The 57,671-nt window shown below is 72.4% G+C and carries 46 protein-coding genes (2 of these 46 cut by a window edge); 24 read left to right on the forward strand and 22 right to left on the reverse strand.

All coding sequences use genetic code 11. The annotated features are described in order from the left end of the window. Window positions 1–970: the 5' portion of a GmrSD restriction endonuclease domain-containing protein gene (locus O0S08_RS31630; RefSeq protein WP_269033089.1), read on the reverse strand. 44 nt of this gene lie to the left of the window's left edge; the window shows 970 of its 1,014 coding nt (coding positions 1–970); it begins with the start codon at window positions 968–970; its stop codon lies beyond the left edge, outside the window. Between the two features lie 210 nt (window positions 971–1,180). Here O0S08_RS31630 and O0S08_RS31635 point away from each other — a divergent pair, with 210 nt between their 5' ends. From O0S08_RS31635 to O0S08_RS31665, 7 genes are all read left to right on the forward strand, one after another. Continuing rightward, window positions 1,181–2,185, forward strand: coding sequence for a hypothetical protein (locus O0S08_RS31635; protein ID WP_269033090.1), 1,005 nt, complete (start codon window positions 1,181–1,183; stop codon window positions 2,183–2,185). Between the two features lie 17 nt (window positions 2,186–2,202). Next, a complete protein-coding gene (locus O0S08_RS31640) occupies window positions 2,203–2,805 on the forward strand; it encodes an RNA polymerase sigma factor (RefSeq protein ID WP_269033091.1) in 603 nt (200 codons plus the stop codon). Beyond that, window positions 2,802–3,635 (forward strand): tetratricopeptide repeat protein, encoded by an 834-nt coding sequence (locus tag O0S08_RS31645; protein WP_269033092.1) that lies wholly within the window; start codon window positions 2,802–2,804, stop codon window positions 3,633–3,635. The genes O0S08_RS31640 and O0S08_RS31645 overlap by 4 nt, the downstream gene beginning before the upstream one ends. A 43-nt stretch (window positions 3,636–3,678) precedes the next feature. Then, entirely contained in the window at window positions 3,679–4,929 is a 1,251-nt protein-coding gene (locus O0S08_RS31650; RefSeq protein WP_269033093.1) for a DUF4215 domain-containing protein, read from the forward strand. A gap of 380 nt (window positions 4,930–5,309) precedes the next feature. Further along, window positions 5,310–6,449 (forward strand): PAS domain-containing protein, encoded by a 1,140-nt coding sequence (locus O0S08_RS31655; protein ID WP_269033094.1) that lies wholly within the window; start codon window positions 5,310–5,312, stop codon window positions 6,447–6,449. A gap of 660 nt (window positions 6,450–7,109) precedes the next feature. Beyond that, the gene (locus O0S08_RS31660; protein WP_269033095.1) at window positions 7,110–7,880 is read left to right on the forward strand and encodes a M57 family metalloprotease; all 771 of its coding nucleotides are present in this window, start codon (window positions 7,110–7,112) and stop codon (window positions 7,878–7,880) included. A gap of 273 nt (window positions 7,881–8,153) precedes the next feature. After that, a complete protein-coding gene (locus O0S08_RS31665; protein WP_269033096.1) occupies window positions 8,154–9,086 on the forward strand; it encodes a protoglobin domain-containing protein in 933 nt (310 codons plus the stop codon). 27 nt (window positions 9,087–9,113) lie between these two features. On the opposite strand, the gene O0S08_RS31670 is transcribed toward O0S08_RS31665, so the two are convergent. Then, window positions 9,114–9,242 (reverse strand): hypothetical protein, encoded by a 129-nt coding sequence (locus tag O0S08_RS31670; protein ID WP_269033097.1) that lies wholly within the window; start codon window positions 9,240–9,242, stop codon window positions 9,114–9,116. Between the two features lie 118 nt (window positions 9,243–9,360). On the opposite strand from O0S08_RS31670, the gene surE reads away from it, so the two are divergent. Beyond that, a complete protein-coding gene (gene surE / locus O0S08_RS31675) occupies window positions 9,361–10,119 on the forward strand; it encodes a 5'/3'-nucleotidase SurE (RefSeq protein WP_269033098.1) in 759 nt (252 codons plus the stop codon). A 276-nt stretch (window positions 10,120–10,395) separates the two neighbouring features. Here surE and O0S08_RS31680 read toward each other — a convergent pair whose 3' ends face one another. The 5 genes from O0S08_RS31680 to O0S08_RS31700 form a co-directional block, all read right to left on the reverse strand. After that, the gene (locus O0S08_RS31680) at window positions 10,396–11,889 is read right to left on the reverse strand and encodes a M1 aminopeptidase family protein (RefSeq protein WP_269033099.1); all 1,494 of its coding nucleotides are present in this window, start codon (window positions 11,887–11,889) and stop codon (window positions 10,396–10,398) included. Between the two features lie 91 nt (window positions 11,890–11,980). Further along, on the reverse strand, window positions 11,981–12,229 hold the full coding sequence (locus tag O0S08_RS31685) for a hypothetical protein (RefSeq protein WP_269033100.1): 249 nt from the start codon (window positions 12,227–12,229) through the stop codon (window positions 11,981–11,983). Next, the gene (locus tag O0S08_RS31690; protein ID WP_269033101.1) at window positions 12,226–13,068 is read right to left on the reverse strand and encodes an HAD family acid phosphatase; all 843 of its coding nucleotides are present in this window, start codon (window positions 13,066–13,068) and stop codon (window positions 12,226–12,228) included. The genes O0S08_RS31685 and O0S08_RS31690 overlap by 4 nt, the downstream gene beginning before the upstream one ends. A 430-nt stretch (window positions 13,069–13,498) precedes the next feature. After that, window positions 13,499–14,026, reverse strand: coding sequence for a hypothetical protein (locus O0S08_RS31695; RefSeq protein ID WP_269033102.1), 528 nt, complete (start codon window positions 14,024–14,026; stop codon window positions 13,499–13,501). A gap of 578 nt (window positions 14,027–14,604) precedes the next feature. Then, window positions 14,605–15,117, reverse strand: a complete 513-nt coding sequence (locus O0S08_RS31700; RefSeq protein WP_269033103.1) for a hypothetical protein — start codon at window positions 15,115–15,117, stop codon at window positions 14,605–14,607. A gap of 257 nt (window positions 15,118–15,374) precedes the next feature. On the opposite strand from O0S08_RS31700, the gene O0S08_RS31705 reads away from it, so the two are divergent. Beyond that, window positions 15,375–15,557 carry a hypothetical protein gene (locus O0S08_RS31705; protein WP_269033104.1) on the forward strand — a complete coding sequence of 61 codons (183 nt, stop codon included), beginning with the start codon at window positions 15,375–15,377 and terminating at the stop codon, window positions 15,555–15,557. Window positions 15,558–15,707: 150 nt separating this feature from the next. Here O0S08_RS31705 and O0S08_RS31710 read toward each other — a convergent pair whose 3' ends face one another. Both O0S08_RS31710 and O0S08_RS31715 read right to left on the reverse strand, forming a co-directional pair. Continuing rightward, window positions 15,708–16,619 (reverse strand): hypothetical protein, encoded by a 912-nt coding sequence (locus tag O0S08_RS31710; RefSeq protein WP_269033105.1) that lies wholly within the window; start codon window positions 16,617–16,619, stop codon window positions 15,708–15,710. A 193-nt stretch (window positions 16,620–16,812) separates the two neighbouring features. Then, window positions 16,813–17,538 (reverse strand): gamma-glutamylcyclotransferase family protein, encoded by a 726-nt coding sequence (locus tag O0S08_RS31715; protein ID WP_269033106.1) that lies wholly within the window; start codon window positions 17,536–17,538, stop codon window positions 16,813–16,815. 108 nt (window positions 17,539–17,646) lie between these two features. Here O0S08_RS31715 and O0S08_RS31720 point away from each other — a divergent pair, with 108 nt between their 5' ends. Next, a complete protein-coding gene (locus O0S08_RS31720; RefSeq protein WP_269033107.1) occupies window positions 17,647–22,818 on the forward strand; it encodes an AAA family ATPase in 5,172 nt (1,723 codons plus the stop codon). A gap of 232 nt (window positions 22,819–23,050) precedes the next feature. Further along, a complete protein-coding gene (locus tag O0S08_RS31725) occupies window positions 23,051–23,485 on the forward strand; it encodes a VOC family protein (protein ID WP_269033108.1) in 435 nt (144 codons plus the stop codon). On the opposite strand, the gene O0S08_RS31730 is transcribed toward O0S08_RS31725, so the two are convergent. Beyond that, the gene (locus O0S08_RS31730) at window positions 23,460–24,659 is read right to left on the reverse strand and encodes a pyridoxal-phosphate dependent enzyme (protein WP_269033109.1); all 1,200 of its coding nucleotides are present in this window, start codon (window positions 24,657–24,659) and stop codon (window positions 23,460–23,462) included. The two genes, O0S08_RS31725 and O0S08_RS31730, sit on opposite strands and share 26 nt — an antisense overlap. Before the next feature lie 211 nt (window positions 24,660–24,870). Here O0S08_RS31730 and O0S08_RS31735 point away from each other — a divergent pair, with 211 nt between their 5' ends. The 10 genes from O0S08_RS31735 to O0S08_RS31780 all read left to right on the forward strand — a co-directional run bounded on the left by O0S08_RS31735 (window position 24,871) and on the right by O0S08_RS31780 (window position 39,028). Then, entirely contained in the window at window positions 24,871–25,974 is a 1,104-nt protein-coding gene (locus O0S08_RS31735; protein ID WP_269033110.1) for a Glu/Leu/Phe/Val dehydrogenase dimerization domain-containing protein, read from the forward strand. Between the two features lie 312 nt (window positions 25,975–26,286). Beyond that, a complete protein-coding gene (locus tag O0S08_RS31740) occupies window positions 26,287–27,183 on the forward strand; it encodes an aminotransferase class IV (RefSeq protein WP_269033111.1) in 897 nt (298 codons plus the stop codon). Then, window positions 27,180–28,136, forward strand: coding sequence for an iron-containing redox enzyme family protein (locus tag O0S08_RS31745; RefSeq protein WP_269033112.1), 957 nt, complete (start codon window positions 27,180–27,182; stop codon window positions 28,134–28,136). Before O0S08_RS31740 ends, O0S08_RS31745 begins: the two co-directional genes overlap by 4 nt. Further along, window positions 28,117–29,163 carry a methyltransferase gene (locus tag O0S08_RS31750; protein WP_269033113.1) on the forward strand — a complete coding sequence of 349 codons (1,047 nt, stop codon included), beginning with the start codon at window positions 28,117–28,119 and terminating at the stop codon, window positions 29,161–29,163. Before O0S08_RS31745 ends, O0S08_RS31750 begins: the two co-directional genes overlap by 20 nt. A gap of 55 nt (window positions 29,164–29,218) precedes the next feature. Continuing rightward, a complete protein-coding gene (locus tag O0S08_RS31755) occupies window positions 29,219–30,349 on the forward strand; it encodes a hypothetical protein (protein WP_269033114.1) in 1,131 nt (376 codons plus the stop codon). 802 nt (window positions 30,350–31,151) lie between these two features. Further along, the gene (locus tag O0S08_RS31760) at window positions 31,152–32,969 is read left to right on the forward strand and encodes a hypothetical protein (protein ID WP_269033115.1); all 1,818 of its coding nucleotides are present in this window, start codon (window positions 31,152–31,154) and stop codon (window positions 32,967–32,969) included. After that, window positions 32,966–33,088 carry a hypothetical protein gene (locus O0S08_RS31765; protein ID WP_269033116.1) on the forward strand — a complete coding sequence of 41 codons (123 nt, stop codon included), beginning with the start codon at window positions 32,966–32,968 and terminating at the stop codon, window positions 33,086–33,088. The genes O0S08_RS31760 and O0S08_RS31765 overlap by 4 nt, the downstream gene beginning before the upstream one ends. Before the next feature lie 1,276 nt (window positions 33,089–34,364). Continuing rightward, entirely contained in the window at window positions 34,365–34,730 is a 366-nt protein-coding gene (locus tag O0S08_RS31770; protein ID WP_269033117.1) for a hypothetical protein, read from the forward strand. Window positions 34,731–34,802: 72 nt separating this feature from the next. After that, window positions 34,803–35,936: a response regulator gene (locus O0S08_RS31775; protein ID WP_269033118.1), complete on the forward strand. Its 1,134-nt coding sequence runs from the start codon at window positions 34,803–34,805 to the stop codon at window positions 35,934–35,936. Between the two features lie 17 nt (window positions 35,937–35,953). Then, entirely contained in the window at window positions 35,954–39,028 is a 3,075-nt protein-coding gene (locus tag O0S08_RS31780; RefSeq protein ID WP_269033119.1) for an ADP-ribosylation factor-like protein, read from the forward strand. Window positions 39,029–39,130: 102 nt separating this feature from the next. On the opposite strand, the gene O0S08_RS31785 is transcribed toward O0S08_RS31780, so the two are convergent. The 5 genes from O0S08_RS31785 to O0S08_RS31805 all read right to left on the reverse strand — a co-directional run bounded on the left by O0S08_RS31785 (window position 39,131) and on the right by O0S08_RS31805 (window position 44,224). Then, window positions 39,131–40,198 (reverse strand): ABC transporter substrate-binding protein, encoded by a 1,068-nt coding sequence (locus tag O0S08_RS31785; protein WP_269033120.1) that lies wholly within the window; start codon window positions 40,196–40,198, stop codon window positions 39,131–39,133. 272 nt (window positions 40,199–40,470) lie between these two features. Beyond that, window positions 40,471–40,878: a hypothetical protein gene (locus tag O0S08_RS31790; RefSeq protein WP_269033121.1), complete on the reverse strand. Its 408-nt coding sequence runs from the start codon at window positions 40,876–40,878 to the stop codon at window positions 40,471–40,473. Window positions 40,879–40,922: 44 nt separating this feature from the next. Next, complete coding sequence (locus O0S08_RS31795; protein ID WP_269033122.1) at window positions 40,923–42,557, reverse strand: serine/threonine-protein kinase; 1,635 nt, start codon at window positions 42,555–42,557, stop codon at window positions 40,923–40,925. A 305-nt stretch (window positions 42,558–42,862) separates the two neighbouring features. After that, on the reverse strand, window positions 42,863–43,477 hold the full coding sequence (locus O0S08_RS31800; RefSeq protein WP_269033123.1) for an RNA polymerase sigma factor: 615 nt from the start codon (window positions 43,475–43,477) through the stop codon (window positions 42,863–42,865). 396 nt (window positions 43,478–43,873) lie between these two features. Then, window positions 43,874–44,224 (reverse strand): hypothetical protein, encoded by a 351-nt coding sequence (locus O0S08_RS31805; protein WP_269033124.1) that lies wholly within the window; start codon window positions 44,222–44,224, stop codon window positions 43,874–43,876. Between the two features lie 759 nt (window positions 44,225–44,983). Here O0S08_RS31805 and O0S08_RS31810 point away from each other — a divergent pair. Further along, complete coding sequence (locus tag O0S08_RS31810; RefSeq protein WP_269033125.1) at window positions 44,984–46,423, forward strand: pyridoxal phosphate-dependent decarboxylase family protein; 1,440 nt, start codon at window positions 44,984–44,986, stop codon at window positions 46,421–46,423. A 13-nt stretch (window positions 46,424–46,436) separates the two neighbouring features. Here O0S08_RS31810 and O0S08_RS31815 read toward each other — a convergent pair whose 3' ends face one another. The 4 genes from O0S08_RS31815 to O0S08_RS31830 all read right to left on the reverse strand — a co-directional run bounded on the left by O0S08_RS31815 (window position 46,437) and on the right by O0S08_RS31830 (window position 50,985). After that, entirely contained in the window at window positions 46,437–47,603 is a 1,167-nt protein-coding gene (locus O0S08_RS31815; protein WP_269033126.1) for a monooxygenase, read from the reverse strand. A gap of 341 nt (window positions 47,604–47,944) precedes the next feature. Next, window positions 47,945–49,252, reverse strand: a complete 1,308-nt coding sequence (locus tag O0S08_RS31820; RefSeq protein WP_269033127.1) for a glycosyltransferase — start codon at window positions 49,250–49,252, stop codon at window positions 47,945–47,947. After that, window positions 49,221–50,459, reverse strand: a complete 1,239-nt coding sequence (locus O0S08_RS31825; RefSeq protein WP_269033128.1) for an MFS transporter — start codon at window positions 50,457–50,459, stop codon at window positions 49,221–49,223. The genes O0S08_RS31820 and O0S08_RS31825 overlap by 32 nt, the downstream gene beginning before the upstream one ends. 157 nt (window positions 50,460–50,616) lie before the next feature. Continuing rightward, window positions 50,617–50,985, reverse strand: a complete 369-nt coding sequence (locus O0S08_RS31830; protein WP_269033129.1) for a hypothetical protein — start codon at window positions 50,983–50,985, stop codon at window positions 50,617–50,619. A 269-nt stretch (window positions 50,986–51,254) separates the two neighbouring features. On the opposite strand from O0S08_RS31830, the gene O0S08_RS31835 reads away from it, so the two are divergent. Next, on the forward strand, window positions 51,255–52,064 hold the full coding sequence (locus O0S08_RS31835; RefSeq protein ID WP_269033130.1) for a peptidylprolyl isomerase: 810 nt from the start codon (window positions 51,255–51,257) through the stop codon (window positions 52,062–52,064). Window positions 52,065–52,122: 58 nt separating this feature from the next. On the opposite strand, the gene O0S08_RS31840 is transcribed toward O0S08_RS31835, so the two are convergent. Next, window positions 52,123–54,153 carry a VWA domain-containing protein gene (locus O0S08_RS31840; protein WP_269033131.1) on the reverse strand — a complete coding sequence of 677 codons (2,031 nt, stop codon included), beginning with the start codon at window positions 54,151–54,153 and terminating at the stop codon, window positions 52,123–52,125. A gap of 513 nt (window positions 54,154–54,666) precedes the next feature. On the opposite strand from O0S08_RS31840, the gene O0S08_RS31845 reads away from it, so the two are divergent. Further along, window positions 54,667–55,041 carry a hypothetical protein gene (locus tag O0S08_RS31845; RefSeq protein WP_269033132.1) on the forward strand — a complete coding sequence of 125 codons (375 nt, stop codon included), beginning with the start codon at window positions 54,667–54,669 and terminating at the stop codon, window positions 55,039–55,041. Between the two features lie 280 nt (window positions 55,042–55,321). On the opposite strand, the gene O0S08_RS31850 is transcribed toward O0S08_RS31845, so the two are convergent. Both O0S08_RS31850 and O0S08_RS31855 read right to left on the reverse strand, forming a co-directional pair. Then, entirely contained in the window at window positions 55,322–56,446 is a 1,125-nt protein-coding gene (locus O0S08_RS31850; protein ID WP_269033133.1) for a hypothetical protein, read from the reverse strand. A 905-nt stretch (window positions 56,447–57,351) separates the two neighbouring features. After that, on the reverse strand, window positions 57,352–57,671 hold the 3' portion of the coding sequence (locus O0S08_RS31855) for a hypothetical protein (RefSeq protein ID WP_269033134.1). The gene runs 202 nt beyond the window's last position; only the last 320 of its 522 coding nucleotides appear in the window; its start codon lies off the right edge, out of view; its stop codon occupies window positions 57,352–57,354.

The following is a 57,671-nucleotide window of genomic DNA, read 5'->3' on the forward strand; positions in this document are numbered from 1 at the left end:
CGTACTCCGGATCGACCCCGCGGCGGTACGGCCCGGCGCCGTGGCGCTTGGCCTCCTTGCAGCTGCCGTAATCCGGGTCGACGCTGCGCGACGGCGCGGGCGCCGGCTTCGCGGGCGCGGCCGGGCGCTCTGCCGCTTCCCGCGGCTTCGCGGGCGCCCTGGGCCGTTCCGCGACCGGAGGCGCGTCGATCGGCCCCCCGCCCGCCGGCGCGACCTCGTCGGGGCAATCGCGCAACACCGCCTTCATCGCCTCGCGCTCGTCCTCGGTGATCCACAGCCCGTACTTGGCCTTGACCGCGATCTGCCGGGCCACGTAAGCGCAGCGGTAGGCCAGGTTCTCCGGCAGCCACGCGGCCGCGTTGTTGCTGCCCTTGGCGCGATTGGCCGAGGCCGCGACCGCCAGCAGGTTGAGCGGGTCGTTGGCCAGAGCGACCCGGCGCGACGGCTCCCACCCCGCGGCGCCGGTGACCCACGCGTCGCCGAGCGCGACCACGTGATCGATGTCCACGGAGGCCCCGCCGCCGCGCTCGAACGCGATCTTGGCGGCGGTGTACGGATCGGCGAGCTCGCCCGCAGTGACCACGCAGGGGCGCTTGCCCGGCTCGAGACGGACGTCCTGCAGATCGCGGCGCAGGATGTCGTCGCGCGTGTCGCAGCCGTTCCGGTCGACGTCGAGCCACGCGTGCCCGAACTGCTCGCGCGCGTAGCCGGCCCGGGCCGCGGGCGACCGCACCGGCAGCGCGGCCAGCAGCGGCGCCGCCTTGACTGTGCGGCCCATCGGGTGGCTGTCGCTCGGTCGCGGCTGCCCTCCCGTCGTCACGGCCGCGTCCGCGGGCCGCTCGTCGGGCGCGCTCGGGGTCACCACCGCGGGCGGCGGCTGGCCGGCGTGGATCGCCGGTTCGCCGGGCACGCAGCCGAGCAGCCACGAGGAGGCGAACGCGACGAGCGAGATCCGCGGGCAGGCAGGCACCACGCGGAGCCTCGCCCGGCCGCGCTCCTTCGTCCACTTTTTCGTCGTGGCGATTTCGCCCCGAATGTGCGGTCTCGCGCGAATCACCGCGACCGGCGAATCATCGCACCCGCCAATCATCGCACTCGCGCCGGCAATGCTGCGTGTCGCGGACGCCTCGGCGATCGCGTCCGACCGCCGCGCCGGGGTGACTTGCGATAGACTCGCCGCGTGGTGCGGCCCGAGCTCCTCGCGCCCCTGGCGCTCTGGCTCGCCCCGGCCGCGCCGGACGAGCTCCTGCGGTGGGAGGCGCCTGCCGCTTGCCCGGGCCGGGGCGCGCTGGAGCGGGCCGTCGTGGCCGACCTCGGGCGCCCGCTCACGGCCGGCGACGCCGAGGCGGTGACCGCCCGCGCGACCGCGCGACGTCGGCCCGACCGGCGCTGGGAGCTCGAGCTGATCCTCGAGCCGCGCGACGCCGCTCCCGTCGCCCGCACCGTCGTCGCCGAGCGCTGCGAATTGTTGGTCGACGCCGCCGCCTTGATGATCGCCGTGGCGATCGATCCGGACCTCCTCGCCGAGCCGGCCCCCGCCGCCGCACCGCTCGCGCGCCCCGTCGACGACATCCCCCTCGCAGTCCCCGTCGTCCGCGACTCGCCCGCCGCCCCGCCTCTTGCCCGGCCGCCGTCGACCGACCTCGCGCGTCCCGTCGGCAGGCCCGCGCCCGCGCTGCGGGGCACCCTCGCGGTCGCCGCCGGCCTCGACGTCGGCGCCCTGCCTCGCCCCGCGCCCGGCTTCGTGGTCCGCCTCGGCTTCCTCGCCCGCCGCGTGCGCGCGGAGGTCGGCGCGGGGCACTGGCTCGAGCAATCGGTCCGCGTGGCAGGCACCGGCACCGGCGGCGACCTGCGGCTGACCGCCGCGCAGCTGCTCGCGTGCCCGCGGCTGGCGCTGCGACGCGTCGAGTTCCCGCTGTGCGCCGGGCTCGAGCTGGGGGCGATGCGCGGCCGCGGCGTCGGCGTGGTCACGCCCACCGTCGACCGCGTGGTGTGGCTGGCCGTCCTGGCCGACGCTCGCGTGCAGTGGGTCCCCGTGCCGCGCCTCGCCCTCGGCCTCCAGCTCGGCCTCGCCGCCCCGCTGCTGGCCGCGCGCTTTCGCCTGCGCGGCGAGGACGGCGACCTGCATCGGGCGGCGCCGGTCGCGTTCCGCGGGGCGTTTGCGATCGAGCTGCGTTTTCCCTGACAGATCGGCCGGCGTCGTTGCATGACGGGAGCATCCCGCCTGTCCTCGCCCCACCGGCCGCCCTCGGCGACCACGCCTCGCGCGCCCACGACGGCCCGCACGACGCCGCCCTGCCGGCCGTGGCCGAGCTGTTCCGCGACCACTACGAGTTCGTGTGGCGCCTGACCGGCCGCCTCGGCGTGCCCGCGGCCGCGGTCGACGACGCGGTCCAGGACGTGTTCGTCGTCCTCCATCAACGCCGCCACGAGTTCGCCATCCGCGGCTCGGTGCGCGCCCTCCTCTACGGCATCACGCGCAGGGTCGCCCGGCGCTACCGCGAGCGGGCCGCGCGGCACGTCGAGTTGGTCGAGGAGCCCGTCGAGCCGGCCGGCCCCGGCCTCGACGAGGAGCTCGCGCGCCGGCAGGCCGCCGCCGTCCTGCGCGACGCCCTCGCCGGCCTCGACGAGGACAAGCGCATGGCCTTCGTGCTCGCCGACATCGAGGGCATGCCGATGCCCGAGGTCGCCGAGTGCCTCGAGATCAACCTCAACACCGCCTATTCGCGGGTCCGGGTCGCCCGCCAATTGCTGCAGCGAGCGATCGCCCGCCACCACGCTCGCGCGCACCGGAGGACGCCGTGATCGAACCACTCGACGACGAGCTGCGCCGATTCGTCGGTGCGTTGCGCGAGGTCGACCGCCCCGGCGAAGCCGCCCGCGCGGCCACGTGGGCCGCCATCGACGCCCGGCTCGCCGCCGACGTCGCCCCGCGCCGGCCCGCGCGGCTGTCGTGGCCGCTGGCCGCCATGGCCGCCGCGGTCCTGCTCGGCCTCGGCCTCGCCGCCGCGACCGCCTGGCGCGGACGCGCCGAGGCCAACGTCGAGGCAGTGCACCAGCACGCGGTCGATCCGACGATTCATCCGCTCGAGCCGCGCAGCGTCCGCGCGGTCGAATCACCTCAGGCCCGCTCCGGCGAATCACTCCAGCCCGGCCCCGAAGAATCATCCCAGCCCGATCCCGGCGAATCACTCCAGCCAGGCTCCGGCGAATCAGCCTCCGCGCCGGAATCACCGCACCCGAACGGGCCGACGTCCGCCGACGAGCCTCGCGGCCTCGAGCGCGACACCGGGGAATCGCCCCCCGATTCGCGCAAGCCGGCCCGCCCCGCGCAATCGCGGCGGCGCCCCGCGGACAGCCCCTCGCTGCGGCCCGAGGAGGTCGCATCCTTCCAGCGCGCCCAGGCGGCGCTGGCGGCCGGCCGCTACGAGGACGCGCTCGCGGCCCTCGACGTCCACGGTCGTCGCTTCGCCGCCGGCGTCTTCGAAGAGGAGCGCCAGGTCTCGCGGGCCACCGCGCTGTGCAAGCTCGGCCGGGTCGACGCCGCCCGCGACGCCCGGCGTCGCTTCCTGCGCGAGCGTCCGGCCTCGCACCTCGCCGAGCGCATGCGCCAGATCTGCCGCGACGACGAATAGCCTCACAGATCCGTCCGCGACCCCGCATATCGAGGGTGTGACCATGACCTTCTCATCGCGTGTGACCTCCAACCTCTTCCTCTCGACCCTGCTCGCCTTCGTGATCGGCGCCTGCGATCAGGAGCCCGGCGACCTCGGAGAAATGACCGACGGCGACGAGGCCCTGTGCGGCGACGGCGTCGTCCAGCCCGGCGAGCAGTGCGACGACGGCAACGGCCAGGACGGCGACGGTTGTGCCGTCAATTGCACCCTCGAGGATCAGCCCGCCTGCGGCGACGCGATCGTCCAACCCGGCGAGCAGTGCGACGACGGCAACGCCATCGACGGCGACGGCTGCACCGCCAATTGCACCCTCGAGGATCAGCCCGCCTGCGGCGACGGCGTCGTCCAGCCCGGCGAGCAGTGCGACGACGGCAACGCCATCGACGGCGACGGCTGCACCGCCAATTGCACCCTCGAGGGCCAGCCCATCTGCGGCGACGGCGTCGTCCAGCCGCAGAACGGCGAGCAGTGCGACGACGGCAACGCCGTCGACGGCGACGGCTGCGCCACCACCTGCATGCTCGAGGGCCAGGGCGTCTGCGGCGACGGCGTCCTGAACGACGGCGAGCAGTGCGACGACGGCAACTTCCAGGACGGCGACGGCTGCACCGCCAATTGCACCCTCGAGGGCCAGCCCCTGTGCGGCGACGGCGTCGTCCATCCCCTCGAGCAGTGCGACGACGGCAACGCCGTCGACGGCGACGGCTGCAGCACCACCTGCATGCTCGAGGGCCAGGGCGCCTGCGGCGACGGCGTCGTCAACGTCGGCGAGCAGTGCGACGACGGCAACGGCCAGGACGGCGACGGCTGCACCGCCAATTGCACCCTCGAGGGCCAGCCCCTGTGCGGCGACGGCGTCGTCCATCCCCTCGAGCAGTGCGACGACGGCAACGCCATCGACGGCGACGGCTGCAGCACCACCTGCATGCTCGAGGGCCAGGGCGCCTGCGGCGACGGCGTCCTGAACGACGGCGAGCAGTGCGACGACGGCAACGGCCAGGACGGCGACGGCTGCACCGCCAACTGCACCCTCGAGGGTCCGCCCGCCTGCGGCGACGGCGTCCTCCAGCCGCAGAACGGCGAGCAGTGCGACGACGGCAACGCCGTCGACGGCGACGGCTGCAGCACCACCTGCCTGCTCGAGGGCCAGCCGATCTGCGGCGACGGCGTCGTCCAGCCCGGCGAGCAGTGCGACGACGGCAACTTCGTGGATGGCGACGGCTGCACCGCCAATTGCACCCTCGAAGGCTGATCTGGCGGCCCCCCGATCGTTGTCCAGTTAAAACTCGTCAAGGTTCGGACCGGCCGCGCGCGCTCGACAACGAGCGACGCGCGGCCGGTCACGCATGAAACCCTCTTCAGGTGCGCCTCATCGATCCCCGTGCTACCTCGATGCACGCCCTCGTCGACCTCGATGTCACGCTCGCCGCCGAGTCATCAAAGCCTCTGCGCAGTTCTTCGCGACCTGAAATCGTCGCACCGCCGTACTACGGTGAATCGATCGGTGATTCGCCGACGCCCCGGCGCGCCGCCCGCCTCGCCGTAGATCCGGCGCTCTCCGGTGTGACAACGCGTCCGCGGCTCACTTCGCGGACTGCAGACAATCGCCGTGCGGCGTGCTTCACTGCCGCCATGCACACGCCTCGTGAAGATGAGGGGCCGGCGGTCACGCACCGCGTGCCCTTCGTGCTCGTCGGCTTCGACCGCGAGCTGCGGGTCTCCGAGTGGAACGCGCGCGCCGAGCAGCAATTCGGCCGCACCGCCGCCGAGGCCCGCGGGCGCAGCGTCGCCGAGCTGCTTCCGCTCGCCGACGGCGACTGGCGCGACCTGTGGACCGAGCGCGACGACGCCGCCCCGGTGTGGCTGAACCACGCCGATGGCCGCACCTGGGAGTGGACCGTCGCGCCCGCGCGCCAGGGCGACCAGGTCGTGGGCGTCGTCTGCTACGGCGCCGACGTGACCGCCCGCGCCGCGACCGCGCGGACGGCCGAGCTCGAGCACGTCATGCTGCGCGTCCTGGTCGACAACCTGCCGCTGGTCGTCTGCGCCTACGCCGCCGACGGCACCTACCTGTACGTCGGCGGCCAGGGCCTCGCCGCGACTTCGCTGACGCCGGAGCAGATGGTCGGCAAGAACCCGCTCGTGATGTTCGCCGACAACCCCGACTCGGTGCAGTTCATCCGCCACGGCCTCGAGGGCACGCCGTCGCGCATGACGATCGAGTCGCTCGGCCGCTGGTGGGACAGCTGGCACATCCCGGCCCCGCCCGACAACCGCGCCGCCCTGGTCAGCATGTCGCTCGACGTCACCGAGGCGGTCGACCGCGAGCGCGAGATGCGGAACAAGCTCGAGCTCATCGAGCGCCAGCAGCGGGTGATCCGCGAGCTCTCGACCCCGATCATCGAGGTGTGGGAGGGCGTGCTCGTCATGCCGATCATCGGCCTCGTCGACAGCATGCGGACGTCCGAGATCATGGACAGTCTGCTGCAGAGCGTCGGCCGCATGCGCGCCAAATTCGCGATCCTCGACCTCACCGGCATCGAGGTCGTCGACACCGCGACCGCCAACCACCTGCTGGCGATGATCCGCGCGACCCGCCTGCTCGGCGCCGAGGGCATCCTCACCGGCATCCACCCCGGCATCGCCCAGACGATCGTCACCCTCGGCGTCGACCTGCGCGGCTTCATCGTCCACGCGACCCTGCGCCAGGCCCTCAAGCACTGCCTGGCCGCCGCCGGCGACGACCCGCGCGCCCACGCCCGCCAATTCTAGCGGCGCCCGCCCGCGTCGACCGGCCCCGCGCTCCGCGGAGTCGGCCGAGCTCGACCGCGCGATCCGGCGCCCGGACGACGAGCGTCCGTTCCTCCACGACGCCCTCGAGCTCGCGCTCGGCGACGCGGACAGCCCGGTCGACGCGCAGCTCGTCGCGGCCGGAGATCCGCGCGCACCGAATCGCTGGGCCGCGGTCGACGATCCCTCCGTGGTCGCGCGATTCATTCGAGTAGGCCGACCTGCTCCACCGCAACACCACCCTGAACCGCAGCAGCGCCAGAGCTCGCTGCGGTCCGCGCTGCGACGATGGACGACCTCTCCTTCGCCCGCGAGGTCGCACCCCGAGGAGAGCTGCGCAGCAGGCGCCGCACAGGCAGCGGCCGGGGAGATGCGGCCACGACCGACCTCACGATCGCGTCCTCGAATCGTGTGGGCTGGATCTTGGAATTTCGTCGATGACGACGAATACCGCGGTCTGATGATTATCCCGAGACGATCGCCCATCCGGCGCGGCCGTCCATGAATGCCGACACCCCGGTACAACCATTCATCGCGACGCGCGAAGAAAGTCCCTTGAAGACGAGGACGATCACTCGTAGGTTGTGCCTCGGAAAACGGGGGATCACCATGATGTTGCGGAAGGCGTGTGTGGTATCGGCGATGTTCCTCTTCGCTTGCGGCGAATCGGAGGTCATCGACGGCGCGGAGCTCGAGGCGGTGAATCAGGAGATCGTCGACAACCTCCTGGCCGCGGGTTACCCGGACAGCGAGATCGAGGTCGGTGACGACGGCGTGGTCGTGGTGGGCGGCGACGCGGTCGTCACTCTGGCGGCGTCGCGGGAGATGCTCGGCCTCGACGGCCACGAGGAGCACGCGGGCGAGATGCGGTTCCGGCAGTACCGGACGACCAACCTGGTCGCCGCCGACGTCGCCGTCATCTGCGTCGACGGGTCGAGCTACACCGGGACGCTGAGCGCCGCGCTCGACAAGGCGATCGCCAACTACACCAGCCTGAACCTGTCGTTCGACATGGTGCGGACCCAGGGCAACGACGCCGGTTGCGACGCCGAGATCACCATGACCGCCAAGGGCGGGGCCGGCGGCTCGTCCGGCTTCCCGGAGGGCGGGCTGCCTTACCACACGGTCAACGTCGGCAAGTCCACCGCCAATTACGGGCTCGCCGTCGCCACGCACGTCATCACCCACGAGCTGGGGCACTGCGTCGGCTTCCGCCACACCGATTACTACAACCGCGCCATCAGCTGCGGCACCGGCGGCAACGAGGGCGACGCCGGCGTCGGCGCGATCCACATCCCCGGCACGCCCACCGACGCCGTCCTCAACGGCTCGGTCATGAACTCGTGCTTCAATCAGGGCAGCACCGGGCAGTGGACGCCCAGCGATCTCACCGCGATCAACACCCTCTATTAGCGGCTCCCGCATTGACGGCACTCGCTGCCTGACAGCCGACGCGGCCGCGGATTCTCGTCACCGCGCCGGTGTCCGCCGGGCCCGTGCGTCGCACATCGTCAGCGAACCTGCCCAAACGTCATTGTGCGAGGCCGTGAGGCCTTCGTATCCGTGTACCGGCGCGGGTGCGACGATCGCCGGCCGAGCGCCTCGCGCGCCGGCAATCACAGCACGATCGACGCGATCACAACGACACTCCTCGGAGGCCCGAGCGGATCTGGTATCGTCCCCGCGATGAGACGCGACCTGCCTCCTGCACAGGCGCTGCGCGCCCGTGTCGATCTCGACGAGCGCGAGCTGGCGACCCGGCGCGCCTACTTCGAGCTCGAAGACGCCGACCTCGAGCAGCTCGCGCACCTGGAGTCCTTCGCGCAGAAGCACATGGACGAGGTGGTGGAGGAGTTCTACCGCCTGCTCCTCGGCCACGGCGCGTCGCGCGGCTTCTTCCCGGACGAGGCCGCCATCGCCCGCGTCAAGCGGCTGCAGCGCGAATACTTCATGCAGCTGTTCTCGGGGCGGTGCGACCTCGCGTACGTCGAGGATCGCCTGCGGGTCGGCGCGGGGCACGAGGCGATCGGGATGCAGCCGCGCTGGTACATCGGCGCCTATCGGCACTACCTCTCGATCCTCCACGACAAGATCTTCGCCGACTTCCCCGATCCGGCCGAGGCGAGCGCCGTCTACGCGCCCCTTCTCAAGCTCGTCATGTTCGACATGTCGCTGGCGATCGACGCGTACATCGCCGCGAACCTCGAGACCATCGGCCGCCACCAGGCCGCGCTCCGCGAGCTCTCGACGCCGATCGCCAAGGTCCACGACCGCGTCCTGCTGCTGCCCCTGATCGGCGCCATCGACGCCCAGCGGGCGCAGCAGGTGATGGACATCGTGCTCCTCCGGCTGGTCGAGGAGCACGCCAGCGTCCTCATCATCGACATCGCCGGCGTCGCCGCCGTCGACACCAGCGTCGCCGCGCACCTCGTCAAGACGATCGCCGCCATGCGCCTCGTCGGCGCCCGGGCCATCCTCACCGGCATCAGCCCGCAGGTGGCGCGCACCCTCACCGAGTTCGGCGTCGACCTCGGCCCGGTGCCGACGCTGGCGCACCTGCAGGAGGGCATCGAGCTCGCGCTCGAGATGGTCGGCAAGCAGATCACCGAGCGCCCGTGAACGGCGCCGGCGCGAGCGAGCGGCCAGTCATGCGACCGACAGTCCGCCGTCGACGCGCAGCGTCTGCCCGGTGACGTCGCACCCGGCCGCGGCCAGCGCCTTGGTGGTCGCAGCGCCGAGGGGGACGGCGCCACCGGTGACGAGCGCGAGCGGCATCGCGCTCGTATACACCCGGGGCCGCGCGCGCCAAAGCGGTGCTCCGCTCGCGTCCGCTGGGGCGCGAAGCCCGGCCACGCCCTCCATGTCCGCGAACGACCTCGGCTACACTCGACGGATGAGGCTCCTGCTCAGCAACGACGACGGGTATCTCGCCCCGGGCCTGGCGGCGCTTCATCAGGCCCTGCGGCCGCTCGGCGAGGTCACGGTGGTCGGGCCGGAACAGAACTGCAGCGGCGCCTCGAATTCCCTCACTCTGTGGCGCCCGCTGTCCGTCTATACCGCGGCGAACGGCTTCCACTACCTGAACGGGACCCCGACCGACTGCGTGCACGTCGCGCTCACCGGCATGCTGGACCACAGGCCGGACCTCGTCGTCTCGGGCATCAACAACGGCCAGAACATGGGCGACGACACCCTCTATTCGGGCACCGTCGCCGCCGCGACCGAGGGCTTCCTGTTCGGCGTGCCGTCGATCGCGTTCTCGCTGGTCGAAAAGAACTGGGCCCACCTCGACGCCGCCGCGCGGGTGGCCGCCGACATCGTCGAGCACTTCGCCCGCCGCCCGCTGCCGGCGCACACCCTGCTGAACGTCAACATCCCCAACCTGCCGTACGAGGCCCTCGGCGAGTGGCGGGTCACGCGGCTCGGCAAGCGTCACCCGTCGCAGCCGGTGATTCGTCAGACCAATCCGCGCGGCGAAGACATCTACTGGATCGGCGCCGCGGGCGAGGCCTTCGACGCCAGCGAGGGCACCGACTTCCACGCGATCGCGCACGGCTGCGTGTCGATCACCCCGCTGCAGCTCGACCTGACCCACACGCAGATGCTGCCGACCCTGCGCGAGTGGGTGCACGGCCGTCGCGGCGGGCCCTGAGACCTCGTCGGGCGGCCGCGCCCGATCACGACATGTCCATCCGGACATGGACTATCATTCTCTCCTGTCACGTGAATCGGAGGTGGGGCGGGCCCGGGACGCCGACGCGGTCGAGCCCTGGCGCCCAGGTCACCGCCGCGGAGGGCGTGCCCTGGCTCGCGCTGCGCTCGGAGGACCTCCCGCCGGGCGTGCTCCACACAGTGACCGTCCCCGCGGCGAGGAGCGGAGCCAGAGGGCGGCGCTCGGGTCCGGTGGATGGGCGGCGGGCCGCGCCGCTCACGGTGAATCGCAGCGCTCCGGCGCGAGCGGGGGCGGATCGCCGTCCTGGCCGTGGACGAAGCGATGGAACAGCGCGCGGACCCGGCCGCCGTCGATCCTGCAGTCGAGGAAGCGCTCGAGCTGCTCGGTGGTCACGGCCTGGCCCGCGTGCGCCTGATAGAACTCGCGCAGGAGCGCGCGGAGCTCGGCGAGCCCGACCTCGGCGGCGATGGTGGAGAGGAGCTGGGGGCCGGTCTCGTAGGATGGGAACGGCGTGATACGCGTCCACAGGTTGTCCCCGGCGAGCGTGATCGGCGGGTGGTCCGGCGACAGCGGCGGGGCCTCGAACCCGTCCTCGATCGCCCACGTCGTCCACGCCTCGTCGAACCACGCGTCGCGCTGCGTCAGCGGGCGGACCGACCGCGCGATCCAGTTGTGGAAGACCTCGTGCCGGACTGCCTCCAATCGGGTGACCGTGCCGCCCGGGTACTCCATCGAGCCCCCGTCGTGCGAGAGGACGACTGCGAGGAAACGATCGCCGTGCGGGTAAGGGCCGAGCTCCTCGGTCGCGAACTGCAACGCGGGGACGAGCTCGTCCGCGAATGCGGTGACGTCGTCGGCGCTGCCCGGCCAGAGCTCGCAGCGCCAGACCAGGACGTCGATCGCGTCGGCGGGGAACTCGTCGCGGAGGACGCTGGCGCTCGGACACAGCTGGACCAGCGGGGTCATGCTGGTGATCTCGGGGAACGCGATCGTCCAGTGATTGTCGGCAATCGCGGTCACCGGCGCGTTGGCGACCAGCTCGTGCGGGGCGCCGCCCTCGACGACGATCTCGAGCTCGAGGTCGTGCACGTCGTGGATCAAGCTGCCCGGGACCCATTTCTCGGTGAAGCGGCCGCCGAAGTAGTCGCCGAGGTGAGTGCCCCACGCGACCGCGTCTTCGACCCACACGAAGGACCTCGCGTCCTCCTCGAACGGCTCATCCAGGTGGTACTCGAGCTCGAGCCGGTGCTCGCCGCACGGGGCGAGCTTGCGGTTGATCGCCAGCATCGTCACCTCGGAGGGCGGGTTGAACGGGACGATCCCGTTCGCCGGCAGCTCGACGCCGTCGAGCACTGCGCGGTCGATCGGCTGCCGCAGGTCGAAGGCCGGCAGGCCCTCGACCGGCCCGCTGCGAAACTCGAGCGTCGCGCGCCCGACCGCCTCCCCCGCGGCCGCGTCGAAGCGCAGCTCGGCGTCGACGCGCGTGACGTCGATCGGCACGATGAGCACGTCCGCGACCTCGACCGGCGGCGGCGCCCCGGGCAGCGCCTCGCAGCTCGGCGGGGGCTCGCCCGTCGTGTCGGGGACGTCGCCGGTGGTCGTCGGCTGCTCCGTGGTCGTCTCGGCTTCGCCCTGCGTGGTCGTCTCCGTCGTCGCCGAGGTCGTCGAGGTCGTCGACCCGTCGGTGTCGGGGGCCGCCAGTTCACCCTGGCACGCGCTCGCCACCAGCGCGGCGGCGCATACGGTCATGCGGAGGACTCGCGGTCGTGGAGCGTTCGTCGCGGGAGCGATCGGCACGCCGCCATCTTCCACGATCGCGGACGGCTTGTCGCGGCGCACTTCAGCGCATGTCCGATTTGGGTCTGGCGCCGCCCCGGGCCCCGAGCATGTCGCGCGCCGCGTCACCGATCCGGGAGAACACTGCGGTGTCGCCCGAGTACACGCGTGGCACGATCTCACCCTCCTCGCCGAGGGTGGCGAACAGCGTCGTCGCCGTGCCGACCGCGACGCGGCGCCGCGTGTCGCTCGGCCAGGCCTGCGAGAGGCCGGGGCGAAGAAGGCGGTCGATCGGCGATTCGTAGGTCCTCACTGCGCCAGGTCGAGGGCGTCGAGCCGCGCCTCCTGCTTCTGAGCGGGGGTCTTCTTGTTGTCGTAACCGAACAGCGCGTCGTCCCACGAGCCGTACATCGGATTCGGGATGATGAACCACCGCGAGCCCCACCACGAGGCCCGCTCCTCGACCATCGCCGCGCGCTCGGGCAGCGCCGGCCGCTCCTTCTCGACGAAGTCGAACAGGTTGTCGCCGAACATGAAGATCACGCGGTGCGTCTTGGCCACCTCGGCGCGGCGCGGGCTCTTGTCCTTCCAGCCGCGCGCGACGTCGCGGAAGTAGAACGTGTCGAGGTCGTCGGCGTCGGGGAAGTGCAGCCGCGCGAGGTTGTCGCGGGTCGCCTCGGCCTGCCGCACGTCGCGGTTCGACAGGTAGAACACCCGGACGCCCTTGGCCGCCGCGGCGCCGAGCAGCGCCACCGCGCCCGGGATCGCCGTGCCCTTGCGCGCCTCGATCCACGCGTCCCAGGTGGCGGACGAGTACTGGGCTCCGGACACGACGAGGCGCGCCTGATAGGCGCTGTTGTCGAGCACCGTCTCGTCGACGTCGACGATGATCGCCGGCGGCAGCGCCGAGAAGTCGCCGGTCTGCTCGACCGCCGCGGTCCATGTCGGGTCGGCCAGCGCGGCCTCCAGCATGTGCCCCGCCGCGGCGTACGCCTGCAGCGCCGCGGCCTCGTACTCGGCGCTCGTCTGCACCCACGCGACCGCGAACAGAGCGTCGTGCGCGGTCCCGCGGCTCTCGGCGGACGCGTGCTTGCAGGCCAGCGGGGCGGCGGAGACGGCGAGCGCGACGATGAGACGGACGGGCAGCGACATGCGCCAGGAAGCGTAGCGGCAGATCGAGCCGCTCGCGCGTGAAGTTCGGTTGGCACTGCACGGAAGTGCAGCTCCACAACGACCTCCGCCGCGCGAGTCAAGCCCATGGCGCCCGGCTCGTCGGGTCGACGTCACACTCGCAGCAGTTCGGCGAGCGCACGCGCGTCGATCACGACATACCTGTCCGAAGGGACACCTAACCAAACACTTCCACGGCAAGCAGAAGCGCTCTGCTCCCACCCAGGAGTCCAACGGGGGACGCACGCCCCGACCGACGAAGACAAACAGCGCCCGCTCCGCGGTCCTCGCCCATGACCTGCCTGGTGGCCAGGGCGAGCCCGTCGAAGAGCGGGAGCTTGCAGGGCGCTCGCAACCGTCGGCTCCGGCGATTTCAGCGACTGTGCATCGCCGGGCGCCGGCGAGGGGTGGCTCAGCTCGACACCCTCGTGCTGCCGACGGACTCGAGGTAGCCCTGCAGGGTCTTGATGTTGACGTCGTAGGCGGAGGGATCGCCGACCGAGATGTTGCCGCGCAGGAAGTAGGCGATCGGCAGGCTCCGGACCGCGAAGAAGCGGGTGAACCCGTCGGGCTGGCCATCCGGCCAGGACAGACCGATGGCCCAATTGCGCGACTTGTAGTCGGCGAGCTGCGCCATGATGTTGTGGACGAGGGCGATCTCTTCCTGCCGCTCGCGCTCGATGTAGGCGGTCACCAGCGCGATGTTCTGTCCGTAGGCCTCCGGCGTGCCGATCGACAGGCCGGCGCCGCGGATGTACGTCACGAAGTTGATGTCGCGCTCGGCGAACGAGGTGGTGAACCCGTCGGGCTTGCCGGTGTCGCCGTTGAGGCCGATCGCCCAATTGCGCGACTTGTATTCGTTGATCTGACCGATGGTCTCCTTCGCCCATTGCGCCTCGGTGAGGAAGGGACGGAAGACGCTGACGTTCGACACTGCCATGATGATTCTCCCCGCCCGGCGAGCCGCCAGGCCGTGAATGCGCTCGGCCCAACCGCCGATTCGCCCCTGGGTAAATAGACGTCGCCCCCGACGGTGTCAAGCGTTTAACAATAGTTTACGGTGATACGAATACGACGATCGTCAGCACTCGCGCGCAATTGGTTGTTGCTCGAAATCGCCTGACAAACCCCGCTTCGCGGGCACGCAGGCCTCTGCAGCGAGGCCGTGGTATTCGCGACCTGTATATGAACCCTGTTCGTGTCACGCGGTCGTCTCGCCGAGACGTCGTCGCGGGCGGCCGAACGTCGGACTGTATCGACTCGTAGCGAGCGGAACGGGTGTAGCGGGGAACGACTCCGATGATTCCGCGACAATGGTCGCTTCCGAGCGGCCGGAGCCGCTCTGGCGCCCCGCAAAGTTCGCGCTGTGGGTCGCCGGCCGCGGCTGGGGAGGCAATGGTATGACTCGCGGTCGTAACAGAGTTCGGATCCGATTCGCCGCTGCGGGCCGCGAGGCCTATAAGGATGGAGGCGCCGGATCGGCGGAGGGCGGGGCGCCCCGCCTCCCGCGCCCCCGGCTCACAGACAGTCGACCAACCCGTCGTAGATCGAGAGGTCACTCCCCGGCAACGGAGCGTAGAGCGGCGACTGTCCGGCGACCGCCGCCAGCAGCTCCTCGATCGTGGTGTCGGGTGCCAGCGGCGTGGGACAGCGCCAGAAGTGCGGCTCCGCCAGGACCTCGCCGGTCTCCGGATCGATCTCCTCGCTGCTGGCGGCGAACATCCACACGCACTGCCCGATGCGGCCGCTGGCCTGGTGCACCGAGCAGCGATACCCCAGCGATTCGATGTTGCTGTAATCGCCTTCGCAGAAGGTGTCGCCGCAGACGTCGTCGAAGTCCTGCTTCAACTCCGAGAGCATCGAGTACCAGGCGTCGATCTGGGCATCCCCCTGTACGTAATCCGACGCATCGACGTACCCGCAGACGGCCTCGGCCGGCGTCGCCCCCAGGGCAGCGAACGGGACCGCCGCCGCGAGCAGCAGCGTAAAGCAGGCGGCCGAGGGGAGACGAATGATCGTGGTGTTCGGCATGGCAACTCCTGCTCGAGCATGAGGGGTCGCTACGGAGGTCGACGAGCACAGCCACCGGCAAAAATGGCTCATCGGCACTGGCGACGGCCCTCGGCCAGCATCTTCGAACCCACCGCGGATTCCCGCGCCCCCGGCGCAGCTCGTCCGTGCGAGCGGACCGACGCGCGGGTCGAGCACTGCACGCCGCCGACGTCGCCGCGCCGGAGCAGGCGGCGCGGCCGCGACGCACGCGAGCGATGCGCCGTGACCCCGCCGTCGTGACGCGCTCGCGCCCGTGGCGACATCCGCTGCCGGGCGCGGGTTGCTACACCCTGGGCATCGTCGAACCCAGCGGCTGCGAGCTGTTCGAGCCCCTGACGACCGGCGAGCGAGCGGCCTGCGGGGTGTTCCCGCTCGAGCCGTCCGAGGACGACTTCGCCTGCCCCGGCGGGGCGCGCTGAGCGGGCCCACGAGCGCCCCGCGTCGATAGATACGCGGCTGAAAGGACATGTCCTCGCAGCCACGTCTTCCGGTGGCCCGCTCGCCGCGCCAATGTCCTCAGGAGCCGCCTGGTAAGACCTGTCCCGCGGGACAGCTCTGAACGACTCGCGTCAATCGTCGCCGACGATCTCCGGCCCCTGCCCCGCCAGTTCGGCCGCCAGCTCGGCCGACACGCCCGCCCCGCGCAGATCGAGCCGCCGCAGCCGCGGCAGCCAGCGCGCCGACAGCAGGCGCGAGACCCCGTCGTCCCCGAGCTCCGGAGAGTGCGTGATCGCCAGCGACTCCAGCTCGAGCTCGTGCGCGGCCAGCCCGTCGAGCAGCGCCGACGACTCGAGCCCGCGCAGGCCGAGCTCCCGCAGCCTGGGGAACCGCCCGCTCGCCAGCGCCGCGCCGAGCTCGTCGTCGTCGTGCGACTCGAGCACGGCCGGCCCGAGCCACAGGTCGAGCCGCTCGAGCCCCGGGAAGGCCGCCTCGACCAGGTCCGCCAGCGGCCCGTCGTCGGGCTCGGCCACGTGCATCACCAGAGCGCGCAGCCCCGCGTGCCCCTTCGCCGGCACCAGCTCCCACCCGCGCTCGCCGTGCAGATCGAGGCGCACGAGCGCGGGCAGCTTCGCCAGCGCGGGGCCGATGCCCTGGCACACCCCGCGCGCGGGCGGCAGCTCGGCCGGGAACGCACCGACGTGGAGCCGCTCGAGCCGCGCCAGCCGCCCCGCGTGACGCTTCATCAGCGGCAGCGGGTCGCCGTCCTCGAAGGTCACGTCCCACGGGTCGAGCGCGTGCTCGCTCCAGTCGTCGAGGATCAGCGTGCGCAGCCGCGGCGCCCCGGGGTCGCGCAGCAGCGCGGTGAGCAGCCGCAGCCAGCTCGCTCCGGCATCGTCGTCCTCACCACCGTCGTCCGGCCGGCGCACCACTGACACCGCCCACGCGATCTGCTCGGGCAGGGTCAAGCCGATCGCGGGGTCATAGCAATCGACGACCTGGCCGTCGAGAACTCGCAGCACCTCGAGCGGCGGCCGGGTCATCGTCCGAAGGTACCGCGCCGGCGGGCCGTGCGCAACGCGCAGGCTCGCACCCGACCGACCCTGTCAGGCGACACCAACGACCGCCCGACCGCCGGCAGCGGCATTCTCGTCATCCCTGCTCGTCTTCGACATGCCCTCAAAACAATGCCCTCAAAGCAGTCTATATTCATAGCACCACGCGCGATGCGAGCGCTCACCGCTTCGCGCCGACGTTCAGCGCCCGCAGCCCGAGCCCGACCCCGAGCACCGGCGCCAGCAGGACCCCCTGGGCCACGCGCCGCGGCAGCGCGCCGAGCTCCTCGGTGTGCTGCAGGGCGTCGAGCCAGCCCTGGGCCAGCCCGCGGAGCCGCCCCCGGCTCGCGCGCATGAACACCTCGAGGAACACGTCGGAGGCCCAGCGCGCGGCGGGGGAGGCCTCCGCGTGGGGCAGCGCCTCGAGCCAGGCGCAGTACTCGGGGCGGAGCGCGCTGAGGCGGGCGCCCTCGCGGATCAGGTCGAGGTATCGCCGCGACGGCGGCCGCTCGCGCGCCAGTCGTCGTCCGGGGGCCGCGATGAACACCTCGGCGATCACCCTGCGATCATCATAGGCGATCACCTCGACCTGTTCGCGCACATAGAAGCGATCGCCGCCCTCGCTGCGGACCAATGCGGCGAAGTCGTGCGATCGCAGGCGGAGCAGCAGCCCGTGGACCTCGCCGTTCGCGTCGCGGCGAATGCTCGCCATCGCCGGGTCCGCCGGCGGCACGCCCGGCATGTCGAACACCAAACGCCAGCCGCACAGCGTCCCGGGCGCGCTGTCCAGCGGCGACAGCCCGGCCCTCGACGCACGCCTCTGCGGGTGCAGGTTGGAGCCGTAGGCGAAGTACCAGACATCTCCCGAGGATCGCGATGTCGCGTCGACCACTACCGGCTTCACCACCGCCCCGATGCTATCAGCTTTGCCCGCAGTGCGGCCTCGACGAGGACAGCGCGATAGTGCACCCCGCGCGCGCTGACCTGCGATCGCGGTGCGTGTATCATGTTTCAGGTGTCGCTCCACGGCTACATCACCGTCGAGGTCCTCCACGAGGGGATGAAGTCGGAGGTGCGCCGAGCCACGCGGGTCGCTGACGGTCGCCTCGTGATCCTCAAGCTCCCGCGGGCCGAGGGCGTCACGCACCAGCGCCTCGCCGAGCTGCGCCACGAGTACGACGTCGCCGCGCGGCTCAAGCTGAGCGGCGTCGTCCAGGCGCTCGCGCTCGAGGAGCGCGGCCTGCCGTTCCTCGTGTTCGAGGACTTCGGCGGCCTGTCGCTGACGCAGTGCTTCCCGTCGAAGGTCGGCGTCGGCAGCTTCCTCAACATCGCCCTCCAGCTGACCGAGACGCTGGCGGCGATCCACGAGCACGGCGTCATCCACAAGGACATCAAGCCGGCCAACATCATCCTCAACCCGCGCACCGGCGAGGTGAAGCTGACCGACTTCGCCATCGCCTCCTCGCTCGCCACCGAGTCCGTCGCCCTCGCCGCTCCCGACCGCCTGGTCGGCACGCTCGCGTACATGGCCCCCGAGCAGACCGGCCGCGTCGGTCGCGGCATCGACCAGCGCGCCGACCTCTACGCCCTCGGCGTCACCTTCTTCGAGCTGCTCACCGGCCGGCGCCCGTTCCCCCAGAACGACGCGATGGAGCTGGTCCACGCCCACCTCGCCCGCAACCCGCCCGACCCCGCCGCGCTCGAGCCGAGCGTCGGCCGCGAGCTGTCCGCCATCGTGCTCAAGCTGATGGCCAAGAACGTCGACGAGCGCTACCGCAGCGCCCACGCCCTGCGCGGCGACCTCGAGTACCTGCGCGACACCCTCGGCGGCGACAAGACCCCCAACCCCTCGCGCCCGCGTCGCAGCGCCGAGTTCCGCCTGCCGCAGCGCCTCTACGGCCGCGCCGCCGAGCGCGGCCGCCTGCTCGCCGCCTTCGAGCACGCCGCCGCCGGCGAGCGCGGCCTGGCCCTCATCTCCGGCTGGTCGGGCACCGGCAAGTCGGCCCTCGTCCACGAGCTCCACCAGCCGATCGTCGCCCGCCGCGGCCACTTCATCGCCGGCAAGTTCGACCAGTACAACCGCCACGTCCCGTTCGCCTCGCTGCTGCAGACCCTGCGCCAGCTGGTCGAGCTGGTCCTCGCCAGCCCGCTCGGCGAGGTCGAGCGCTGGCGGCGGCGGCTCGCCGACGCCCTCGGCGCGCAGCTGGCCGTGCTCGTCGACACCCTCCCCGACCTCGCGCACGTCGTCGGCGACCAGCCGCCGCCGCCGCCCGTCTCCCCGGCCGAGGCGCAGAACCGCCTGCACCTGGCGGTCCTGCGCTTCTTCGGCGTGTTCGCCGACCGCGACCACCCGCTCGTGGTCTTCCTCGACGATCTGCAGTGGGCCGACGCCGCGACCCTGCGCCTCCTCGGCGCCCTGCTCGGCGATCACGACCTGCGCCACGTCCTCCTCATCGGCGCCTATCGCGACCACGAGGTCGACGCCTATCACCCGCTGCGCAAGACGATCGCCGAGCTCGAGCACGCGGGCGCGACGATCGAGCGCATCGAGCTGACGCCGCTCGGGCCCGCCGACGTCGCCGCGATCGTCGCCGACGCGCTGGCCGAGACGCCGGCCGCGGTCGCCGAGCTGGCCGCCGAGATCCACCAGCGCACCGAGGGCAACCCGCTGTTCGTGCGCGAGTTCCTGCGGGTGATCCACGGCGAGGAGCTGATCCGCTTCTCGCCCGAGCACGGCCGCTGGAAGTGGGACCTCGCGGCCCTGCGCGCCGCCAGCATCCCCGACGACGTCGCCGACCTGCTGCTCGAGCGGATCCGCCGGCTCGCGCCCGACGTCCGCGCATTGCTCACCTGCGCCGCCTGCATCGGCGCCCAGTTCGACCTCGACACCCTCGCCGCCGCCGCGGGCCGGCCGAGCAGCGACATCGGCCCGGCCCTGTGGGAGTCGATCGGCCGCGGCCTCGTCGTCCCGATCGACCCCGAGTACCGCCTCTTGCCGTACGGCCACGGCGGCCAGCTGCCCAACGTCCGCCTGCGCTTCCTCCACGACCGCGTGCGCCAGGCCGCCTACACCCTCCTCGACCCCGGCGATCGCCCGCGCGTGCACCTGGCGATCGGCCGCCACCTGCTGGCCTCGCTGGCCTCGCGCGATCGCTCCGAGCTGCTCGAGGCCGTCTCGCACCTCAACCTCGGCCGCGCCGGCCTCGGCGCCGCGCACGAGCAGACCGAGCTCGCCGCCCTCGACCTCGAGGCCGGCCGGCGGGCCAAGGCCGCCACCGCCTACGACGCCGCCGTCGGCTTCCTGCGCGTCGGCGCCGAGCTCCTCGGCCCCGATCACTGGCGCACGCACTACCGCCTGATCTACGCCCTCCACCTCGAGCTCGCCGAGTGCGAGTACTTGTGCGGCGACTTCGCCCGCGCCGAGCAGGCCTTCGACGTCCTGTTCGCCCACGCCGCCTCGCGCCGCGACGCCCTCGCCGCGCGCTCGCTGAAGGTCGTCCTCTACGTCACCATCGGCCGCTCGGGCGACGCCTTGACGATCGGCGTCGACGCCTTGCGCCTCGCCGGCCTCGACATCCCCGACGGCGACGAGGCCCTGCGCGAGGCCGCCGCCCGCGAGCGCGCCGACCTGCAGCGCCGCCTCGCCGGCGCCACGATCGCCGCCCTCGTCGATCGCCCGCGCGCCGACGACCCCGAGTTCTGCTCGACGATCAAGCTGATCACCGACCTGCTCGCCCCGGCGCAGCTCACCCGCCAGCCGCTGTTCGAGCTGCTCTGCCTCAAGCAGATCAACCTCAGCCTCGAGCACGGCCACGCCGACGCCTCGCCGTACGGCTACCTCGTCTACGCCTTCTACCTCACCACCTCGCGCGGGGCCGTGCGCGAGGCCCACGACTTCGGCGAGGCCGCCCTCGTCGTCAACGATCGCCTCGGCAACCTCGACCAGGTCCCGCGCCTGAACTTCGTGTTCGGCTCGATCCTGCATTACTACCGCCCGCTGCCCGAGGTGCTCGAGTACCTCGAGCGCGCGCGCTTCCACGGCCTCGAGACCGGCGACTACATCTTCGTCTCCTACGCCTGCTCGCACTCCGCGATCGTCCAGTTCGGCGGCGGCAGCCCGCTGCGCACCGTCGCCGCCCAGACCGACGAGTACCTGCACCTCATGCAGCGCACCCGCGTCGCCTCCTCGACCGCCGCGCTGCGGGTCGTCCGCCGCCTCGTCGCCTGCCTGCAGGGCGAGACCGCCGGCGCCACCAGCTTGCACGGCGAGGGCTTCGACGAGGACGCCTTCTTCGCCGCCGCCGAGCGCGACCGCCTGACCTTCGCCACCCTCTGGTACTGCATCGCCAAGCTCTACCTCTGCCTCGTGCACGGCGAGCTCGACGCGGCCCAGAAGTGGATGCGGGCCGCCGAGCAGCGCCTGCTCAACTCCTCGTGGTTCCTCACCACCGAGCTCGCCTTCTGCTCCGCCCTCGTCCACGCCGCCCTGCTGCGCCGCGGCAGCGGCGACCTCGACGTCTCGCGCGCGCGCCTCGAAGCGCTGCGCGAGCGCTACGCGGTGTGGGCCGCCTCGTGCCCCGAGAACTTCGCCCACAAGCTCGCGCTCATCGACGCCGAGCGGGCCGCCCTCGCCGGCGACGCCCTCGCGGCGATCACCGCCTACGACGCCGCGGTCTCCGGCGCGCACCGCGGCGGCAACATGGCCACCGAGGCGCTCGCCGCCGAGCTGGCCGGCGTGTTCCACCTGCGAGCCGGGCGCGACAGCCTGGCCGCCGCCCTCCTCGCCGACGCCGAGGCAGTGTGGCGCCGCTGGGGCGCCGCCCCGCGGGCCGACGTCCTGCTCGCGGTGCACGGCAACCTGTTCCGCACCTACTTGCCGCGGGCCTTCGCGCGCCCCGGCGGCGGCGGCGACTCGATCGAGAGCTCGATCGTCACCGCCACCTCCGTCGACCCGCGCCTCGACCTCTCGAGCGCGATCAAGGCCGCCGAGACCTTCGCCGTCGAGGTCGACCGCCACGCCCTCCTGCGCAAGTTCATGGCGATCCTCGTCGAGAACGCCGGCGCCGATCGGGGCGCGCTCGCCCTCCCCGGCGCCGCCGGTCTCGTCGTCGTCGCCAGCTACACCGCCGAGCAGGGCGTCGTCCTCCACGAGGACCTGCCGATCAGCGAGGCCGATGTCCCCGCCGGCCTCCTGCGCGTGTGTCAGCGCAGTGGCCGGGTCCTGCTTCCCGACGACGTCGACAGCAACCCCAGCCTGCTCGGCGCCTACCTGCTGCGCGTGCGCCCGCTGTCGCTGGCCTGCTTCCCGCTACTGAGCCGCGGCCAGCGGATCGGCGCGCTCTACCTCGAGAACCGCGCGATCTGGGGCGCCTTCACCCCGCACCGGCTCGAGATCTTGCGGCTCTTGACCACGCAGCTGGCGATCGCCATCGAGCACGCGCGCATGTTCACCGCGCTCGACGAGGCCCGGCGCTCGGCCGAGGAGGCCAGCGTCGCCAAGAGCCGCTTCATGCTCAACATGAGCCACGAGCTGCGGACCCCGCTCAACTGGATCATCGGCGCCTCGGAGATGCTCGGCGAGGAGGCCGCCGACGACGGCCTCGACACCATCGCCCGCGACCTCGACAAGATCTCGCGGGCCGGCCGCGGCCTGCTCGGCATCATCTCCGACGTCCTCGACATCACCCAGCTCGAGTCCGGCCGCCTCGTCCTCGCCCCCGCGAGCTTCGCGATCGGGGACGTCGTCCGCGAGGTCGTCGAGGCCCACCTCCCCGAGGTCGAGCGCAACCACTCGACCCTGCGGGTCCACGTCGACCCTGCCCTCGGCGACGTCGTCAACGACCGGGCCAAGCTCGTCCAGGTGATCGGCAGCGTCGTCCGCAACGCCGCCCGCTTCACCGAGCGCGGCACCATCGACCTCCGCGTGCTCCGCCGCGGCGACCGCCTCGTGATCGAGGTCGCCGACACCGGCATCGGCATGAGCAAGCAGCAGCGCACCAAGATCTTCGACGCATTCAGCCAGGTCGACGACTCGCCCACCCGCAAGGTCGGCGGCATGGGCCTCGGCCTCGCCATCTGTCGCAAGCTGTGCGAGCGCATGGGCGGATCGATCTCCGTCGTCAGCGAGCTCGGCACCGGCTCCACCTTCACCATCGATCTGCCCCTCATGGTCGGCCCGATCCGCTGACGCGGCCGCACCTCCGCCCTGCACTCACATGTCCTGACGGACAGGTTGATTCGCGCCGCGGTCCGCGGGCGGAGAGCACCTCGGAGGGAGCCCCGCCGCACGCGACCCCGCAGGTGCGGACGCGGCCGCCGGGCCCCTGCGCCGCTGCGTCGTCGTTCGCGGCTACGGACGCGCCGGATGGTCGCCTCGCCGCGCGATCGCTAGCATCGTGACCTCGCGTAGGAGGTTGTGCATGACCGCTGTCTCGCCCAAGGCCACCGGGATCCACCACGTCTCGATCACCGTCAATGACTACGAGCGCTCGCGGGCGTTCTACACCCAGCTGTTCGAGCTGCTCGGCGGCCAGGTCGTCATGGACGTCGTCGGCGCCCCGCACAAGCACGAGGGTTGCCGCATGATGCTGCTCGCCGCCGGCAACTTCATGCTCGGCGTGTGGGAGGCCGCCCCCGAGCACCGCGGCCGCGCCTTCGATCGCTACAGCGTCGGCCTTCACCACTTCGCCATCGCCCTCGAGTCGCGGGCCGCGATCGACGAGGTCCACCGGCGGCTCGTCGCCGCCGGCGTCGAGATCCTCGACGCCCCCGCCGAGTACCCGTACGCGCCCGGCTACTACGCCGTCTTCTTCAGCGACCCCGACGGCATCAAGCTCGAGCTCGTGCACATGTAACGAGGCCGAACGTCCGCCCGAGCTCGTCGAGCCACTCGGCCTCGCTGCGGCTGGCGTCGACCACCAGCGCCGGGCTCGGCGGCGCCGCGCCGGCGAGCTCGCGCACCCCGCCCGTCAGCATCAACATCGCCCGCTCGCCCGGCGCCACCCGGCCCTCGTCGATCGCCTTGAGCACGCCGACGCCGGTCAGCAGACCTGTCTTTTCGACCACCTCGTCCGAGCCCGGCAGCCGCGAGAACTCGAACCCTGCCGCCCGCATCCGCGCCAGCAGCGGCGCCTGGTGACGCGCCAGGTCGTCGTCCGACAGCGCCAGCATCTCGCCGCCGACCTCGCGCAGGAGCGCCGCCAGGCGGGCGTACTCGCGGGCCGGATCGGTGTTGTAGAGCCCCGGCTCGAGGTAGCGGTCCGGCTCCGGTCGCACGTGCTCGCGCGCCAGCTCCGGCTGGCCCGCCTGCCACGCGCGCACGATCGGCGCGTTCGCCTCCTGCTGGAACCCGAGGAAGCGCGGCACCTCGCTGCGGCGCAACAGACCGTGGCGGCGCAGCGCCGCGAAGCACTGGTAGATCCCCGCCGGCCCGAAGCCCGCGCACACCGTCTGCGCCAGGCAGTCGATGCGCCCCAGCGCCTCGGCGCTCTCGAGCACGAACATCGCCCGCACCGCCGACGCCGCCAGCCGCCAGCGGACGTCGGGCACGTGCGCCAGGCCGTACCGCTCGGCGAAGCCGCGCGCGAGCCGCTTGACGTCGGGCTCGGGCAGATCGACCCCGATCAGGTGCACGCCCGCGCCGAAGTGATCGCCGCGCTGCTTGTACAGCGTGCGACGCGGCTGAAACAGGAACGCCTCGAGGCCCGCGCGCGCCGCGTAGGCCGCCAGCGCCGCGCTCAGGTTGCCGCCCGACGACGCCACCACCCGCCGCACCTGCGCGCGCCGCAGCAGCGCCACCGTCACGCACGCGTCGAGCGCCTTGTACGTGCCCGTGAACATCCGGCTCGACTCGTCACAGACGATCACCTCGCGGTCGCCGCTGGTCAGCGCGAAGGTCGTCGCGCCCTCGCCGTGCGAACAGCGCTCGAGGTCGGCGAGCGTCAACTCGACCGCCAGGCCCGGCACCGCCAGCACCTTGTGATAGCGCAGCAGCAGGCTCTGCGACGCCGGAAATCGCCGATCGATCAAGGATCGCCAGTGCTCTGCCATCCCCACCACCGCGCCCCGATCCATGGTCGGCGTCGCCGGTCGCGCTGTCAAACATCGACGCAGCGAGCGACTCCGCGACAGCGACCTCGGCGCGCGAGGAGTCTTCTCAGGTCGCGGAGGATGACGCGTGCGAAGCACCTCTCGCATGGCCACGCGTCGTCCGCTCCGATAGGATGTTTGCGGCAGTGGTGTGACTGTGGCGCTGCTCAAGATCGAATACCGCGATCCGCTCGAGCCGATCACCGGCGTGCTGGTGATCGACCGCCTCGTCGACGGCGTGTGCGCCGGCGGCCTGCGGATCGGCGCCGACGTCGGCGCCGACGAGATCGCCGCGCTCGCCCGCAACATGACCCGCAAGCAGGCCGCCTACGCCCTGCCGGTCGGCGGCGCCAAGGCCGGCCTGCGCATGGCCCCCGATCACCCGGCCCGCGCCGACGTCCTGCGTCGCTTCCTCGCCACGCTCGCCCCGCTGATCGAGCGCTGCTGGTCGGTCGGCCCCGACCTCAACACCACCATGGCCGAGCTGCAGCGCGCCGCCGACGACGTCGGCCTGCCCTGCCTCAAGATCGCGGTCGGCCGCAGCCGCGGCCTCGCCGACCGCGAGTTCCTGCGCCGCTACGCCCTCCTCGACGCCGCGATCGACGGCTGGACCGTGCACGCCCTGCGGGCCCCCGCGGCCGTGCGCGCCGCGACGCTCGCCCTCGGCCGCGTGCTCGGCCGTCCGGCAGGCCTGCGGGTCGCGATCCAGGGCGCAGGCGCGATGGGGGGCGGCGCCGCCTGGCTCCTCGATCGCGTCGGCTGCCGCGTCGTCGCCTGGGCCGACGACGTCCGCTGCCTCGTCGCCGACGCCGGCCTCGACGTCCCCGCCCTCCTGGACGGGCGGCACGGCGGTCGGCTCCCCGAGCTCGGCGCCGACGTCCGCCCCTCCGCCGCGGTCCTCGAGGCTGGCTGCGACGTCCTGATCCTCGCCGCGGTCTCGCGCGCCTTCGCCGTCGACGTCGTCCCGCGGCTCGGCTGCGCCGGCGTCGTCGAGGCCGCCAACCTCGCCCTCGCGCCCGAGGTCGAGGACGCCCTCCACGCCGCTGGCGTGCCTGCGATCCCCGACCTGCTCGCCAGCGCCGGCGGCTCGCTGGCGATCGAGGCCATCTACGCCGGCGACCCGCTCGGCCCCGCCGACGTCCTGGCCCACGTCGAGCGCCGCGTCGCCGCCCGCGTCGAACATGTCCTTGCGGACAGCCGCGCCACCGGCCGCTCCCCGCGCGCGCTCGTCACGGAGGCCCTCGATGCCACCTGAGCGCGCCTGCCCCGGCTCGCCGCGACGGCCGCTGGCGACATGTCCTCCAAGGCATGTCCGATCGCCCCTGCCGGCTCGCCGCGCCACCTGCCCCTCGGGACATCCGACATGTCCCTCGGGCCATCCACGGCGCCCCATTCGCGCATCTCTTTCGAGGCATCCGCGGCGCCCCGGGTTCCGCGCCTCCGCATGGCTCTCGGGACATTTTATCTGTCCCGAGAGCCATCCACGCCCCCCGTCGACCCTCACCGCCACGTGTCTCCCGGGACATTCGACCTGTCCCTCGGACCGTCTCCTTCTCGGAGGCCGGCCGTGACCGCCGAGCTCGTCTGGCTCGACGGCCAGCTGGTCCCCGCCGACGCCGCGCGCTTCGGCCTCCTGACCCACTCCCTGCACTACGGCACCGCGGTGTTCGACGGCGGCCGGCACTACCGCCTGGCCGACGGGGGAGTCGGCGTGTTCCGCCTGCGCGACCACGTGCGGCGCTTCCTCGCCAGCGCCGCCAGCCTGTGGATGTCGCTGCCGTACACGGCCGAGCAGCTGCACGCGGCGACCCTCGCGGTCGTGCGCGCCAGCGGCCGCGGCGACGGCTACGTCCGCCAGCTCGCCTTCTACGGCGACGCGCGGATCGGCCTCGGCGCGCGCAACCCCGTCCACGTCGCGGTCCTCGCCTGGGAGCCCGCCGGTTCGCCCGGCGCCCTGACGAAGATCCGGATCGCCTCGCTCGGCCACGGCGCCGGGTGGATCCCCACCGCCAAGCACGCCGGCCACTACGGCCGCGCCTTCCTGGCCCTGCGCGAGGCCGAGGCCTCCGGCCACGACGACGCCTTGTTCCTCGGCGACGACGGCACCGTCGTCGAGGCCACCGGCGCCAACCTCTTCATCGTCCGCGACGGCCGCCTCGTCACCCCGCCCGATCACGAGCCGCTGCTGCCCGGCATCACCCGCGCCAGCGTCCTCGCCCTCGCCGCCGACCTCGGCATCCCGACGCTCGAGGCCCCGATCCCGCGCCACCACCTCTTCAGCGCCGACGAGGTGTTCCTCGCCAACAGCGCCGCCGAGCTGCGCCCCGTCGCCCTCGTCGAGGGCCGGCGCCTCGCCGCCCCGGGGCCTGTCACCGCGCGGCTCGTCGCCCGCTACCGCGCCGTCGCTCGCGGCGAGGCTCCCGATCACCACGACTGGATCGACCGCGTGGAGGACCCGCAGTGATCGCCATCCTCGAGGCCAACGTCCGCGCCGCCCTGCGCGACCGCTCGCCGGCGGTCGCCGCCGACGCCGCGAACGCCCTCGCCCGCCTCGCCCGCCTCGCCTTCGCCGGCGACGCCTACGCCGCCGCCGTCTACCACGGCCTCGTCTGGGACCTCCACGCCGACCCCGACCCGCGGACCTACGCCCTGCGCCGCTTCCTCCTCGAGCCCGCCTACGCCGTCGAGGAGGCCCACGTCCCGCCCGTCGCGCCCGAGCCCCTGCTCGCGCCCGAGGCCCTGCTGGCCCGCCTGCACGCCGAGCAGAACCAGCGCAACGGCCTGCTGCACCCGATGTCGGCGCACCTGTTCCACGGCCAGCCCAGCCTCGCCGACCTGAAGATCTACCTGCGCCACCACTGGCACCGCTCGCGCCTGTTCTACCGCGAGCTGACCGAGCTCGCGCTGAGCTGTCCCTTGAGCCATGCGAGCGTCCTCCACCGCAACCTCTACGACGAGACCGGCGGCGAGGACGGCAGCCAGGCCCACCCGGTCCTGCTGCAGCGCCTCCTGCGTCACTTCGACCTGCCGCACGGCTTCGCCGACCGGCCCGAGCTGCCCGAGGCCCAGGCCTACCTCAACAACCGGATCCGCTGCGCCCGCCACCCCGACCTCGCGTGGGGCCTGGCGGTCCTGTTCTCGCTCGAGGCCGGCACCCCCGCCACCCACGGCAACATCCACGCGCTGCTCCAGCGCTTCGGCGTCCCCGACGACGCGCGCGAGTTCCACCGGATCCACATGAGCGCCGACGTCGAGCACGCGCGCGAGACCGCCGAGCTGATCGGCGCCGTCATCACCAGCCCCGCGGACCAGGCGATCCTGTTCGCCTCGCTCCGCTACCACCGCGCCCTGGGCCAGCGCTACTTCGACGCCATCTGGCGCGAGATGCAGGCGACGCATGACGACCGCCACCGGTGAGAAGCTCCTCCTCGAACTGCTCGACGGCTTCCTCGGCAGCAAGCTGCTGATGACCGCCTACAAGCTCGACCTGTTCACCGCCGCCCGCGAGCCGAAAGCCCGCGAGGCCCTGCGGTCCGCCCTCGATCTGCCCGAGCGTTCGTTCAAGATCGTCGTCGACGCCTGCGTCGCGCTCGGCCTCCTGCACGAGGACGAGCGCGGCCTCGCCACCCCGGCTGCGCTCGCGCCCTTCCTCGTGCGCGCCCCCGATCGGCCGTTCCAGACCACCACCTACCTGCTCGAGTACTACGACGAGGTCTACCGCGCCCTCGCCGACATGGACGCGCTGGTGCGCAGCGACGGCGCCGCCTCGCCGTTCAAGCTGCGCGACTACTTCAAGGACGACGTCGACGCGGTCGACCCGCAGGTCGCCGCCGAGTACTCGCGCTACATGGACGCCACGATCGCCAGGATCGTCGAGGTCGTCCTCGCCACCTATCCCTTCGGACAGCACCGCCGCCTGCTCGACCTGTGCGGCAACACCGGCAGCTTCTGCGCCGCCATCGTCGCCGCCACCCCCGGCCTCCACGGCGCCTTCCTCGACGTCCCCGCCTGCGTCGACATCGGCCGCCGTCAGCTCGCCGGGCGCCCCGAGCTCGCCGGTCGCGTCGAGGCGATCGCCGGCGACGTGTTCCGCACCCCGCTGCCGCCCGACTACGACGTCATCACCATGTGCCGCTCGGCCATGGACTGGGGCGACGACAAGATCGCCGGCGTCTACCGCCGCGTCCACGCGGCCCTGCCCGCGGGCGGCCGCTTCCTCGTCATCGAGCGCATGCTGCCCGAGCGCGTCCTCCCCGAGGCCCTGCCGATGTACCTGCGCGGCGTCTACTTCCTCGCCAAGTCGGAGAGCACCCGCTACCGCTCGCCGCGCGAGCACCTCGACCTGCTGCAGGCCGCCGGCTTCACCGCCACCGAGGAGCTCGAGCCCCCGCGCGCCCCCTACGAGTTCTTCCAGTCGATGCGGATCCTCGTCGCCAGCAAGTGATGCCGCCCGCCTCCTACGAGTTCTGCCAGTCGATGCGGATCCTCGTCGCCAGCAAGTGATGCCGCCCGCCCTGCCCAGCCTCGCCGCGATCGCCCAGGTCCCCGAGGACCTGCTCGCCGCCGCCGTCGACCTGTGCCTCGACGCCGCCGCGCTGCCGGTCCTCCTCCGCGCCCTCGACCTCGACCTGCCGGCCCGCCTCGCCCGCGGCCCCGCGACCCTCGAGTGGCTCGCCGCCGAGCAGGCCGACCTCGCCACCGACGTCTCGCTCGAGATGACCCTCGAGCTCGGCTGCGGCACGGGCCTGTTCGCGCGCCGCGATCGTCGCTACCAGCTCACGGCCCTGACCCGCAGCTTCTTCCTGAACGATTCGCCGCTGCGCCTGCTCGGCCTGGTCGAGCGGCACCGCCGCTACGTCGCCGCGATCGCGGCCCTGCCGGCCGCCCTGCGCGAGACGAAGCGGGCCGACCGGCGCGTGTGGTCGGACCGCGCCGACGTCGGCGCCCAGGCCGACTACTTCCGCGCCCGCGCCGCCTTCAACGAGGCCAGCCGCGACTACTTCCGCGACACCGCCTGGCTGCTGGCCCGCGCGCACTGCCGGCGCGACTTGCACGCGCACCGCGTCGTCTGCGACATCGGGGCCGGGCCGGCCGCCTTCGCCGCGATCCTCAAGGCCGCCGCGCCGCACCTGCAGGTCCACGCCGCCGAGGTCACCTACAAAGATCCCGCCTACCTCGCGACCACCGCCGCCGACCTGCGCGCGGCCGATCTCGACGTCGCCCTGCACGCGATCAACGTCCTCCACGAGGAGCTCCCGCCCGCGATCGATCTGCTGACCGCCAACCGCCTGTTCTCCGGCCTCGGCCGCGACGGCGCCGAGGGCTGGGCGCAGCGCCTCCACGCCGCCCTCGCGCCCGGCGGCACGCTCGCCCTGGTCGACTTCTTCGCCACCGGCGAGCCCGCCCACGACCGCTCCGTCGCCGGCCTGGTCGCGCTGTGGATGGCCTGGAACCGCCACGAGCTGCAGCGCGCGCCCCTCGTCGATCCCAGCGACGACCGCCACGCCTGGGGCTGGAACCCGCCGTGGCGCTGCGACGAGCTGGCCGCCCTGCTCGCGCGCGTCGGCTTCCACGACGTCCGCGCCCGCAGCGTCGTCCCCCCGTTCGCCCTCGTCGAGGCCCGCAAGTGATTCGCCGCGAGCCCGCGACCCGGGCCGTTTCTCCGGCGCAGGCCGTCCGCGAGGCCCCCCTCGCGTCCGCACGCGCCCTGCCCACAATCCTCGCATTTCGCCGTCCGCCGCGCGACCGCGGGCGAGCGCTCGCCTCCGCCGAGGCCCTGCTCACATTCGTCGCTCTCCGCGCTTTGCCAGACGCCCGCCGACCTGCGCTCGCCTCCGCCAGCTCGCTGCCCCCATTCGTCGCTCTCCCCCGCCCGCCGCGCTCCCGCCGACCTGCGCTCGCCTCCGCCGGCTCGCTTCCCACATTCGTCGCTCTCCCCCGCCCGCCGCGCTCCCGCCGACCTGCGCTCGCCTCCGCCAGCTCGCTGCCCACATTCGTCGCTCTCCCCGCCCGCCGCGCTCCCGCCGACCTGCGCTCGCCTCCGCCGGCTCGCTGCCCACATTCGTCGCTCTCCCCCGCCCGCCGCGCTCCCGCCGACCTGCGCTCGCCTCCGCCAGCTCGCTGCCCACATTCGTCGCTCTCCCCCGCCCGCCGGCCCTGCCCGCATTCGTCTCCCTCGACTTCAACTACCCACATTCTCCGCCCTCGACCGCCCGCGGCCCGACCGCCGACCTGCGCTCGCCACCGCCGGGGCCCTCCTCACATTCGCCGCACTCCGCAGGTCGCCGCGATCCCGCCGACCTGCGCTCACCTCCGCCGGGCCCATGCTTCTCTGCGTCGCAGCCCCGCGCTCCCGCTCGCCCTCCGCGAGGTCCGCAGTGACGCTTGAGTCGCAGCCCCGCGCTCCCGCATTCGTCTCCCGCGAGGCCCGCAGTGACGCTTGACCCGACCCCCGTCCGCTGCTGCGACGTCGTCTGCCGCGACCTCGCCCTCGACAACGTCCTCGTCTACGGCGTCCACAGCCGCGAGGCCCGCGTCGTCGCGCGCGCCGCCGCCGAGGCCCTCCTCGCGGCCCGCCGGTTCCGCCCGCTCGCCGAGCACATCGACCTCGCCACGCGCGGCTGCCCGGCCGAGGAGGCCGCCAACATCCAGAGCGGCCTGCTCGCGCTCGCCGAAGCCGGCATGTTCGTCTCGTTCGCCGACCTCCGCCGCGTCTGCGTCCGCGACGACGAGCCCCCACCCATCGATCTCGTGGCGATCCCCAGCGCCGAGCGGCCGGCCGCGGCCGAGCGCGCGGTCGCCTCGCTGATCGCCGACGCCGAGCGCTTCTCGCGGCCCCGCGAGCACCTCGTCGCCGACGGCTCCGCCGATCCGGCCACCCGCGCCGACTACCGGCAGCGCCTCGCCGCCCTCGCGCGCGCGCACGCGGCCCGCGTCGTCTACATCGGCGACGACGAGCGCCGCGACTTCATCGCCCGTCTGGCGGCCCGCGGCCACGACCCCGGGCTCGTGGCCTTCGCCCTCGCCGACCCCGAGCGCACCGGCATGGCCTATGGGACAGGTCGCAACGCCCTCCTGCTCCACGCCGTCGGCCGCCGGTTCGTCTGCATCGACGACGACGTGATCGCCCGCCCCGTGCGCCCGCCCGACCCGCTGCCCGGCCTCGGCGTGTTCACCGGCGAGGGCGAGGGCTACGACAACTATCAGCCGCAGGACATCTGGTTCTACCCCGACCGCGCCGCCGCCCTCGCCGACGCCCGCTGGTCGGACGACGAGGCCCTCGGCGGGCACGCCGGGATGCTCGGCCGCTCCTTGCCCGCGCTGCTCGCCGCCGTGCCCGCGGGCGAGCCGATCGAGCTCGACGACTGCCTCGACCGCGCGCTCCTCCGCCGCCTGCGCACCGGCCAGGGCCGCGTGCGCGTCACCTTCCAGGGCCTGCTCGGCGACCTCGGCTGGTACGCCCCGACCTGGTGCCTGCTGTTCGAGGGTAAGAACCGCGAGCGCCTGCTCGCCGCCGAGGACACCTACCGGCGCACGATCACCTCCACGCGCCAGGCCCTCCGCCTGGTCCGCCGCGCCACCGTCGGCGACGGCCGCTACTGCCAGGGCGCGATCCTCGGCCTCGACCACCGCGACCTCCTGCCCCCCTTCTTCCCGGTCGGTCGCTACGAGGACGGCGTGTTCCGCACCACCCTCCGCGCCCTCGACGAGACCGCGCTCTTCGGACATGTCCCATCAGCCCTGGTCCATGAGCCAGTTCAGGAGCGGGCCTGGGCCGAGGGCGACATCTGGCGCCCGGGCGGCTGGGCCCGCCTCGGCGAGCTCGTCGTCCAGTGCGTGCGCGCGGCCGCCTCGCCCACCACCCCGGCGGCCCTCGGCCAGCACTTGCGCGAGCTCGGTCGGCTGAGCCCGGCCGACTTCCGGGCCTTCGTCGCCCAGCGGCTGTGGCGGCAGAAGGAGCTCTACGCCCGCCACCTCGAGACCCTGCTCGCGCGCCACCGCGGCGCGCCGTCCTGGTGGCGCGACGACGTCCACCGTCACCTCGGCGCACTCGCCGAGCACGCCGCGACCCGCGAATACCCGGCCCCCCGCGACCTCCTCGGCGAGCGCGGCGATCCGGACCTCGCCCTCGCGCGCGCCCAGCGGCTCGTGGCTCGCTTCGGCGAGCTCCTCGTCGCGTGGCCCGACCTCGTGCGCACCACCGCCGAGCTCGCGCGCGCCGGCCACCCGCTCGGCGTCCCGCTCGCGTGAATCGTGGCGGCCTCGACCGCGCCCTCGACCGCCACGCTCGGCGGTGGGGGCCCGACCTCGTGCGCACCACCACCGAGCTCGCGCGCGCCGGCCACCCGCTCGGCGTCCCGCTCGCCTGAATCGTGGCGGCCTCGACCGCGCCCTCGACCGCCACGCTCGGCGGTGGTGGCCCGACCTCGTGCGCACCACCGCCGAGCTCGCGCGCGCCGGCCACCCGCCCGGCGTCCCGCTCGCGTGAATCGTCGCGGCCGCGACCGCGCCCTCGACCGCCACGCTCGGCGGCGGTGGTGGCCCGACCTCGTGCGCACCACCGCCGAGCTCGCGCGCGCCGGCCACCCGCCCGGCGTCCCGCTCGCATCAATCATCGCGACCGCGCCTCGACCGCGCCCGCCCCGCTCGCCCGCATCCCTGCGCTCCGCGGTCGCCACGCCGCGAGGCCGAAGCTCCCCGCGAGACGCTCGGTCCCCCACGAAATCGCCGCCACTCACGCGCGTCGACCACCGCCGCTCCGAGCGCTGCGCGAGCGCCGGCCGAGCCCGGCCGTCGCCCCGGAACAATCATCGCACCGGCGCTGCAGCGAATCGCCGCCGACGACTCGCGCGAGGCGTGTCTCGCGGCCGCGTGTCACGTCCTCGTGGTCCGCGCCCCCCCGCCGCGAAGTTCGGCGCCGGCGACTTGCAAATCATCGGCCTCGGCCGGTCCAACCCGCATGGCCTCGCTGGCGCGCGACCGCGAATCATCGGAGTCCGCGCCCGCAGCAGCGATCGCGCGTGCATGGGTCCGGCGCGGCGGGCAGCGCGGCGACGCCGTCGTCCGGTGCCGGCCGCGCGGCCGTCTGGAATGTAAGCAGGACGAGGGGAACACCCACATCGGATCCCGCAAACCACCGGCACGGTGTTCACAACACCCTCGGTCGGCATTCCCCCAACAATCCCGGAGAGCGAGGCGAAACAATCGCCGGCGGCGCCCCGCCCGCCGCCGCAGCGAACGGGCCGCGGCCGCGCGTTTTTGCGGCGCCCTGCGTCCGCAGGCGAGACCTCCTGAACCGCCGCCCGTACGCCTTTGTCGGCGCGAAGTCGAGGCCGCGCGGATCGATCGGCGAACCCTGCTTCGCCGGTCCTCACAATGCCGCGAATGTGGCGCCCGCACGAACGCGCGCCGGTCGTCGCGCGCCCCAATGTCGACTGGCCACGCCGCGCAGGCGGCATCGCCTTTCTGCCGCAAGGTCACCGTACTTTCTCCTAATAACGTGTGTAAGCCGCTGGGCGACCGGACACCTGTTCTCTTTTTGGTTGCCTTCCCCTCGCGTCCTTGCGATGATGACAGCGCGTCGAAATCGATATCGTGCGCGACGGGGCCCGCTCACGGCGAGCGATCCCGCGAAGGAGATTTGTCATGGGTAATACGTCGAATCAGATCAAGAAGGCCATGGAGATTGATGGGGCGATCGCCGCCGCGATTGTCGATAGCGAGAGCGGGATGACGCTCGCGACCGCCGGCGGAGGCGCAGCCTTCGACATCGAGGTCGCCGCCGCCGCCAACACGAACGTCGTCCAGGCCAAGCTGAAGGCGATGAACAGCCTCCGGCTCGCGGACGAGCTCGAGGACATCCTCATCACCCTGGGCAAGCAGTACCACATCATCCGCCCGCTGCGGCGGACCCCGGCGGTCTTCTATTACCTCGCGTGCGAGCGCTCCCGGACCAACCTGGCGATGGCGCGCCGCAGCCTGGCAGAGATCGAGCACGCGACGACGCTCTAGCCTCGGCCGGTACGACGAGGCGTCGGCGCGCCGATGTCGTGCGTCGGCGCTGCGCAGTGGGAGGCGTGTATCTTGGCTTCGTTGTTCATCGTCGACGACGATTCACAGTTCCGCAGCGCCCTGACGCGCGAACTCGAGGGCCGCGGCTTCGAGGTCGCGTCGGCGTCCTCGGTCCACTCCGCCCTGGCGGCGCTGGCGAAGCAGCCCGCCGACGTCGTCCTGACCGACCTCCGGCTCGGCGGGCCCGACGGCCTCGACCTGCTCAAGCTGCTGCCGAGCGTGTCGAGGCGGACGCGCACGATCCTCATGAGCGCCCACGCCACCGCCCGCGATCATCAGATCGCCACCGAGCTCGGCGCGGTCGACATCCTCCTCAAGCCGTTCTCGCCGGCCGCGCTGCTGCGATCGATCCAGAAGGCGATCGACTGCGAGACCGGGTTTCAGGGCACCGTCCACGGCCTGTCGCTCATCGACATGGCGCAGATGTTCCACCTCTCGCAGCGGTCGGTCACGATCGTCGTCACCCACGCCGACCAGCCGCCGAGCAAGATCCACTTCCGCCGCGGCGAGATCATCGACGCCGCCCACGGCTCCGCCTCCGGCTGCAGCGCGCTGCGGGCGATCCTCGCCAGCTCCTCCGGCGCGCTGCACACCACCAGCCTCGAAGCGGACGTCGTCCCCACCATCGACGCCCCCTTCGATCAACTGCTGCTGGCCAGCCTCACCGAGCTCGACGAGGAGCAGCACGAGGCCCGCCGGCCGTCCGACGCCCAGCCCCTGTTCGAGCTCGAGGACGACGAGCCGCAGGCGCCGGGCGACTCGGCGCAATCCCCCGCACCGACGCGCGTGCCCGCGGTCGACGCCGTGTGCCGGCGCTTCAGCGAATCGGTCGACGGCGCGCTCGCCTGCGCAGTCGTCGACCTCGCCGCCGGCGTCCTGCTCGGTCACCACCAGCGCCGCGTCGGCGCGGTGCCGCTGTCCGAGTCCGCGCTGACGGCGACCTGCCTCGATCTGTTCGGCGGCCGGCTCGCCCTCGGCCGACTGCAGGAGATCCAGCTGACCGCCAGCGAGCACTACATCTTCGGCAAGCGCCTCGCGGGCCGCGAGTGGGCGCTCGTCCTCTGCACCGACCGGTCGATCAGCATCGGGCTGGGATGGGCGCAGCTGCGCGCGCAGATCGGCCTGGTCGAGTCGCTGGCGGGCTGACGCAGGAGGGATCCAGCATGGCAGTCTACGAACCCGACCGCGCGAGGATCGTCCTGCGAATCGTGTACGACGGCCCCGGGCGCGCCGGCAAGACCACCAACGTCGAGCAGCTCGCGCGCATCTTCGGCACCCGGCCCGGCGACGAGCTGCAGGTCCACCCGGCCGCCACCGGCCGCACGATCTTCTTCGACTGGTTCAGCTTCGACGGCGGCATGCTGGACGGCCACCAGCTGCAGGTCCAGGTCGTCACCGTGCCCGGCCACAAGAGCCTCGAGCCGCGTCGCGCCCACATCCTCCGCGGGGCCGACGTCGTCGTGCTGGTGTGCGACAGCGCCGTCTCGGGCCAGGACTCGGCGCGCGAGATGCTCGACAGCCTGCGCGAGCACCTCGGCCGGCGCGCCGAGCACGTGCCGCTGATCGTCCAGGCCAACAAGCAAGACCTCGGCAACGCCATGCTGCCGCACGAGCTCGGCGCCGCGCTCGGCCTCGACGCCGACGTGCCCGTCATCGGCGCCCAGGCCTCGGCGGGCATCGGCGTGCGCGAGACCGCCGTCGGCGCGATCCGGGCGGCCGTGCGCCAGATGAAGCAGCGCACCGCCCGCGAGGGCCTGAGCGTGATCGAGGGCCGAGCCGGCACCGCCGAGGAGCTGCGCGCCGCGCTGCAGGCGATCGAGAGCGTCAGCATCCACCGCGACCCCGGCCGCAACCCCGAAGCCGACGCCCCGAGCACCCCCTCGCGCCCGCCGTCGGACGCGGGTCGCATGGTCTACATCCGCTCGCAGAAGCTCGTGACGCAGCTCGCCGGCGACGGCGAGGCCCCCGGCCGCCTGCGCTCCCGCACCCCCGCGCCCCTCCCTCCGAACATGTCCGATCGGCCAGCTGGCGACCGCCCGCAGAAGCCGCGGATCCCCGTGTCGGCGATGTTCATCGAGCCGACCCCGTCCACCGATCCGCCCGACATCCCCTGGGTCTCCACGGCCCCCGCGACCCTCCGCGTCCCGCCCCCGCCCCTGGTCGCCGACGCCCCCGGCCACCTCGCCGACGCCGAGCCCTTCGACCCCGAAGAAACGCGGCCCGAGGACGCGCTCCCACTCGCTGTCTCCGCGGACGAACCTGCCCCCGCGCCCGCCGAAGCTCCCGCCGAGGACGCCCCCGGAGCCGCGCCCTCGCAACCTGTCCCCGAGGACCTCCACTTCGGCGCCGCGCGCTCTCACCCTGTCCTCGAGGACATCCAACTCGGAGCCGACTCCACCGAACCTGTCCCCGAGGACATCGGAGCCGCCTCCACCGAACCTGTCCCCGAGGACATCGGAGCCGCCTCCACCGAACCTGTCCCCGAGGACATCGGAGCCGCCCCCACCGAACCTGTCCTCGAGGACATCGGAGCCGCCCCCACCGAACCTGTCCCCGAGGACATCGGAGCCGCCGCCACCGAACCTGTCCCCGAGGACATCAACCTCGAAACCGCCCCCGCCGAATCTGTCCCCGAGGGCATCGACCTCGAAACCGTCCCCACCGAACCTGTCCCCGAGGACATCGACCTCGCTCCTGCCCCTTCCGGGCCGCACACCGAGGACCGCGCTTCCGCAGCTCCCCCACGCCCGGTCCCCGAAGCCGAACTCCGCGCGCCCTCGCCCGACCCATCCGAATCTGTCCCCGAGGACATCCACCTCGCGCCTGCGCTCTCCGCACCGATCACCGAGGACGATCCGCGCCCTGGTGAGGTGAACGCAGCCGCGCACGCGAGATCTGTCTCAGAGGACAACGACACCGCGCTCTCCTCACCGGTCTCCGAGGACATCTCAGCCACGCCGAGCGACTCCATACCGATCTCCTCGTCCGGCCCTGCCTCGGCAGACGCCTCGAAGGCGTCAGCGCTGTCCCCGTATGCCCTTGCGGATCTCTCGGACGTCCCCGCGATCTCCACGCGTGTCCCTGAGGACAGCCACCCTGCCGAGCCCGACCTCGCCGACCGCCACCTCATCTCCGTCGCCTCGTCCTCAGGGGTCCCCGAAGTCGCCCCTCCCTGGGCCGGCACCGCGCCCGCGCCCCACGATTCCGAAGCCATCTCGACCTCCGCCGCGCCGGCCTCCTCGGCGCCGATTTCAGAGGACCACGCGCCCTCGGCGAGCATCCCCGAAGCCGGCTCCGCCCCGCCGGCGTCGGCACCTGTCCCCGAGGACACCTCCGTCCCGTCCCCACATGTCTCCGGGAGCACGGTATCCATGCCAGCGCATGCCCCGGAGGACGCTCCGGCCGCGCCCTCGGCAGACCCCGCGGACGACCCGTCCTCCCCACGACCCGCTCCCGAGGAGAGTGAACCCTCCGCCGTGCCGGAGCTTGCGAGCGACCTCGCCGCTCCCCGTCCGGACCTCCCGCCCGGGCACGTCTGGCCGGTCCCCGGCGGGCGCCACGTGCTCGAGCGACTCGCCGGCCGTCCGCTCGTTCAAACCGGTCCCAAGGGACATGCCTCATCGAGCATGACCTTCAAGACAGCTGAATTCAGCCTGCGCACGCGCCCCGAGTGGCGCTTCGCCGACAACGAGCACGGCCGGGCCGCGCTCCGCGAGCACGTCCGGCGGGCCGCGCGGCTCGGCTCGCTGTTGCCCACGGACAGCGCGGTCGCCCTGGCGGTCGGCGCCGACGACCACGTCCTGTGGCACGTCGTGCCCGACCTGCCCGCGCTCGACGACGCGCTGCATGCCGCCTCCGCGGACGAGCGCCCGCACCATCTCCTCCGGCTCGCCTCCGCCTACGCCGCCGCCCTGCGCCTGCGCGCCCGCGAGGGCCTCGCGCTCGACCTCGCCGCCGACGCCTTCGCCGAGCAGGACGGCCGGTGGGTCTATCTCGGCGATCGGCTCGGCGAGCCCGAGCCCGCTGCGGCGCTGGCGAGCGCGCTGCTGCGTCCGCCCGCGGGACTGCCGGCCCCCGCGCTCCCGGCCTGGCTCGACGCCCTCGAGCAGACCCTGCCCACCACGCTCACGCGCGAAGACATCGCCGCCCTGGGCCTCGACGACGCCCTCGCGGCCGCGGCCGAGAGCGATCGAGACGCCACGGCCCGCGTGCGCGCCCTCCTCGACCGCTGCGCCTGAGCCCACCACGGCGACCGCTCGCCGGAGCCGCGTCGTCGGCCCTCGACCTCGCTCCACTGCATCGATCTTGCGCAGCCGCGAGCGCCCGTCGCAGCGCCCTCGTCACTCCTCCGCGTCGACCCACCCGTCCGCAGTCAGCCGCAGCAGCGCCACCTCGTCGAAGATCACCGGCCGTCGCGGATCCTTGCGCGGGCTCACCCGCATGAGCGGGCTGCGCCAGCGGCCGTCCAGGCTGTGCAGGGCCGCCAGCACGCGCGCGCGCGTCGGGCACGGGCCGGCGCGGCGCAGCACCTCGACAGTCAGCTCCGCCAGCGCTTGCCCGCCGACGCTCGTCCCCGTCACCTCGACCTGCGGCGCGCGGCGAGCCATCAGCTCGCGGTGCGCCGCGATCGCCGGCGAACCTGACCCTTCGGCCATATGCAACCAGTGCGACCCGATCACCCCCTCGCCGGCCGCCCCGAGCATCGTCGTCAACCCGTCGACGAACCCGATCAGCCAGCGCGGGCGGAACCCGCGGCCCCGCGCGTGCAGGATCGCCGCCACCTCCTGCTCCGGGCGGACCACCGCCAGCACCGCCTCCATCCCCTCGCTCTGCATCGCCTCGACGGCAGGCTCGATCGCCTCGCCCGGCCCCAGCCAGCGCGACTGCATCGGCGCCCGGCCGAGCCCCACCGCGAAGCCGGCCACCCAGTCGCGGCCGAATTCCGTGTCGTACGTGATCGTCCCGACCCGCGCCATCGCCCGCACGTGTCGCCCGAGCGCCCGACCGTTGCTGTGATACGGCACGTTGGCCACGCACATGTTCGGCCGCGGCGGCTCGGCCATCGACGACGCTCCGGTGACCACCGCGAGATCGGGGACGTGCGCCGCCGCCAGCCGATCGATCACCGTCAAGTGCGGCGGCGTCCCGACGCACATCAGGAACCCCAACAAGGGGTGCTCCGCCAGCAGCCGCTCGACCACCGCCGGCGTCTCGCCGGGATCGTAGCGGTCGTCGCCGACGATCAGCGCGATCGGATGCCCGTGCACCCCGCCGGCCGCGTTGACCTCGGCGAACAATGCCTGGGCCGCCACGGCGATCTCGCCGAACATCGCCATCGCTCCGGTGAGCGGCGCGTGGCAGCCGAAGCAGATCGGCTCACCCGGCCGCAACGCGACCTCGAAATCCATCCTCATCCCTCCAGTCTCCGTGACGCCTCGCGGACAGGCGGCTCACCGCCTCGCGTCACGAGCCACCGCTCGTTCCGCTCGTCGTCACTGCCCTGCATCGACGCTCCTGCCCCCCGGCAAAACGCCCCGCCTCGCCCCGAGGCCCCCCATCTCCCCCAATTCGAGCGTTTCGCGAGGGTCAGAGCATCCCAGTACATACCGGAAAATCCTCGAGTCTGGCAAAGCCCTGGCAACGACCGACCCCGCGCTCCGAACGGATCTGCGCTCGCTGTTCAGCTTTGTAGGAGGCCCCAGGGTGCTGACAACACGGCATCGAGGTCGTGCCCGAAGTCGAGGTCCGTGACACCTGGCCAAAGAGATTCAAGGGTGCCTGTCGAGCCATTGTACATCACCCACCCATCGCCCCTGAAGAACGACACGTTGTCGTTCAGCACCGTCGCTGCTTGTATCCCCAGGGCATATGGGTATCCAAGCCCCCACAATGCGGAGATACCCTCGCACAAACCGAAGCTCACAGACTGCGGGCTCGTCGGGGTGCCCGCTACACACCAGGCATCTTTGAAGAGATACATTTGGCCGGCAGTAAATATCGCCGCATCGATATCCTGGGTGAAGCCGACGTTCTGGCCACCAGGAAGGTCGCAATAACCGCTTATTTCCCCAGTGGCGGTGGATTCCATCGCGATGGGATCGAAGAAAGCATACTTGTCTCCCTTGAAGAAGACTACGATGTTATTGATATATGCTGCCGCGTCGAGGTCGGAGTCAAAACCGATTTGGGAGAGACCGGGCCAATCCTGTCCAATGGAGCCTGTCCCGTCGATTCGGTCGGTGGCGGCATCGATCTGGAGGAACTTCGCGCCCTTGAACAAATAGACCTTGGTGACCACGGACATCTCGTCCTCCGTTGGCGCAAGCTGCGCGGCTGCGGAGTGATAAGTAGACCATGGAGCAGAGAGGACGTCGAGACCAGGGTGTCGAGCGCGATGCGGCGACGGGCCAGGCAGGCGCTCCGCAGGTCGTAGTGCCGATCGGACTCGAGCGCGTCGACGTGGGCGCGGCACGACCCGGCGCGCATCGCCGTCCAGTCGTCGGCGTAAGCGTCGATCGCCGGGGCGACGCGCTGCCAGGCGGCCTCCGCGTAGGGCAGCCCGGTCGCCTGGACCGCCGCCGCGACCGCGGCCCGGCGCTCCTGGTTCCACACCTCCGCGAGTTCGTCGGCGACCCCGGAGCACGGCTGCGCCGCGTTCGCCCCGCCGCTGGCCAGGACGTAGGTCCCGGCCGACGCGGCGAGCACGAGCCCGCCGATCGCCAGCCAGCGGCGCCGAACCGCCACCGGATCGTCGACGAGCGCCGCGAGCAGCCCGGCGAACGAGGCGTGACGCTCCTCCGGACGGACGGCCAGCCCGCGCGCGAGCAGGCGACGGATCCGCAGCGGGACGGACGACCCCGGCGGCGCCTCGCGCAGGCGTCCGGCGAGCACCGCCTCGCGCAGGGCCGCCAGCGTCGACCCGCCGAAAGGGTGCTGCCCGTAGAGCGCCTCGTACAGCGCGACGCAGAAGCTGAACTGATCGCCGCGCTCGTCGGCCGCGAGCCCGAGGTGCTGCTCCGGGGCCATGTACGCCGGCGTGCCCATCACCGCGCCGGTCTGCGTCAACGCCGGGTCGGGCCGCGGCGCCGCGCGGTCGCTCGCGTCCACCGACTGCACGCTCGTCAGCGCCGCGCGAGCGAGGCCGAAGTCGAGGACCTTGGCCACCCCGTCGCTGCGCACGATCACGTTCTGCGGCTTGAAGTCGCGGTGCACCAGCCCAGCGCGGTGCGCCGCCACCAACCCGGCGCCCGCCTGAGCGAAGGGCCCCAGCACGCCACGCCACTCGGCCTCGCCCTTGCTCGCGCGATGGGCCGCGAGCCAGGCGTCGAGCGGCTCACCGCGCACGAACTCCATGGCGATGAACACCTGCCCCTCGTGCTCGCCGACCTCGTGGACGGTGACGACGTTGGCGTGCGACAGCTGGGCCATCAGCCTGGCCTCTCGCAGCATGCGGGCGCGCAGCGTGTCGGGCTGCGAGGTCGCCCCGGCGCGCAGGAGCTTGATCGCCACCTTGCGATCGAGGTCCTCGTCGTAGGCGGCGTAGACGACTCCCATGCCGCCCTCGCCCAGCAGCCGGAGGAGCGTGAAGCGACCGATCTGCGGCGGGCTGGCCTCGCGGGCGAACAGGTTGGCGAGGATCAGCTCCTTGAGATGCGGACCGCCGAGGTCGTGCTCGGGCCGCGGACCGGGGGACCGCTCGCGGGTGCTCCGCAGCTCCCAGCCGGGCTCGGCCCTCGACGTGTCGTCTCGCCTGGGCCCGGGCTCCATTCGTCGGTGTTACGCCGGGACGGACCCGCGCGCAACCGCGGCCGCCGGCGCGCGAGACCGTGCCTCCTGCCCGACCCGAACTGGTGCATCCGAGCTCTCCGCCGCCGGCCAATCATGGATGGAGACAGGACGGAAATCCATGATGAAGACAAGTACGATATCGGATTTGACTGCGCACAATCGCAGACACGAACCATTTTCAATACTCAGCGCACGCTCTGGTCCCCGCATATCCTGGAGAAATGCGCGTGACGCATTCGCGGATCGGCCCGCCCTGAGTCACTGATCCTCGACAACCTCGGACCTCACGCCGAGCGCAGCTCTTCGCGGACCCGCTGGGCCCAGCCGTCGAGGTCCGTCAGGGTGCTGCTGAGCAGCTCCGGCGATTCGGCCAGGCGCGTAATCGCCTGCTCGAGGAGGTGACGGGCGCGTCGCAGGCGGGTGCGCACCGTGCCCTCCGGCATGCCGAGGATGTCGGCGACCTCGCCGCCCGTGAGCTCCTCCCAGTAGTAAAGCTCGACGAGCAGCTGGCTCTCCAGCGGGAGCTGCCGCAGGGCTTGCAACAGCAGCCGGGTCTGGCGCTCGCGGGCGAGGATGCTGCTCGGCCCCGGCTGCAAGTCGGCGACCGAGCGCTCGCGGAAGTCGATGCGCGCGGCGCTCTGGTAAGTGGCCCGGAGGTGGTCGTAGAGCACGTGGCGGGCGATGCCCAGCACGTACGCGCGGACGTTGCAGTCCTGCGGCATCCGCGGGACGGACTCCACGAGCTTGACCAACGTCTGCTGGATCAGGTCCGGTGCTTGCGCCCGATCCTTGGTCGCGAAGAACCGTACGACGGCCTCGTACTGGCGTTCCACGAGGGTCCGTCCCGCTCTCTCGTCCCCTCCTTGCCATGCCGTGAGCAGCGCGCGGTCGTCGAGCATCGGTTCGGTATTCTACATCCTCGCTCGGAGGAATCATCCCCGCTTCTCCCCTACATCCGTGACGGCTCCCGCCTACATCGCCACTTCAAGCGCAAATTCGGGCCGAGCCCTCCCGATCGCTGCGACCTCGAAATCCATCCTCATCCCTCCCGTCTCCGTGACGCCTCGCGGACAGGCGGCTCACCGCCTCGCGCCACGAGCCCCCGCTCGTTCCGCTCGTCGTCACTGTAGTCGTGGATCGCGGCCATCCACACGGATCCTGGCACAGCTCCGGCCCCGCTGGGAAGCGCCGGCCAGGATCGGCGCCCCGCGGGTTCAGCCTGACTGGAAAACCTCGGACTCGACCGACGGGATCGTTCAGGGCGGCGTGATGGGGGCCGGTCGCGGTCCCGGGTCCTAGCTCGGTTCGCCGGGGCTCTCGACGATCTCGTAGGTCAACAGATACTCCGCATCGTCGCCGGTGAAGCGTTGCTCTTTCTGACCCTTGCCCACGTACTCTTCATAGGCATAATGCGTACCGAGGTGGTCGTCGTCATCGTCGAACCACCCCGAGTCCTCGTCATACAGATCGATCCGGATCTTATAGCCGAAGTTGATCTGGATGAAATCAAGGTTCTCCTCGTCCCCGTCATTCATACTGTTGGGGCCCCAGACCGTGTCTCCGCCGATGCGCAGATATATTTCGTCTGGGCCGGTCAAATCCTCGGTGGTAATGCATTTGAGGGAGATCAGCTTGAGCGTGACCATGTTCGTTCCTCGCTTCCGGGGTTGACACGTGAAACAGTCGACGCCAGAACGGCGCTGTTCAGCTCCAGCTTGGGCCGGGCATTCGCCGCGGGCAAGCAGGCGCCGGAGGCGACCAGGAGCGTGACCGCTACGATCACAAGGCGGGGCCGACCCCGCGCACGCCCAAGGCCCGGCGCGCGCCGGCCAGATCGCGGGCTGTTCGGCGGACGAGCGGCCGCCCACCGCTCGCATTCGCAGCTCCCGCGACTCGCATTCGAGATGTCCATTGAGCGACGCGCCAAGGCGGGAGGTCGAGGACGTACGACGGCCTCGTACGCCACCCGGCGAGTCGACGAGACGCGAGGATGAAGCGCTGGCGCGGAGGCCTCACCGAGCAGGTCCGACTGCCTTCTTCGCTGGTTCTTGTCGAGGATCTCCTGCAGCACGTCCGCGGCGAGTTCGCAGATTACCAGCGAGGGCACCGGGCGCGTCCGACCCATGACGCCGGCGATGTCGGCGCCGACGTCTCGTCGTCCTCGCAGTCGTCACCAGCGAACAGGTCGAGCGCACGCTGTTCGACCATGCGCCGGCTCATCGCAAGCCCGCGAGCAGCTCGAGCGGTCGTGCCGCGGCCTTCTGCGCCAGTCCCTCGCAGGCTCCCGCGGCGTCGACAGCGCCCGGCCTCGTGCGTTTATTCATGTTTGCTCTGACGATAACGACGCGGCGTGTCCCTCGACTCGGCGGTCGACTCCATCCGGCAAATCACCTATCGTCCCGCGCGTGACCCCGGACCAGTTTCGCCGCCTCGGCCATCGCCTCGTCGAGTGGATCGCCGACTACAGGGAGCAATGCGACAAGTTCCCCGTCCGTGCCGTCGTCGAGCCCGGGGCCGTGCGCGCCGGATTGCCGCCCCATCCGCCGGAGGCCGCGGAAGATCTCGAAGCGGCGCTGTTCGCCGACCTCGAGCGAATCATCGTCCCCGGCCTGACGCATTGGCAGCACCCCAGCTTCTTCGCCTGGTTCCCCGGCAACGCCAACCTCGCCTCGGTGCTCGCGGAGCTGCTGGCGGCCGGGCTCGGTCAGAACGGGATCAACTGGCAGGCGAGCCCCGCGCTCACCGAGGTCGAGGAGGTCACCTGCGATTGGATGCGCCAGCTCCTCGGCCTGTCGACCGCCTGGAGCGGCGTGATTCAGGACGTCGCCTCGACCGCCACGCTGGTGGCGCTGCTCTGCGCGCGCGAGCGCGCGACCGCCTACTCTCAGACCCGCGGCGGGCTGCAAGCAGAGCCGGCGCCGCTGGTCGTCTACGCCACCAGCGAGGCCCATTCGTCGATCGAGAAGGCCGCTCTCCTGGCGGGATTCGGCCGGCTGCACCTGCGCACGGTCGCCACGGACGACGCGCTGGCCATGCGACCGGACGCCCTGGCGGCCATGATCGCGGACGATCGCAAGGCCGGCCTCCGCCCCTGTGCCGTCGTCGCCACGATCGGTTCGACCGCGACCACCGCGATCGACCCGCTCGCCGCCATCGTCCCGATCGCGCGAGCCCATGGCCTGTGGGTCCACGTCGACGCGGCGATGGCGGGCACGGCGATGTTGTTGCCGGAGTGCCGCCCTCTGTGGGACGGCGTCGAGGGCGCCGACTCCATCGTGCTCAACCCGCACAAGTGGCTCGGGGTCGTGGGCGACTGCTCGCTCTACTACGTGCGCGACCCGGCGCACCTCGTCCGCGTCATGAGCACGAACCCCAGTTATCTCCGGACCGACGCCGACCCGGACGTGCACAACTTTCGCGATTGGGGCATTCCGCTGGGCCGGCGCTTCCGCGCCCTCAAGTTGTGGCTGCACCTCCGCGCCAGCGGCGCCGAGGCGCTGCGAGCCCGCCTCCGGAGGGACCTCGAGCACGCCCGGTGGCTGGCGGCGGAGATCGACGATACGCCTCACTGGCGGCGCATCGCCCCCGTACGATTACAGACCGTGTGCGTTCGTCACGAGCCGCCCGGGCTGTCCGCAGAGGCGACGGACGCCCACAACCTGGCCTGGGTCGAGCAGCTCAACCAGAGCGGCGCCGCCCTGCTGACCCCGGCCCAGGTCCGGGGCGAGTGGATCGTGCGGATCTCGATCGGCGCCGAGGCGACGGAGTTCCGGCACGTCGAGGCCCTCTGGCAGCAAATGCGCGCCCTCGCCGAATCATGCGTCGCCAGCCCCTCCTCGCGCTAGCGATTTCGGGCGGTCATCCGGTCGGCGTGATGTAGAAGAAACCGATGCACATCTCGTCGTCGGTGCCGAAGCCCCACGTCGTCGGCGTGTCGCGGCCGGTGGTGTCGTAGGTGCAGGTGATCTGCAGGACGTCCCCCGCGCGGACCTGGACCGGCTCCTCGTAGAAGGCGAACCGCTGCCAGTGAAAGTTGTAGCGATTCACCTGGGCGAGGCACACCTCGCTCCCGGGGTGATTCGCCGTCACGCGCAGCTCCTTGCCCAGGTTGTGCATGTGGGGCCACACACCCCACAGCGTAAAGTCGCCTTCCAGCGGCATCACCTCGCTCTCGACCACCGCGGGCTGGCCCGGCGGGAGCTCGAGCGTCAGGTCGGCCACGCGGGCGACGAACGCCTCTTTCGGGACGCTCGGCTCCAGCGTCAGATCGACGGCGGTCTGGTCGGGAGCGGTGCCGTTCTGCCAGTTGTAATGCATCTGCAGGACGGTCTTGCGCCCGGCGCCGATCCGCAGCCCGGTGCCCGCGGGCAGCCGGCCGCCCTTGTCGCTCGGGCCCGTACCGACCAGCCAGCGCGACGGCACCACGGTGTCGCCGAAGCAGGTGTACCCCGGGCCGTCCTCGGCCGCGTCGAGCGCCTCGGCGCCCTGCTCGTCCTCCGCGGTGTCGAGCGCGAAGAGCGTCAGGTGATGGACCACGTCGGGCCGGCCGAGGCGGACCTCGAAGGCCGTGACGAACGCGTCCTCGGTGAGGCCGGGATCGAGGATGAAGCAGCGGTAATCGTCGACGATCGGCTCGCTCGGGGAATAGGCAGTCGGCATCTCGAGGGTCAGGTCGACGCGCTCCGGCTCCCACCCCGGCGGGCCGTCCTGCGGCTCGTCGGTGGGTTCACCGGCGGGGGCACCGGCCTCCGCCCACGCGTCGATCGTCGCGATGTCTCTCTCCGCCAGCCAGAGCGCGTCGACGTAGGTGTTGCAGGTGCCGCTGTTGTCGAGGTTGTACGGCGGCATGGTGCGCTCGGCGACGGACGTGGCGATCAGCCCCGCGAACGGCGCGACCTCCTCGTACGTGGTGAGGGACAGCGGCGCGATCCCTCCCGAGCGGTGGCACGTCGTACAGCTCCTCGCCAGCAGCGGGGCGATGTCCTGGTGGTACGTCGGGCCGCCCGGCGGCGCGTCGGACGGCACGTCGTCCGGCGCGACCGACGAATCATCAGGGGGCGCATGGGTCGATGAATCGGAGGGCGCGTCGGACGGCGCGCCGGCGCAGCTCAATGGTATGAGCGCGGCCGCGATTGCAATGGGGAGTCGCATCGCCGTAGGGGAGCACGAGTCTGCGAGAGAGCCAGGCGTCGCTCCCGCGAGACGACCGACGTGCTCGCGACGCAGGTGGCGGAGCGCCGCGAGCAATTTCGAAGATCGACGCGGAGCGTCCGCCGAAGAGGCGGGAGCGCCGAGAGTGTCGGGGAATCACACGACCTCTGCCGACACGTGCATTCGTGTCGCCTCGACGCCGACCTCGATCGTCCTCACGCACCCTCTGCGAGCGACGATTCGCCGCGCAACAGTCGCTCGACCAGCATCACCCCGCGGTCCCCGGCCTCCACCGCCCGCAACGCTCCTTGCATCCTCCGCAGCCCCTCCGCGTACGTCCCCGCGAGCGCGCGATCGACCGCCGCCTCGAGCCCGTCCAGCAGCGTCGCCGGCGTCAGCAGCTCGCCGAGGCCGTGATGGACCACCCGCGCCGCGTTGCCCTGCGCGTCGTACGGGTTGAATTGCGGCGCCAGCACCAGCGGCACCGCGTGCGACAGGCACTCCTTGATCGTCCCCATCCCGCCGACCGAGATCATCGCCGACGCCGCTCGCAGCACCGCGTGTTGCGGCGCCCACGCCACCACCTTCGCGTTGCTCGGCGCGCCCGCGGCGAGGCGCCCGACCGAATGAGCGTCGCACGCGATCACGAACGCCAGCTCGGGCCGCCGCGCCGCCAATGTCGACACCCGCGCCAGCAGCTCGTGGTGCTGCGGCCGCCACAGCCCCTGCGACCCGAGCGCGCAGTACACCAGCGGCCGCCGCGTCAAGAACTCCGCCAGCTCCGGCGCCACCGACGTCTCGACGAGCGTCACGCTGGCGACATCGTCATGGCACCGCGGCGGCATCGCCCGCGGGAATTCGAACGCCCGCGGGCACAGGATCAATTGCGGCAGCCGCGGGAAGTCCGGCGCGATCGCCCCCTCCCACGAGAACTCCTCGCGCGGGAATTCATACACCCGCAACAACGCCTCCACATAGCGCAGATACCAGTCGCCCATCGCCTGCGCGCGCCGCTCCGCGAGCTGCTCCCACGAGGCCTCCGCGGCCGCCCGCGCTGCCGGATCGGTCCCCCACTGCACCGCGCTCGACAGCGGCGGCACCCCCGGCTCGCGCCCCTGGAAGCACGACGGCGACAGCAAGGCCGCGCGGAGCTCGAGCCGGCGGGCCACGATCGGGATCGACACGTCGTACGCGTCGGCGAGGAGCAGGTCCGGCGCCGCCCTGCGGTACACCGCATCGAGGCCCCCGGCCAGCAACCAGGCCACCCGCGCGTCGCGGCGGCGCTCCGCGTCGGCCTCACGCGTCGCCTGATCCATCCGCGCCCACGCGGCCTCCGTCTCCGCCGGAAAGATGTCCTCGAGGTAAGGCCGGAACCCGACCCCCTGCGCCTCGCAGAAGCCGCGCCACCACGGCGTCAGCAGGTACTCGACGTGATGCCCGGCCGCCTTCAATGCGCGCGCCAGCTTCAGCGTCGGCAGCACGTGCCCGTGTTCACGCAGCGTGTGGATCAGGATCCGCGCCATCACCCGCTCCTTCGTTCGTCGGCGACATCCAGCGCGACAGCGGCAGCGCCAGCACCGCTGCGAGCGCCGCACAGCCGGCGGCGGTCCAGTAGAGCGCCGCGTAACCGGCCAGCGACGCGACCGCGCCGAGGCCGAGCTCGGCGACGAAGCCGGCCACCGCCAGCGCCGCGCCGAGGGCCGCGCTGACCATCCCGCGGCCGCGGACCTTGTCGTAGAAGGTCGAGTACAGCGCCGGCCACAACAGCAAGTGGCCGAGCCCCGTGGCGATCCCGAGCGCGATCATCCCCGCCTGCGTGCGGACCTCCGCCAGCCCCGCGCCCACGCCGACCAGCAGCAACGCGCTGGCCACCACCACCGGCCCGCGACCGAGGCGATCGACGAGGTGACCCGCCGCCGCGCGACCGAGGGCGATCACCGCGAAGTAGGCGGTGAACAGCGGCGTCACGCTGCCGAGCGCGCGCCGGGTCGAGAGCGCGGTGATGAACGACTCCTGGGCGACGAAGTGGATCGACAGCAGCGTGAACACCCCCAGCAGCACCAGCACCCGCGGCCGCACGAAGTCGTGCACGAACTCGCGGCTCGACGGCGCGACCTCCTCGGCCGCCGGCGCCGGCGCGCGCGCGACGACCCGCACGATCGCGTGCAGCACCGCCAGGCCCGCGAGCGCCTGGCACATCGCCGCGAAGCTCCAGCGCCCCAGCAGCCCCTCCGCCAGCGCCGAGCCGATCACGTTGCGCGACAGGCTGACGAACGCGAAGTAATACGCCAGCACCTGCGGCCTGCGCCCCGCGGGCACCGACGACACCACCGCCGCCACCACCCCGACGTCGAGGTGCGCAGTGCCGAGGCTCATCAGCGCCACGCTGGCCGCCAGGCCGCCGACGCTGTCCGCCGCCGCCCCGGCGCACGCCAGTCCGAGCGCCTGCACCAGCGCCCCGCCGATCAGCATCGCCCGCAGGCGGTGCTGCGCCAGCCAGCCCGCCAGCGGCAGCGCCAGCATCCCGCCCAGGGTCGACGCCGCCATCACCTCGCCGATGGTCGCCGGCGAGTGGCCCGCGCCCTCGAGGTGACCCGGCACGAAGCGCAGCGCCATCGAGGCGACAGGTCCCAGGCTCGCGGCCGCGAAGAACCCGACGAATCGCGGGTCGCGCCAGGGCAGCCCCGGCGCCGCGGCGACACTCGAGCTGGCGCGGTCGGGCCCTCGCATTCGCCGTGCGACCAATCTCGCACGACGCCGGCGCCGACGCGAGCCGGGGCGAGATCGCCCGCGTCGGCGCGGGGACCCCGGCGAACATCACCGGAACAGGGTCGGGCGCCGGCGGAGTCTCCGGATGCGCGCGAGCCCCAGGGCCGCCGCCCTGTCGCTATTTCTCCGCCTCGCTGCCCACGATCGTCACGCCCGTCCACGTGAAGACCTCGGTCGTCGGCGGGCCGAACGGCGCCTTGTTCGGATCGGTGCCCGACAGCGCGTGGACCGTCGATTTGAACCATACCTCGAATTCGTCCGAACTCGCAGCGTACTCCTCGACCTTCGCGCAATCCTCGACGCGCGTGACCACCAGGACCCACGGCCCGAACGGGGTGTGCTGAATGTGCCACGTGTCGAGGAGCACCCCGTAACGCTGATACGCCGCCTCGGCCTCGGCGCGACGGTGCCCCCGGAGGGCCGCCACGAACTCCATCAATTCGCCGACCGGACGGCGCAACGGGAATGCACGTACCGCGTAGGACATACCCGCGAACGTAGCACCGCACCCGGGCCCCGCGAGCGCGTCGCCCGCCCGATGCGATCCACGTCGCAACGCCTCGCCGCGCCCGGACGTCGCCGCGTCTCGACTGTGCGCCGCGTCGCCTCATTCGTCGGTCTCGACCCGGCCCCGCGATTCATGCCCCATGCCTCGCGCGATTCACTCCTCCGGCCCCGCGACCTCGCCCCGCCCGCGACGCTCGCGCCGGCGCGCCGAGCTTGTGCCCCGGCCCCGCGGCGGGCATCGTGGCGGCCATGGCTTCCCGCGCGCCGCTCCTCGCCTCGCCCCTCCTCCTCCTCGCCCTCCTGCCCGGCTGCAACGGCGGCGAGAAGACCACCGCCGACGTCACCGCGACGATGGCCACCACCGACGCGACCACCACCGCGCCCGGGACCACCACCGCGCCGGACACCACCGACGGCGAGAGCTCGACCGACCCCGGCACGGCCACCACCGACGCGCCGACCTCGAGCACCACCACGACGGCCACCACCGCGCCGACCACCGAGGGCCCGACGACGGCCGACACCACCGCCGGCACGACCGCCGACACCACCACCGGCGTGATGCCCGGCAGCTGCGAGGGCGACGCGCCGCGGATCCGTCTGTCCACGACCATGGGCGACATGGTCGTCCAGCTCGACGCGGTCAACGCCCCGATCACCACCGCCAACTTCATCCACTATGTCGAGTCCGGCTTCTACGACGGCACCATCTTCCACCGCGTGATCGACGGCTTCGTCATCCAGGGCGGCGGCTTCACGCCCGACCTGGCGGAGAAGCCGACCGACCCGCCGATCCCGCTCGAGATCAGCCCCGCGCTGAAACACGTCGACGGCGCGATCTCGATGGCCCGCACCATGGACCCCGACAGCGCCACCTCGCAGTTCTTCCTCTGCGACGGCCCGCAGGACTTCCTCGACGGCGGCTACGCGGCCTTCGGGGTGCTGGTCGAGGGCTTCGACGTCCTCGCCGCCATCACCGCGGTCCCGACCACCAGCGAGAACGGCTACGACGACGTGCCCGTCACCGACGTGATCGTCAACTCGGCCGCCTGCGAGTGAATGTCCGCAGGGACATGTTCCCGAGAGCATGTCCCTTCGAGCACAATAAAAGCCCGGCTCACCGGCGCGCCGGTCCGGCCGGCGGCACCGCCACGGTCCAGCGGGCCCGCGGGTCGACGAAGTCGCCGGTCGGCAGCGACAGCGCCCAGATCGCCTCGCGCAGGCAGGCGACGGCCCCGGCCGGGGCCGACGCGCGCACCTCGAGGTCGACCACCTCGTCGTAGGTCGTCTCCAGCTCGACCTCGACGCCGCGCCCCACGCCGCCGCAGCCGAGCCAGCGAAACGCGACCTGGCCTTCGAGCCATGTCGGACGATCGAGCCGGCCGCGGAAGCCGGCCCCGTGGCGACGACCGCGACCGGAGCCGGTCCCGCCGCCGCCCCCCTTGCCCACGCGCCGGTCCGGGCGCACCGGCTCGCGCACGAAGCCCTCGCGCGACGGCCCGGCCGTCGTCGCGGCCAGCACGTGGCTGGTCCACGGCGTCACCGCGCCGCCGCGCCGCGCGAGCCGCTGCGCCGCGGCCTCGTCGAGCCCCGCGACTGCGTCGGTCGCGAACGCCAGCGCGGCCCAGCGCCGCGACAGCGGACCGCTGCGACGCGCCTCGTGGACGAACGGCAGGTTCCACGTCCGCCCACGGACGGCGATCCGCTCGACCGGCCGCGCGAGCAGCCGCTGCTCCTCGACGCCCTCGCCCTCCGCCAGCGACGCGGGCACGGACACAGAGGCATCCTCGAGATCGATCTGCAGCGCGTCGATCCGCACCGGCCGCGCCCACTCCTCGAACAACGCCGCCGCGCTCTCCGGCTCGCCCTCGCCCGCCGCTGCCTGCCACACCACCCCGCCCGTGCCCGCCGCGACCGCGGCCCACGCGTGTCCGTCGTCGCGCCGCAGCGCCGGCTCGTCGTCGGCCACCGCCGCCAGGTGGACGATCGCGCCGGTCTCGGCGGCCGCGACCGCGTGCGTCGCCGGCGAGCGCGACGACGCGGTCATGAAGTCCGTCAAGAGCAACACTCGACGCGGCGCATCGGCGGGCGCCTCCGCGAACAACGCCCGCGCCTCGCGCAACGCGAGCCCCACGTCGCTGCCGTTGGCGAGCGACGGCGTCGCTTCGGCCAGGAGCTCGAGCGCCCGTTCGACGGACACCCAGCCGTCGCTCCACCGCCGCACTCGCCGATCGAACCGCAAGACCGCGACGCGGGCCGCGAGCCCCGGCGCCCGGAGATGCTCGAGGTAGGCCCGCGCGGCCCGCCGCTGGGCCTCGTCGACGCCGGCCCCCAGCGATCGCGACGCGTCGAGCGCGACGACCACGTGCACGCAGTGGGGGATCCGCAGCAACGGACCGGCCACAGTGACGCGCCAGTGGACGAACGCCTGTTCGCTGCTCGCCGCGATCGCGGCCAGCTCCAGCTCGACCGCAGGCCGAGCCGCGGGCACCAGCGCGACCTCGTGAGGCCCGTCGAGCGCCAGACGGTGCCCCGAGCGGACGAACTCGCCGTCGACCCGCAATCGATCGGCGCGCCCGCTCGCGTGCACGATCAGCTCGGCCGGCGCTCCGTCGAGGCCGGTCTCGTCGAACGCGATCACCCAGCGGCCATCCTCCCAGGTCGCCGGCAGCTCGAGCGTGGTCTCGACGGTCCGCTCGCGCCCGGCCGCGACGGGGAACACCTGCAGCGACAGCGAACCGGGCCCGACCCACGCGAGCAGCGCGGCGTCGCCGGGCTCGCGGCGCTGCTGCGGGTCGAAGCCCGTGGCCCGCTGATGGCGCCCTCTCGCCTCGTCGACCGCGAGCGCCGTGCCCCTGAGCCACGACCGCCCGTCGCGCTCGCGCAGGCGAAGACCCGTGGCCACTGCGCGGTCCGGCAGCGACAGCCCATAGACGACCTCGTCGGCGCGCGCGGCCGGGTTGTACACCGTCCGCCGCACGGTCGCGGTGGCGTAGCCGGGGGCGAACCGCAGCTCGATGACGTGCTCGCGCTCGCGCAGCCGGGCGCCGCGGGTGCCGTGCAGGGTATCGCCCGCCGCGGCCTCGCTCACCGCCCCGAGACCCGCGACGAGGACCGCCGCGACGAACCAGCGAAGCGCGAACTGCATGCTCGAGCCAACCTACGCCGGGCGACCGACGGCGGTCTACACGAGCCACGCTCGTGCCCTCCACGCGTACGGGCGAGGATGGCATACACGGCGACGGTGCCCGACCTGTGTGGCAGGCACCAAAGTCGCTCACCGCCCGCCCTGGATTCGCCGCGCCGCTGAATGATGCCAGGGGGTGCTCGCATTCTCACGAGCGATCGTCTCCCAATCACCATCGATCGACTTCGTGCAGTCTGGTTGAAGCCCACGCGCCGCGCGGAGACTCGCTCGCTACGGCCTCATGCACCCTTCCCGCAGCCGCGGCGAGGCGCCCGCTCCGCCGCCTGCGCCGGCCCGCGACGGCCATCCGCGACGGCCGGGTCCGGTCGGCCACGTTGATGCAACTTTTAGCTGACAGCCTCGGGCGGCCGACTACCCTCAGAAGTCCTGGCCTCCTCTGCCGGAGGCCGTCCCTCCCCCCGCCCGGAGCAGGCCGTCCGGAGCTCTCGCCACGCCCCGAAGGAATCAGCCGTCATGTCGTTCCGGTCCCCTCGTCCCAGCGTCCGCGGATTCTCGAGCGGCGCCCTCTTCGCCACCCTCGCCCTGTTCTTCGCCCTCTACGGCACCATCCTCAACATCGCCGAGGCGAGCCGCGCGCTGGCTGCCAGCAAGGAGTCGCTGGCCAACAGCAAGCGCGTCGCCGTCGCGGCGCTCGACCACCGACGCGACCCCGCCACCCACTCGCGCACCCGCATCGCGCGGTGGTGCGATGCTCCCGACGCAGCGCCCGCGACCTCGTCGGCCGCGCACCTCGACTGCCTCGGCGAACCGCCGCGCGGGGCGGGCCGCAACGTCGCCATCCGGACCGCCAGCTACACGCCCGAAGACCGCGGCCAGCGGCTCCGCTGACCGCCGCGGCGATGACGGCGGCTCCGGCTCGCACGCGTCCGCGCCCCGCTCCAGGCCGCCACGCAACATCCCCAAGGGCCGTCGGCCGCACGGGCCGCCTCGCCCGCCGCCGACGCCGCGAGCTCCCGAGAACCTGCATCGAACCAGGCGAACAAGCCGAGCCCGGTCGGCTGCAGGTGCTCGCGCAGGACAGCGCCGACCACACCGTGCCCGGCGCCGGTCCCGACAATGCGAGCACGTGGTACCCCCAATCGCGGGACCGCGGAGGACCTCCGCGAACTCAGCCCGGCGGCTCGAACGTCGAGCAGGCGGTGTCGATGACGCTGACCGCCGCGTCGAAGAACGGCGCGTAGTCGGGCGAGCAGATCGAGCCCCAGCTGCCGTACGTGAACGACTCCGCGAACTGGCGCAGGCGCGGCGAGGCCTCGGCCTGGCCGGTGCACACGGGATTGGGCTGGTCGGGGTCGCCGATGAGGCCGAGGACGACGATGTTCTTCTCGAGCCCGTACTTGGCCGCCACCAGCGCCGCGTTCCAGCCGACCGGGTTGCCGTTCGACTCCTCGTCGTCCTCCTCGTCGGTGATGAAGGTGACGACCAGGAGCGCGTCCTTGCGCAGGAAGCCGTCGTTGCACGCGCCGACCTTGTTGAGCGTCCCGACCGACGAGACCATCGCCTCCATCGGCCGCTCGCTGCCGTCGCCGTTGGTCCCGACCTTGGCCAGACACTCGAAGGTGCTGGCGAGGTTCGGCTGGCCGTCGATCATGTAGCGGTTGCCGCCGACCACCCCGCACTCGCTGTCGCTCGGGTCCTTGGTGAGGCCCACGCCCAGCGTCGCGTCACAGCCCTCGGGCTGCGGCAGCATGGTGCACGGGTAGCCCTCGCACTCGGGGAAGAACGTGCACAGGACCAGGCACTCCTGCAAGAACGCGTTGCCGGCGTCGGTGTCGATCACCATGATGTGATAGTCCTCCGCCATCACCGTGTTCTGGATCGACGAGATGAAGCCGTCGAAGCTGACCGCCAGCGCCTCCTGCTCCTCCGCCATCGAGCCCGAGTTGTCGACCACGAACAGGAAGTCGATCTTCTGACAGCCGCCCTCCGGCTCGCCGGTCTCGGGCATCGGATCGATCGGCCCGGTGTCCTCGCCGACGTCGAACTTGACCCCCTCCGACGCCCCGCCGCCGGTCGGGTTGGCCGTCGAGCCCTCGGAGGTCTCGCTCCCGCCCAGGGTCCCCGTGCCGCCCTGCTCCGTCGTCTCCCCCGTGGTATCCGGGACCGTCGCCGTGATCTGCGGGAGCGTCCCGATCGACGAGATCGAGGTCTGTTGCGTGTCCCGACTCTCGTCGGTCTCGCCGCAGGCGGCGAGCAGCGCGGTGCAGATGCAAGCAGTAGAGAAGTGGCGCATGGTCCCCCGCACCATATCCAGGAGTCACGCCGGATGTCGAGCGCACTTCTCCCGCGGCCGTCGCCCGACGCGACCGCAAAGGCCCGCTCGACGGCGTTTCGCGCCCGAGCCCCAGCCAAGCTCACAGCGCCGGGTCTGTGCGTAGAGCCGAGCGATTTCGCACGACTCGGCGGCCGGCCCTCGTCGCCTCGGCGCATGACGAGGTTGTCACGTTCCGCCGATCTCCATTCTCCGGCCCCGGCCCAATGATGCCACCACGCAGCCGCGACGGCTCCGCCACTCGCAGCGCCCGAAACCTTTTTTAAAGCGCCGTCGGCGGGCGTGATCGAGTCCTACGAATGAACGGCCTGCGACGCGCGCACCGTCGGTCGCGGCAAGGACGATCGTCGCCCTCGATCCTTCGGCTCCGATCGGCCGCTCTCCGAGCTCTGCAGCGGACGCGCAGCTCGCCGCGAGGCGCTCCTGAGTCGAATGCTCGCACGAGCTCGCGCGCGGTCCGGCGGGGTGAGTCCTTCAAGGTCGCCCCGAGTTCATCGCAGCATTCGCTGTCCGCGATCTCGACGAAATGCCGACACGCGGGCTCCGGCGCATGGCTCATGCGCCGGCCCCCGCGACTCGGCGGACCTCCTTCGCTCAGCGCCGACACGCGGGCCGAGAGCACACCGTCCGAGCGGCGCCGAACGAACGTCTCCGCGGCCTGCGCCCTGGCGCACCCTCCCAAGATGGCCAGGGCGACAGGCCGCGGGGACGACCGCTCGATCCGTCGGTCCGTGCCCCCGCGCCGTTTGCCGGCGCGGGGGCCCGTCGCGGTGACAGCGGTGGATCGCCGCTCCGCGATGATTCGCGCTCCCGAGTGCGACCTCGCCGGCGCGCCGGACGAGGCTGCGCTCCTCGGGTCAAGAGCCTCAGACTTCGTTCACGTTGAGCTCGAGGCAGGTCTGCGTGTCGATGAAGATGGCATCGTCGTCGAGGTCGCTGTCATCGCGGTCGCCGATGCCCTGACCCCAGCCGCCCCACGGGCCGATGCCCTGACCCCAGCCGCCCCACGGGCCGATGCCGGGGCCCCAGTCGCCCCAGCGGGCCTTCTCCGAGGGCGCGCAGAACATGGCGCCCTCGCCGTCGCACTGGCTGCGGCAGGTGGCGGTGTCGTCGGCCGTGTTGTCGCAGCTGGCGAGACAGGTGGGGCCGGTCAGGGTGTCGCAATCGTAGGCGCGATTGCTGCCCG

The organism is Nannocystis punicea, from assembly GCF_026965555.1.
In the GTDB taxonomy this organism is placed as follows: domain Bacteria; phylum Myxococcota_A; class Polyangia; order Nannocystales; family Nannocystaceae; genus Nannocystis; species Nannocystis punicea.

Coding starts and splice junctions, on each gene's coding strand:
- O0S08_RS31650 (WP_269033093.1), top strand. CDS start 3,679: ATGACCTTCTCATCGCGTGTGACCTCCAACCTCTTCCTCTCGACCCTG.
- O0S08_RS31655 (WP_269033094.1), top strand. CDS start 5,310: ATGCACACGCCTCGTGAAGATGAGGGGCCGGCGGTCACGCACCGCGTG.
- O0S08_RS31660 (WP_269033095.1), top strand. CDS start 7,110: ATGTTCCTCTTCGCTTGCGGCGAATCGGAGGTCATCGACGGCGCGGAG.
- O0S08_RS31665 (WP_269033096.1), top strand. CDS start 8,154: ATGAGACGCGACCTGCCTCCTGCACAGGCGCTGCGCGCCCGTGTCGAT.
- O0S08_RS31670 (WP_269033097.1), bottom strand. CDS start 9,242: ATGCCGCTCGCGCTCGTCACCGGTGGCGCCGTCCCCCTCGGCGCTGCG.
- surE (WP_269033098.1), top strand. CDS start 9,361: ATGAGGCTCCTGCTCAGCAACGACGACGGGTATCTCGCCCCGGGCCTG.
- O0S08_RS31680 (WP_269033099.1), bottom strand. CDS start 11,889: ATGACCGTATGCGCCGCCGCGCTGGTGGCGAGCGCGTGCCAGGGTGAA.
- O0S08_RS31690 (WP_269033101.1), bottom strand. CDS start 13,068: ATGTCGCTGCCCGTCCGTCTCATCGTCGCGCTCGCCGTCTCCGCCGCC.
- O0S08_RS31695 (WP_269033102.1), bottom strand. CDS start 14,026: ATGGCAGTGTCGAACGTCAGCGTCTTCCGTCCCTTCCTCACCGAGGCG.
- O0S08_RS31700 (WP_269033103.1), bottom strand. CDS start 15,117: ATGCCGAACACCACGATCATTCGTCTCCCCTCGGCCGCCTGCTTTACG.
- O0S08_RS31710 (WP_269033105.1), bottom strand. CDS start 16,619: ATGACCCGGCCGCCGCTCGAGGTGCTGCGAGTTCTCGACGGCCAGGTC.
- O0S08_RS31725 (WP_269033108.1), top strand. CDS start 23,051: ATGACCGCTGTCTCGCCCAAGGCCACCGGGATCCACCACGTCTCGATC.
- O0S08_RS31750 (WP_269033113.1), top strand. CDS start 28,117: ATGACGACCGCCACCGGTGAGAAGCTCCTCCTCGAACTGCTCGACGGC.
- O0S08_RS31770 (WP_269033117.1), top strand. CDS start 34,365: ATGGGTAATACGTCGAATCAGATCAAGAAGGCCATGGAGATTGATGGG.
- O0S08_RS31780 (WP_269033119.1), top strand. CDS start 35,954: ATGGCAGTCTACGAACCCGACCGCGCGAGGATCGTCCTGCGAATCGTG.
- O0S08_RS31785 (WP_269033120.1), bottom strand. CDS start 40,198: ATGGATTTCGAGGTCGCGTTGCGGCCGGGTGAGCCGATCTGCTTCGGC.
- O0S08_RS31790 (WP_269033121.1), bottom strand. CDS start 40,878: ATGGAATCCACCGCCACTGGGGAAATAAGCGGTTATTGCGACCTTCCT.
- O0S08_RS31795 (WP_269033122.1), bottom strand. CDS start 42,557: ATGGAGCCCGGGCCCAGGCGAGACGACACGTCGAGGGCCGAGCCCGGC.
- O0S08_RS31800 (WP_269033123.1), bottom strand. CDS start 43,477: ATGCTCGACGACCGCGCGCTGCTCACGGCATGGCAAGGAGGGGACGAG.
- O0S08_RS31805 (WP_269033124.1), bottom strand. CDS start 44,224: ATGGTCACGCTCAAGCTGATCTCCCTCAAATGCATTACCACCGAGGAT.
- O0S08_RS31820 (WP_269033127.1), bottom strand. CDS start 49,252: ATGGCGCGGATCCTGATCCACACGCTGCGTGAACACGGGCACGTGCTG.
- O0S08_RS31825 (WP_269033128.1), bottom strand. CDS start 50,459: ATGCGAGGGCCCGACCGCGCCAGCTCGAGTGTCGCCGCGGCGCCGGGG.
- O0S08_RS31830 (WP_269033129.1), bottom strand. CDS start 50,985: ATGTCCTACGCGGTACGTGCATTCCCGTTGCGCCGTCCGGTCGGCGAA.
- O0S08_RS31835 (WP_269033130.1), top strand. CDS start 51,255: ATGGCTTCCCGCGCGCCGCTCCTCGCCTCGCCCCTCCTCCTCCTCGCC.
- O0S08_RS31840 (WP_269033131.1), bottom strand. CDS start 54,153: ATGCAGTTCGCGCTTCGCTGGTTCGTCGCGGCGGTCCTCGTCGCGGGT.
- O0S08_RS31845 (WP_269033132.1), top strand. CDS start 54,667: ATGTCGTTCCGGTCCCCTCGTCCCAGCGTCCGCGGATTCTCGAGCGGC.
- O0S08_RS31850 (WP_269033133.1), bottom strand. CDS start 56,446: ATGCGCCACTTCTCTACTGCTTGCATCTGCACCGCGCTGCTCGCCGCC.